This is a genomic window from Paraburkholderia sacchari, from assembly GCF_000785435.2.
Taxonomy (GTDB): domain Bacteria; phylum Pseudomonadota; class Gammaproteobacteria; order Burkholderiales; family Burkholderiaceae; genus Paraburkholderia; species Paraburkholderia sacchari.
The window spans coordinates 1-57671 of record NZ_JTDB02000005.1 but is presented as its reverse complement, the minus strand read 5'-3'; the positions used below and the strand labels follow the sequence as shown (position 1 = coordinate 57671).

Below are 57671 nucleotides of genomic sequence, written 5' to 3'. Positions count from 1 at the left end.
GGCACGCGCGGGTCGATCACGTCGCGCGTGAGCACCGGGTCGGCTTTAGGGCGCGCGCGATTGTTCCAGAGCGCGGGCGTGTTCAGCGCATAGACGACGGCGTCCCCAGTTGCGCGCTCGAGCGCGAAAAAGGCCGCCACGAACGGGCTCTTGGTGAAGTCCAGCAACCGCGTGGGCGCGCCGTGGTGCTGCATGAGCGCGAGACAGCGCAAATCGTCGGCGAGTATGCCGGGATGCGCGAGAAAGTTGTGCGCCTTGCGACGAAATACACGAATCGCGCGCTCCTCGCGCGCGCGCCATTGGCTGCGGTCGCCCACGAAATCGCGCATATACCGCGAAAGCGAGCTCTCCAGCCGCCATTGGGCGTTCTGCTGCCCGCGAAATGCCCAGCCGTCGAGCTGCGTCGTCAGCTCCATGAACTGGTTCCAGTTGGCGAGTTCGGTGGTCTGCATGGGGATGTCCGTGAGTAACCTGTGGCCGCGCAAGTGCCAAACACGCTACCACACCAGCGATTACACCGCGAAGTCAGTGCATCCGTTGCGTACGCAACCACTTTGCGTAAGTCACGATTTCCGGCGCCACGTCCACACTGTCGATACGGGTCCAGCTCACATAGGTATCCGGCGCGCCCGGCACCGGCTGCGGAGCCGCGAACTCCACGTTTGCCATGCCTGGCCGGTACGCTTCGTTGGGCCAGAACACCGGCATGATGCGGCGCCCTTCCATTTCCTCGCGCAACGCGGCGGGCCCGCCCTCGTCGGTCACGACCTCGCATTGCGCCGCCCAGTCGCGCGCGTCCCACGCGAGAAATACGCCCGCCTTGCCCGCTGCATCGAAGGTGAGCACCGCGTTCTGTTCGGGCCGCCAATAATATTCGACGATGCGCTCGCGCAGCACGAGCGCATCCAGCGCCTCGGCCACGCCGCGTTCCGCATAGGCCGCGCCCACGCCGTGCACGCCAATATGCCCATGCCCCGCGCAGAATTTGCGCTGCGCATTGGCAAGCGCCTGCGCGAGCTTGCGCGCCATGCCTGGGTCGGATTTCTTCAGGTAGAAGTGGATGAGCCCCGCGTTGAACGCATCCACCGCGTGCGATTCGTCGGCGGTGCCGGTAAGCAAGATGCGCGTGCAGTTCGCGTCCTGCATTGCATCTTTCACCGAGGCGAGAAATTCGAGCCCATCCTGCCCGGGCATGTCGTAGTCCACCACAATGGCCGCGACTTGCGAAAAGCGCCTGGTGTCGGCCAGCGCGTCCTTGCCCAGCGCATTGCCGCCCCGCTTCTCGAACTCCGACCATAGCTCGCCCGAGGTCGGGCTGTGGCCCGCGCCGCGCGCGCCCTGCGCCTCGATGAACGCGCGCGCCTCGGGCTGCGAGGTGAAGAAATGATGCGTGAATGCATTCGGGAAGAAGCCGCGCAGCGCATGGAGAAAATCCGCACTGTCGTCGAGAAAAATCACGGATACGGGGTAAAAAACCGGCTGTCTGACGATGGAACTCATGTAATGGCCTCGGTGCTCGCTACAGACCCACGGCGCGAATCGATGCTGCTCATTGCGGGTGGCGCGCCGCCGGCTGCCAGATTATGCGGCCTTGCGAGCGCGCGCGGCAACCGTTGCGCTCCCCGCCGATGATCTTCATAGGGCGTTCGGACCTGCGTAATCGTTTGCGCCCGCGTTTGCCTGCGCGCTTGCCTGCGCGTTTGCATACGACTATCGCCACCAGGCAAGCTCAGCGCCTGGAAGATCCTGGCGACTATGTGCTCAAGGCGGTTTTGGCGGCAAGGGAACGCGCAGAGAATTGGCGCATGTCTTCAAACATCGAGGACATGCGTGGCCGCCGCCGGCGGCCAATTCGAACTGGAGTTTTGAAATGAATGCCCGTGAATCGATCCCCGCCGTGCTCTCCCGTGGCGTCAACGGCTTTAGCCCGGAAATCATGGAAGCCACCCCGAGCAAGACCTTCCATCACGTCATCGACATTTACCTCAAGGACTCGAATGCCTTCATGAATACATATTTCGCCCGCTATTTCGAATGGCAGGGCATTTGCCGCGAGCGCTGGTTTCACGAATGCATCCACAATAATCTGCTCGCGGCGGGCGGCGTCTTCGTCACGAAGCGCGCGCACCAGGAATATGTGCAAGAGACGTTTCCGTTTCAGCGCGTCGATTGCTATCTGAACACATTCCAGGTGCGCCAATGCTCCGCCTATCTGGTGTTTCGCTTTTGCGTGGACGGGCGTCCCGTTTCGCTCGGTTACCAGCAGATTCTTTTTGCCGGCACCGACAAGCGGATTCGCCGTTTCCCGCCGGGGATTATCGAGCGCGTCAAGGAGTATGAACTCGTCCTGCCCGCAGGGACGAATTAAGACGTGAATTGATTCAGCCAATGTAGTCCTGCCCCGCCGTCCAGCGGCGGGGCTTGCCTGCCGGATCGTGAAGCGCGCGGTCGCCGGCTGACCCCGGTTCGGGCAGTTGCAGCGTAAACGTGGTCGCCACGTCGGCCTCGGACGCGCAGGCGATCGTGCCGCCCAGCGCCTGGGCCACGCGCCAGCAAAACGCGAGCCCCATGCCCGCTCCCTTGCCGTGAGACTTGGTGGAATAGAACGGCTCGAAAATATGCGGGAGCACGTCGGGTGCAATGCCGGGGCCGTTGTCGGTGAAGCGCAGCACGCAATAGCCGTCCTCGCTCGACGCCGAGATTTGCACACTGCCACTGCCTCTGCCGCTCGAGTGAATCGCAAAGAGCGCATTCTTGAGCAGATTGAAAAGCACGAACACGATCAGCGAATCGGAGCCCGAAAACTCCAGTTGCGGATCGATCGGCAACACATTGACCAGTTCGCGCTCGCCCGGACGAAACGGAAAGCGCTCGAGCGCCGCGTTCACGCAGGAGCGGATGGAGTAGGCCTCGAAGCTGCGGCGGTCGAGCCGGTCGAGCGTGAACGATGCCAGCGACATCTCGACGACGGTGCTCGTGCTGTCCACCTGCCGCTGTATCGAGGAAGCCAGCGACGAAAGACGCTCCGACTGCCCCGGATACAGGCCATCCACGCATAGCTGGTGCTGCACGGCCAACTGGTAGCCGCGCATAAGTTCGGGCAGCACGTTGCCGATCTCCTCGGCATGCATGCCGATGGCCGCCAGCGGCGTAGCCACTTCGTGCGCGACCGTTGCCGCGAGCAAGTACGGCCGCATGAGGCCATAGCGCACGATGGTCACCGCGAGAATGCCAAGACTCAAGGCGATGAACACGGCGCCCACTGGATAGAACGCCACGCCGTAATTGACCGCATAGTCGGAAGCGGCGAGCCCATAGAGACACAGACTCAGCAAGCACAGATCGAGCAGCTTGCGGCGGTCGTGCGAATGGGTCTGGCGCCGCGCGGCGAACAGCAGCCAGGCGCTGCGCGCCGCGAGCAGCACCGTTTGCGCGACGTGCACCGGATGCAGCAGCCCCGCGCGCGGATACTTGCCGAAGAAGAAACTGCCGTAGCCCGAGACCACCTCGTCGCTCACCGCGAGCGCCATCGCGAGCACGATGCACAAACCGTACGAGGCGAACAGCAGCGGCCGCTCGCTGCGCCGCGTGGCAACTTCGATCACGAAGTGATAAAAGGTCGTGGGCAAAAACAGAATGAACAGGTAGCCAAACTTGACGAGCGCCCCGGCGAGGCCCGGCTCGGAAATCTGGAACAGAAACGCCCAGGTGCCTTGCCAGACGAAGGTGGTTCCGCACATCGCCGCAAACGGCAGCGAGAGGCGCGTCACACCTTCCGTGAGCAGTACGTAGACGCCAAACCCGAGAAACAAGGCGGATACGAACGCGGGCAAGATCGAATACATAAATGGTCGCGTGATTCTTGTTTTCTTCGCACGGTGCGTGGCGCGGGCGCGCGAGGCAGTGTTGAGTGCGGCGTTGAAAGGCGTCCCCGTGCAGCCTATTTCCGTTTGCCTGCCAGCCGCCACGCGCAACAAGTTCATCGTTGCGATTATCGCTTGAATCGACGATTTTTTCGTGAAATTCCCCATGACTTCGCACAATAATGCGTAATGAATTATCAATGCGCGGCGGGGTGGCATCTCTCACGCGGATTGGATGGGAGAAGATGAATTTGCGCGATGCTATGCTTCGCGCATTAGTCGAATAATGCGCCGGCCAGTACGCCAGCGCGCATCCACACATTGCGAGGCCGGGGACACCATGCAGCACAGCGCGAAACGCACATCAGGCCACACCCGGCCCGACCGTTTCTCCAGCATCGTCATGAAACGGCCGCTTCTCGTGGTGACGCTGTGCTTTGTGGGCGCCATGGCGCTCGTGACGCTCGTCGGGCTGCGCCAGCTTTACACCATCGCGCGCTCCGACCTGCAAAACCGCCAGCGCGACCTCGAAGTGCGCGCCGTCGGCGTGGATGCGCTCATCGACGCCGAGCGCCGCCACCTCGTGGCCCTGCGCAACTATGCCGAACACGTGCTGGCCGCAGGGGAGCAGCAGCGCATCGGCTTGGAAAGCCCCGCCGTGCGGCCTGCGCTGGCGCATACATCGCAGCCGGTCTGGCAGGTTCCCGGGTTGCTCGGCGGCCCCGCCGTGTTCGGCACGAACGCAGCGGGCCTCGCGGACCTCGATGGCTTTCATCGCGACGACGCCGCGCTGCCTGGCGACATCGCGCTCGCGCGCGCGCTCAGCCCGCTCGTGGAAATCAGCCACCAGGCAGACGCCATGCGCGGCGCGGTGGCGTTCGTCTCGCCGAATGGCATGTTCGTGAGCGCCCCGGAGCATCATGGCATGAGCACGCCCGAGCTGCTGCGCCATTTCAGCACCATGTATTACTACCGGGGCCAGCTGCCCGAGCACAATCCACGTCGCGACGTGCTCTGGACGCCGGTCTATACCGGGCTGCAGGACGGTGAGGCAGTTTCGACCTTGAGCGCCCCCGTCTATCTCGGCAACCAGTTCCGTGGCGTAGTGGTGATGGACATCACGCAGTCGCGCCTGCTTTCGCTGCGGCTCTCCACCGGCAACATCGAGGACAATGAAGATCCCCTCGATTTCGGTCTCCTGAATACCAATGGGAGCGTCGTGTACTTCCGCAACGGCGCGGTAATCGCACAGCGTCCGGCACGCTTTAGCCCCAGACTGCTGCAAACGGCGGCGAACTCGGTCGATACGTGGATGCGGCAAGGTTCGGGCTATATCGAGCGCAACGGCCAGTACCTGCTCTACCGGCGTATCGGCCAGTCGCACTGGATTTTGCTCGCGGCCACCGACAACGCGGAACTCACCATCGCCACGGCGCGGCGCGTGCTGGGCAGCCCGCTGATTGCCGCATGGATCGTGCTCGGCCTGCTGCTGATCGGCACGCTGCGCATCGTGACCAATATATTCGGCCACTACATGGAGGCGAGCGAGCGGCTCGAAACGCTCGCCCGCAGTGACCCGCTCACGGGGCTCGCGAACCGCCGCCGCTTTCAGGAAGTCTTCGCCGAAGCACACGAACGCGCGAACCGCGCGCCGCAGCAGCCAGCATCGTTGGCAGTGCTGATGCTCGACATCGACTTCTTCAAGCGCGTTAACGACCGCTTCGGCCACGCGGCCGGCGACCGCGTGTTGACGATCCTCGCCGATATCCTGCGCGCCACCCTGCGTGGCGTCGACCTGCCCGCGCGCATGGGCGGCGAGGAATTCGCGGCCCTGCTGCCCGACACCGATCTTGCTGCCGTCACCGCCGTGGCCGAGCGCGTGCGCCACGCGATCGAAAGCCACGCGCGCGACGCCACCGTGCCCGCCAGCACCGAACATCCCGAAGCCATCGCGTTCACGGTGTCCATCGGCGTGGCCGCGAGCCCTGTGGACGGCCCCATCGACTATGAGGCGCTCATGCACGTGGCCGACGCACGGCTCTACCTGGCGAAGCAGGGCGGGCGCAACCGCGTCGTGCATGCCAGCGCGCCGATGCCGGACGTCAAGGCGTGACACCGGCCTCGGGCATCAGTGGGATAATGCGCACTGACCGACCGCATGGAGAACGGCAATGGCGCACACGGAGCACAAATACACGGTAACGGTGCAATGGACCGGCAATCGTGGCACTGGCACTTCAGGCTATCGCGACTACGGCCGCGACCACGTGATCGAAGCGGCGGGCAAGCCCGCCATCGCTGGTTCGTCGGACCCCGCGTTTCGCGGCGACCGCGCGCGCTGGAACCCCGAGGAACTGCTCGTGGCCTCAGTGAGCGCGTGCCACAAGCTCTGGTATCTGCACCTGTGCGCCGATGCGGGCATCGCCGTGCTCGCCTATGTGGACGAGGCGCAAGGCACCATGATCGACGGCGGCCACGAACCGGGGCGCTTTAGCGAAGTCGTGCTGCACCCGCGCGTGACGATCCGCGCGGGCGACGATGCGGGCGTTGCCACGCAACTCCATCATGCTGCACACGAGAAGTGCTACGTCGCGAACTCGGTGAATTTCCCTGTCCGCTGCGAACCGCTTATCGAGGTCGCGAGCGCGGCCTCGTAACGCAATCCGCCTCAGCCGCGCGCGCTCGCGATGTACGCCTCCAGACCACCCGCGAGCGCATCGAACACCGCCTTGCAACGGCGGTTGCTGCGCAGGTCTTCATGCATCGTGACCCACGTTTGCAGCTTGAAGCCGCACACGCGCGGCAGCACGCGCCGCAAGCGGGCATCGCGCCGCGCGACGCCGGTCTGGCACATGCCGATGCCGCAGCCCGCGCGTATCATCGCCAATTGCGCGACGTCGCTATCGGTGCGCAGCGCAAACGCCTCGCGTTTCAAGTACGGCAGCTTGCGCATGGCCTCGCGCAAGAACGGCGTGACGGTGTCGAAGCCGATCAGGGTGTGCTGCGCGAGTTCGGCGAGCGTTTTCGGCGTGCCGCGCTCGGCGAGATAGTCGTCGCGCGCGTGCATCCCGACCTCGATTTCGCCGATGCGCCGCGCAATCAGCATCTCCTGTTGCGGCTGCGTCATGCGCACGGCGATATCCACTTCACGCTGCAACAGATCCTGCACCCGGTTGGACGGCACCAGCTCCACCACCAGCTCCGGATGGGCGCGACCTAGCTGCGCGAGCACCGGCGGCAGCACTTCCACGCTCACGACCTCGCTCGCCGATACGCGCACCACGCCGCGCATGGCATTGCCCTGCCCCGACGCGGCGCGTTCGAGCGCCGCCGCCGTGCTGCGCATGGATTCGGCGTAGCCGCGCAGCATGCGCGCCGCTTCGGTGGGCAGGAAGCCCGCGGGCGAGCGCGTGAAGAGCGGCTGGCCGAACGCGACTTCGAGCGCCGCCACGTGCCGCCCCGCCGTGGGCTGCGTGATGCCGAGCGCGCGCGCCGCGCCCGAGAGCGAGCCCTCCGTGAGCACCGCGAGAAAGGTCCGGTAGAGTTCCCAGTTCAGATTCGAGGCCATGCATAAATGTATAGTGGCTGTGCGATTCCAGGCAATTTTTTATTACTCACGAGACGCGCAGAATCACGCCATCGACACCTCTCAAACGGAGCACGGACATGGCAACGCACTCTCTCGAAACGCGCCGCACGGCGCTCGTGCTGGGCGTAACGGGCGGCATCGGCGGCGAAGTCGCGCGGCAGTTGATGGGTGCGGGCTGGCACGTGCGCGCGCTGCAACGCGGGACCCGCGCGATCACGACCACGCGCGCCGGCCACGGCATCGAACAGGTGCAAGGCGACGCCATGGACCGCGATGCCGTGTTGCGCGCCGCGCAGGGCTGCGAGGTGATCGTGCACGCGGTCAACCCGCCGGGCTACAAGCGCTGGGCCGAACTCGTGCTGCCGATGATCGACAACACCATCGCCGCCGCCCAGGCCGTGGGCGCGACCGTGGTGCTGCCGGGCACCGTCTATAACTTCGGGCCGAAGGTGCTGCCGCTCGTGGGCGAAGACGCGCCGCAGCAGCCGCGCACCCGCAAAGGCGCGATTCGCGTCGCGCTGGAGCAGCGCCTTGAAACGGCTGTGGCGCATGGCGTGCGCTCGATCATCGTGCGCGCCGGCGATTTTTTCGGCCCGCGCGTGGGCAATAGCTGGCTTGCGCAGGGTTTCGTGAAAGCGGGGCAGCCCGTGCGCACGGTCCGCGAACCCGGCGTGCCCGGTGTGGGCCACGCGTGGGCCTACGTGCCCGATGCCGCTCGCACGATATGCGAGCTGATCGAGATGCGCGCGACACTCGCGCCGTTCGCCCGTTTTCACATGGCCGGGCATTGGGACGCCGACGGCACGCAAATGGCCGCCGCGATCTGCCGCATTGCGCAACGCCATGGCTTGCACGCGCAGCGCAAGCCGTTCCCGTGGCCGCTGATTTATGCCGCCGCGCCATTTGCCACCACGCCTCGCGAAATGCTGGAGATGCGGTATCTGTGGCGCGAAACGCTTGAACTCGATAACGCCAGGCTGGTAGCTACGCTGGGTAGCGAGCCGCATACGCCGCTCGATGTCGCCGTCGAGGCAACGCTGGCCGGGCTGGGTTGTCTCGGCGATCGTGTGGGCGCGCTGGCCGGCGCGCCATGAGCGGCGTGGCGGGGCGCCGGGAGCCGCCCACCTGCCCAACCATGGCCCAGACTTTTTGCTCGCGCTAAAATGCCGCCCGTTCTTGCATGCATCTGCGAATTACGGAGAAGTCTGATGATTATCGAACCGCGCGTTCGCGGCTTCATTTGCGTGACGGCCCATCCCGTGGGATGTGAAGCCAACGTCGCGCAGCAAATCGAATACGTCGATGCGCACGGTCCCATTGCCAATGGTCCTAAGCGCGTGCTCGTGCTGGGCGCGTCCACGGGCTACGGGCTCGCCGCGCGCATCTCTACGGCGTTCGGCTCGGGCGCGGCCACGCTCGGCGTCGCTTTCGAGCGCGCCGGCACCGAGACCCGCCCCGCCACCGCCGGCTGGTACAACACCGCCGCGTTCGAGAAGTTCGCCGCGCAGAAGGGGCTCTACGCGAAAACCATCAACGGCGACGCGTTCTCGAACGCCGTGAAGCGCGAGGCCATCGACATCATCAAGCGCGATCTCGGCCAGGTCGACCTCGTGGTGTACAGCCTTGCCGCGCCGCGCCGCACGCATCCGGTGACGGGCGCAGTGCACACCTCCACGCTCAAGCCGGTGGGCAAGACGCTGCGCATGCGCGGCATCGACACCGACAAGGAGATCATCAAGGAAACCGTGCTGGAAGCGGCCACGCAGAGCGAAATCGACGCCACGGCGGCCGTGATGGGCGGCGAGGACTGGCAGATGTGGATCGACGCGCTGCTCGAAGCGGGCGTGCTGGCCGATGGCGCGAAGACCACGGCGTTCACCTATCTCGGCGCGGAGATCACTCACGACATTTACTGGAACGGCTCCATTGGCGCGGCCAAGAAAGACCTCGACCAGAAGGTGCTGGGCATCCGCGCGAAGCTCGCGGCGCGCGGCGGCGACGCGCGCGTTGCCGTGCTCAAGGCGGTGGTCACGCAAGCGAGTTCCGCCATTCCCATCATGCCGCTCTATCTCGCGCTGCTCTTCAAGGCGATGAAGGAACACGGCACGCACGAGGGGTGCATCGAGCAAGTCTACGGACTCCTGCGCGATTCGCTCTACAGCGCCACACCGGTGCTCGACGACGAAGGCCGCCTGCGCGCCGACTACAAGGAACTCGATCCTGCGATTCAGGCGCGCGTGAAAACCGCATGGGACCACGTCACCGACGAGAACCTTTACGCCACCACCGACTTTGCGGGCTACAAGGCGGAATTCCTGCGTCTGTTCGGCTTCGGCATCGAAGGTGTCGACTACGGCGCCGACGTCGATCCGAATGTGGCGATTCCCGGTATCGTCGAGAAATAAGCTTCGGGTCTCGCGCCCCGACGCGGCACGGCACGGCGCTAACGCTGCGCGCCGATCAGCAACATCATCGGCCGCTCGGCTACTTCTAGCGCTTCCAGATCGGCGCGACGCCATGCGATAGACGCGTGTTGCGGCAACGATTGCGCCATCGCCTGTGTCATCGCTCGTGCGCGCTCCAGCATGCGCACCGAGACGTCCACGCCTTCCACCGCCGCCGCGGCCTGCTGCGCCGCCCAGCGGCAAAACCAGCCATAGCCGCAGCCGAGATCGAGCACCCGCATACCCTTCACGTCCGGCAGCAATGCGCACAGCGCGGGCCATTCGGGCGCGCCGTCGAGCCCCTGCACCGAGCGGTTCAGGCGGCTGTAGCCTTCGAAGAAGGCGGGGTCGTCGTAGATGTTCTGGGTCATGCGCGACAGTGTCTCACGAGGCGCGTTTGCGTGTTCCGCCGTCTTCAATGCGAATGCCTCGGCACCTCCGCACCCCGGCAGCCCACGAGGAAATCGAAATCGCATCCCTCGTCGGCCTGCAACACGTGCTCGACGTAAAGCTTGCGATAGCCGCTGCCGTCCGCCGGCTCGGGCTGTTGCGCGGCGGCCCACGCAGCGAGCCGTGCGTGGATCTCTTCATCGCTGATATCCACGCGCAGCGTGCCCTTTTCGCAATCGAGCTCGATCCAGTCGCCGTTGCGCACGATCGCAAGCGGGCCGCCCGCGCGCGCCTCGGGCGCAACGTGCAGCACCACGGTGCCATAGGCCGTGCCGCTCATGCGCGCGTCGGACACGCGCACCATGTCGGTCACGCCCTGCGCGAGCAGCTTGGGCGGCAAGCCCATGTTGCCCACCTCGGCCATGCCAGGGTAGCCGCGCGGCCCACAGTTCTTCATCACGAGCACCGAGTCGGGTGTGACGTCGAGCGCGGGGTCGGCAATGCGCGCCTTGTAGTCGTCGAAGTTCTCGAACACCACGGCGGGGCCGCGATGCTTGAGCAGCGTCTGCGTGGCCGCCGACGGCTTGAGCACCGCGCCATTCGGCGCGAGATTGCCGCGCAGCACGCACAAGCCGCCGTCCTGCACGAGCGGGTTGGCGAGCGGGCGGATCACCTCGTCGTTATAGCTCGGCGCCTCGCGCACGTTCTCCCATAACGTGTGACCGTTCGCGGTGAGCGCGTCGGGATGCGGCAACAGCTTCGCTTCGCCGAGCCGCCGCAGCACCGCCGGCAGACCACCCGCGTAATAGAACTCTTCCATCAGGAAACGGCCCGAGGGCTGCAAGTCGACAAGCGTGGGCGTGTGACGGCCAATGCGCGTCCAGTCGTCGAGATCGAGCTTCACGCCAATGCGCCCCGCGATCGCCTTCAGGTGAATCGCCGCATTGGTCGACCCGCCAATCGCGGCATTCACGCGGATGGCGTTCTCGAAAGCCGCGCGCGTGAGCAGCTTCGAAAGGCGCAGATCTTCGAACGCCATCTCGACAATTCGGATTCCCGATAAATGTGCCATCACGTAGCGGCGCGCATCCACGGCGGGAATGGCTGCATTGTGCGGCAAGCTCACGCCCAGCGCCTCGGCCATGCACGCCATTGTGGAGGCTGTGCCCATGGTGTTGCAGGTGCCCGCCGAGCGCGACATGCCCGCTTCCGCCGCCATGAATTCGTGCATCGAAATCTTGCCCGCCTTCACCTGCTCGCTCAACTGCCACACCACCGTGCCCGAGCCGATGTCGCGTCCTTCATGCTTGCCGTTGAGCATCGGTCCGCCGGTCACGACGATGGCCGGCACATCGCAGCTTGCCGCGCCCATCAGCAGCGCGGGCGTAGTCTTGTCGCAGCCGCACAGCAGCACGACCGCGTCCACGGGATTGCCGCGAATGGCTTCCTCCACGTCCATCGATGCGAGATTGCGCGTGAACATCGCCGTGGGCCGCAGGTTCGACTCGCCGTTGGAAAACACCGGGAATTCCACGGGAAAGCCGCCCGCTTCGTACACGCCGCGCTTCACGTGCTCGGCGAGCTTGCGGAAGTGCGCGTTGCACGGCGTGAGCTCCGACCACGTGTTGCAGATGCCGATGATCGGCTTGCCCGCGAACTCGTGATCGGGAATGCCCTGATTCTTCATCCAGCTCCGGTACATGAAGCCGTTCTTGTCCGTCGCGCCGAACCACGCGGCCGAACGGAGCCGGATTTTGCGAGCGTTCATGGCTTTACCCACTAAGTGAGAGAATCCCATAAATAGCATGACTATATAGCCCGAAAAGATCGGGAAAACGCGGATTTAAACCGCCAGATCAGTTGAATATAGTTTGCCTATTGAGGCTTGCAAGGCAGATGGCCGGTATTGAGTCACAGCGACTCCGCACCGGCCCGGGATGGCGCGATTGACTCGTGACACTGTCTGGCCGTGAGGACGCGAGTACAGGTAGCGCCGAATTCAAGAAATAGAAAGCTACGTTGGAGACACGCATGACACTGGCTACTCGCATGGCAAGCGGCCTCATTGCCGCCGCTGCGGCTTTTTCGTTCGCGGCGGGCGTCGCGCACGCCGATGACAAGCAGATCACACTGGGCTTCGCGCAAGTGGGTGCGGAAAGTGCCTGGCGCACTGCCAATACCGTCTCGGTCAAGGCCGCCGCCAAGGAAGCCGGCATCAACCTCAAGTTCTCGGACGCCCAGCAAAAGCAGGAAAACCAGATCAAGGCGATCCGCTCGTATATCGCGCAGAAGGTGGACGTAATCGCGTTCTCGCCGGTGGTGGAATCGGGCTGGGAGCCGGTGCTCCAGGAAGCGAAGCGCGCGAAGATTCCCGTGATTCTCACCGACCGCAACATCGACGTGAAAGACCAGTCGCTCTATGTGACGATGATCGGTTCGGACTTCATCGAGGAAGGCCGCCGCGCAGGCAAGTGGCTCGAAGACCACTACAAGGACAATCCGGGCCCCATCAATATCGTCGAGTTGCAGGGTACGGTGGGCTCCGCGCCCGCGAACGACCGTCACGCGGGCCTCATCGAGGTGATCAAGAACGATCCGAAGTTCAAGATCATTGCGTCGCAAAGCGGCGACTTCACGCTTGCGGGCGGCAAGCAGGTGATGGAAGCGTTCGCGAAGACCTACGGCAACAAGATCAACGTGGTCTACGCGCATAACGACGACATGGCGCTCGGCGCAATTCAAGCCATGGAAGAAGCCGGCATGAAGCCGGGCAAGGACGTGAGCGTGGTGTCGTTCGACGCCACCAAGGGCGGCTTCCAGGCAATGATCGCCGGCAAGATGAACGTGGATGTCGAATGCAGCCCGCTGCTCGGGCCGCAGCTCATGAGCGCCGTGAAGGACGTGGTGGCGGGCAAGCAGTTGCCCAAGCGCATCGTCACGAACGAGACGGTGTTCCCCGAGAGCGTGGCGGCGCAGGTGCTGCCGTCGCGCAAGTACTGACCGCCTCTAATCGCAAGCTCACCTCAGGCACGCATGAACCCCACGCCGCTGCTGGAAACCGTTGGCCTGACGCGCACGTTCCCCGGCGTGCGCGCGCTCGACGGCGTCGACTTCCGCCTCTTTCCCGGCGAGATCCATACGCTGATGGGCCAGAACGGCGCGGGCAAGTCCACGCTCATCAACGTGCTCACGGGCGTGCACGAGCCCGAGGCCGGCGAGATCCGTCTCGCCGGCCAGCCCGTGCGCTTCGCGACGCCTCAGGAAGCGGAGGCCGCGGGCATTCAGACGCTCTACCAGGAAGTCAATCTCTGCCCGAATCTCTCGGTGGCGGAGAATATTTTCGCGGGCCGCCAGCCGCGCAAGCGCGGCCTGATCGACTGGAAGACGATCCACCGGCGCGCCGCCGAGGCGCTCGCCGCGCTCAATCTCTCGCTCGACGTCACGCAGTCGCTCGACACCTACCCCATCGCGATGCAGCAGATGGTGGCGATCGCGCGCGCCGTTTCGGTCGATGCGCGCATTCTCATTCTGGACGAGCCCACTTCGAGTCTCGACGAAGGCGAAGTCGCGCGCCTCTTCGACGTGCTGCGCAAGCTGAAGGCGTCAGGCATCGCCATTTTGTTCGTCACGCACTTTCTCGAGCAGACCTATGCGATCTCCGACCGCATCACCGTGATGCGCAATGGCGAGCGCGAGGGCGAGTATCCCGCCGCCGAACTGCCGGTGCAAACGCTGGTGGCCAAGATGGTGGGCGTGAATCACGCCGATGAGCGGCTCGCGCACGGTTCGCAACAAGCGCCCGCGCCCGAAAGCGATGCGCAGACAGACGCGCCCTACCTCGCCGCGCAAGGCATCGCGCGCCGGGGCGTGCTCAATGCGCTCGATCTCGAAGTGCGGCCCGGCCAGATTCTCGGCCTCGCCGGCCTGCTGGGCTCGGGGCGCACGGAAACGGCGCGTCTCCTGTTCGGCGCCGACCGGGCCGACGCGGGCGCCATGCGCATCAACGGCGAGACCGTGAAGCTCGCCTCGCCGCGCGACGCGGTCCGCCACGGCATGGCGTATTGCCCCGAAGACCGCAAGAAGGAAGGCATCGTGGCGGAGCTTTCGATCCGCGAGAACATCGTGCTCGCGCTGCAGGCGCGGCGCGGCTGGTGGCGCATGATCTCTCGCGCGCGCCAGCGCGATCTTGCCAATGCGTATATCGCGCAGCTCGGCATCAAGGCGCGCGACGCGGAGCAGCCCATCGGCCTGCTTTCGGGCGGCAATCAGCAGAAGGTGCTGCTCGCGCGCTGGCTCGCGACCGAGCCGCGTCTCCTGATTCTCGACGAACCCACGCGCGGCATCGACGTGGCCGCCAAGTTCGAAATCATGGACCGCGTGCGCGCGCTCTGCGCGAAGGGGCTCGGCATTCTTTTCATCTCCTCGGAAATCAGCGAAGTGGTGCGCGTGAGCGACCGCATCGCGGTGCTGCGCGACCGACGCAAGGTGGCCGAGCTTGAGGGCGCGGCGCGCTCGGAGCACGAGGTCTATGGCCTCATTGCCGGAGATCGCAAATGAATGCACGCGAGAATTCGAGGCCTGGTTCGGGCCTGCCCGCGTGGCTCGCGCTGGTGCTCAAGCATCCGCTCGTGTGGCCCGCGCTCACGCTCGTGGCGCTGTTCGCCGTGGACGTCGCGCATCGTGCGAACTTTCTCTCCATCACTCTGCTCGGCGGCCATCTGTTCGGCGCGCCCGTCGACATCCTCATGCGCGCCGCGCCGCTCGTCGTGGTCTCGCTCGGCATGACGCTCGTAATCGCCACGCGCGGCATCGACATTTCGGTGGGCGCCGTGGTGGCGATCGCGGGCGCAGCCGCCGCCACGGTGCTCGCCGACGACCCCTCGCGCGTGGGCGCCGCGTTCGGCGCGGCGCTTGCCGTGGGCCTGCTCGCGGGCATGTGGAACGGCTTGCTCGTGGCCTTCGTCGGCATGCAGCCGATCATCGCCACGCTGATCCTCATGGTGGCCGGGCGCGGCGTCGCGCAACTGCTCACCGGCGGCCAGATCATCCCCATCGGCGCGCAAGGGTATTTGTACGCGGGCGGCGGCTATTTCGCGCTCGCGCCCTGCGCCGTATGGATCGCCATTGCCGTGACGGTGCTCACGGTGCTAATCGTGAATCGCACCGCGCTCGGGCTCTTCATTCGCTCGATTGGCGTGAATCCCGTGGCCGCGCGGCTCGCGGGTCTGTCTTCGCAGGCCGTGGTGTTCGGCACCTACGCGTTCTGCGGCGTGACTGCGGCCATCGCCGGCATTCTGATCAGCTCGAACGTGCGCAGCGCCGACGGCAACAACGCGGGCCTGCTGCTCGAACTCGATGCGATTCTCGCCGTGACGCTCGGCGGCACCTCGCTCTCGGGCGGGCGCTTCAGCCTTGCCGGCACGGTGCTGGGCGCGCTCATCATCCAGACGCTCACCTACACCACCTACTCGATCGGCGTGCCGCCCGAGGCCACGCTCGTGGTCAAGGCCGTGGTCGTGCTGTGCGTGAGCGTGATCCAGTCGCCCGCCGCGCGCGCATTCGCGGCCCAGCAGCTCAGGCGCATCGCGCTCGCACGGCGCGCGCGGGCCTGACAATAAAGACTTCGGGGAATCCGGGCATGAACCGCATGAACCACCCAACGCAAGCTCACGACAACTCCGCTTCGAGCACGCTTGCCGCGTTGCGCCGCAGCGTCTCGCGCTTCGTCGATCCGCGCGTGCTGCCCCTCGTGGTCACCGTGCTGCTGTTCCTCGCGTTGTTCGGCTTCGGCTCGGTAATGTACACCGGGTTCTTCTCGCTACAGGTTTTGTTTGGACTCCTCGTCGACAATGCGTTCCTGCTGATCGTGGCCATCGGCATGACGTTCGTGATCATTTCGGGCGGCATCGATCTTTCTGTGGGCGCCGTGGTCGCCCTCACCACGATCCTGTGCGCCGTGGGCACCGAAAAGCTGCACTGGCCGGTGGCAGTGGTCGTGCCGCTCGTGCTGCTGTTCGGCGCGCTGTATGGCGCGGCCATGGGCACGTTGATTCACTTCTTCCGGCTTCAGCCCTTCATCATCACGCTCGCCGGCATGTTCCTCGCGCGCGGCACCTGCTTTCTCATCACCACCGAATCCATTCAGATCAACGACCGCGGCTTTCACGCGCTTTCCGAGTTCAACATTGCCGTAGGCAGCGGCTCGCTCACCACGGGTTCGCTCACCGCGCTCGCCATGCTCGCGGCGGGCATCGTGATCGCGCATTTCACGCGCTTCGGGCGCAACGTCTACGCGGTTGGCGGCAACGAGCGTTCCGCGCTGCTCATGGGCCTGCCCGTCGCGCGCACCAAGATCGCCGTCTATGCGCTCTCGGGTTTTTGCTCCGCGCTCGGCGGCGTGGTGTTCACGCTCTACGTGCTCTCGGGCTACGGCCTCCAGGCCCAGGGCATGGAACTCGACGCCATCGCCGCAACCGTGATCGGCGGCACGCTGCTCACAGGCGGCGTGGGCTATGTGATCGGCTCGGTGTTCGGGGTGGGCATTCTCGGCACGATCCAGACGCTCATCACTTTCGACGGCACGCTCAGTTCGTGGTGGACGCGCATCGTGATTGGCGCCCTGCTGTGCGCGTTCTGCCTGCTGCAGCGCGCCACCGAGCGCCATGCCGCGCGCCGCAAATCCACCGGCGGCGGCAAGGGCTCCGCGCGCGCATCGCGCGCCCGCACGCAGCCCGCCGCGCCGCTCGAACAAACGAAGCTCGTTGCCGCGCCGCCGCCGCGCGAGGCGTGAAGCGTGAGGTACGAGGCATGAAGCGCCGCCAGCGGTATTATCAGCATCATCGCAACGCCCGATTACCGGTGCTGTCCCGCATCTGCACGCGATCGACTCAACGTCGACCACATCGACCCACGAAGAAGAGAGACGGAGGACGACATGGCACAGCAGCACGATGACGACCAGCAACACGAACAGGAACGTGATGGCAACCGTTTCAGCGCCGCGCGGCGGGGGCTGATGCAGGGCGCGGGGCTGGGCGCCGCGCTCTCGTTCATGAGCGCGCTCGGCGGCGGCGCGGGCGGGCTGATTTCGCAGGCGCAAGCGGCGGAAGCGGCCTTTCCCTCGCACAAGAAGTGGAAGATCGTGTTCGTCAATCATGTGACCACGAACCCGTTTTTTGTGCCCACGCAATACGGCATTCAGGATGCCTGCGCATTGCTCGGCATGGACTATCAGTGGACCGGCTCGGCCACCTCCGACGCGGGCGAAATGGTGCGCGCCGTGAATTCGGCGATCGCGGCGAAGGCCGACGCCATTGCCGTGCCCATCGTCGATCCGAGCGCCTTCGACAAGCCCATCCAGGCCGCGCTCGACGCCGGCATCCCGGTGTTCGCCTACAACGCCGATGCGCCGCGCGGCAAGCACAATCCACGCCTCGCCTATATCGGCCAGGACCTGTATCTCTCGGGCTACCAGATGGGCGAGCGCATCGTGAGCCTGATCGACAGCGGCATGGTCGCGCTCTTCATTGCCACGCCAGGACAACTCAATATCCAGCCGCGTCTCGATGGCGCGAGCGACGCCATCAAGAAGTCCGGCAAGAAGATCGACATTCAAACCGTGGCCACGGGCGCAACCGTCAACGAAGAGCTCTCGAAGATCAAGTCGTTCTATCTGGGCCATCAGGACCTGAAGGGCATGTTCGCCGTGGATGCGGGCAGCACCCAGGGCGTGGCGCAGGTGATGAAGGATTCGAACCTCACTGCGAAGGGCGTGCACGGCGGCGGCTTCGACCTGCTGCCCACCACGATCCAGCTCATCCACGAAGGCTTTCTCGACTTCACCATCGATCAGCAGCCCTACGTACAGGGTTTTTATACGGTGATGGAGTCGTTCGTGTTCCTCGCCTCGGGCGGGCTGGTCGGTCCGGCCGACATCAACACGGGCCTGAAATTCGTGACTAAGGCGACGGTGGAGCCGTACCTCAACACGTCGACGCGCTATGAAGGCAAGACCACCAAGCCGCAAATCGTGCCGATGAATGGCGCAATCAAGTCGTGATGGGCACAGTGAACGAATCCGGCCATGTCGAAACCGCTCGCGCGCAACAGCGCGCGGGCGTTTCATTCGCCTCGCGATGGGCGCCCGAGTTGCGCATCCTGCTCGTGGCCGTGCTGCTGGCTGCGTATTTCGAATTCGCGAACCACGATTTCCTGCTTACCAACGCCAGCCTCGTCAATCTCTCGCAGTTCATCGCGCCGGTGGCGATCATCGCGTTCGGCGAAATCATGCTGATGATCGGCGGCGATATCGATCTATCGGCGGGCATGGTGTTCGCGTTCGCGCCGTTCATGATGGTGTTCGCGAGCGACGCGGGCGCGCCCATGTGGCTGGCCGTGAGCGCGGGGCTCGCGGCTGCCGCGCTGATCGGCTTCGCCAACGGCGCGGTGACGGTGTGGCTGCGGCTGCCCTCGTTCGTCACCACGCTCGGCACGCTCTTTCTCATCAACGGCGTCACGCTCACGGTCTCGCGCGGCACGCCCGCCGCCACGCCGGGCTCGCCCGCGTTCGCCGGCTTCATGGGCGCGTGGGGCTACAGCGAAATTCTCTGGACGCTGGTCATCGCGTTCGCGATGCACGTGCTGCTGCGGCACACGCGCTGGGGCCTGCATACGCAGGCCGCGGGCGCGAACCCGCTGGGCGCGAGCGAGGCCGGCATTCACGTGAACCGGCTGCGGCTCGGCAATTTCATTCTGGCCGCCGTGCTCGCGGGTTTCACCGGCATGCTCGAAGCGTTTCGCATCACCTCCATCGATCCGCAGGCGGGCGGCAACCAGATCATGTTCCTCGCCGTGGCCGCCGCCGTGATCGGCGGCACGCCGCTCACGGGCGGCTCGGGCACCATCGTGGGCGGGCTCATTGGCGCAGCGGTGCTCGGCATTCTCAACGACGGCTTCACGCTCATCGGCATCAACGCATTCACGTTCAATATCATCCTGGGCGCCGCGATTCTGGCCGCGATGGTATTCAACATCCACATAGGACGTATTCGCCGCAAGGGAGGCCGCTGATGGACGAATCGCAAGCAGCCGCCTCGTCCGAGGCGAATGCCGCGCCGCTCGCGCTGCGCGGCGAGCGTCTCGTGAAGCGCTTTGGCGCGGTCACGGCGCTCGACGGCGTCTCGTTTACGCTCGGCCAGGGCGAGATCCTGGGCATCCTCGGCGACAACGGCGCGGGCAAATCCACGCTCGTGAAAATACTCACGGGCTTTCATCAGCCAACCGATGGCACGCTGCATATCGATGGCCAGCAGACGCTGCTGCGCTCGGTCGACCACGCGCGCTCGCTCGGCATCGAATGCGTGTATCAGGACCTCGCGCTCGCGAATTCGCTGAGCATTTACCACAACATGTTCCTGAACCGCGAGATCGTGCGGCGAGGTCCACTCGGGCCGTTGCGGCTGCTCGACCACAAGCAGATGCGCGAACTCGCGGCGCGCTGCCTCGACGACATCGGCGTGCATGTGCCTTCCGTGGATATTCCTGTCGAACGGCTTTCGGGCGGCCAGCGTCAGGCCATTGCGGTCGCGCGCGCCGTGCATTCGAACGCGAAGATCCTGCTGCTCGACGAACCGCTCGCAGCCATGGGCGCGCGCGAGGCCGGGCTCATCATCGACCTCGTCATGCGGTTGAAGGAAAAAGGCGGCCTATCCATTATCATGATCATGCACAATTACGCGCAGACGCTCGATATCGCCGATCGCATCATGCTAATGCAGCGGGGCCGCGTGACCTACGAACAGCAAAGTGCGCTCACCTCGGTGACGGAGCTCATGGAGATCGTGCGCAGGGAATATCGGGCCATGCGTGCCAGCTCGGCATATTGAGCCGCGCTGAGCCAAACTGAGCCGCATCGAGCGCACCGGACATTTACAACAGGGGGTGTCCGAACGGGCCGCCGGACCAAAGGTTCGGGACGCCCCGGCAGGACAGACATGGATTACCGCCATCTAGACAAACGCAAGAGCATGCATGGGCGCATCGTGCAGGAGCTCGGCATGCAGATCGTGAGCGGCAAGCTCGCACCCGGCCAGCGCCTGCCCACCGAGCCCACCTTGTGCGAGACCTACGGCGTGAGCCGTCCCGTGCTGCGCGAGGCTACGCGCGTGCTGGTGGCCAAGGGCCTCGTGGTGTCCAAGCCGCGCGTGGGCAGCGTGGTGCGGCCGCGCGAACAGTGGCACATGCTCGACCCCGACGTGCTGTACTGGACCGTGAACAGCATTCCCGAAGGCGAGTTCTTCCGTTCGCTGATGGTGGTGCGCCAGATCATCGAGCCCGCGGCTGCCGCGCTCGCCGCCATTTCCGCCAGCGACCAGGACCTCGCGCGCATTACCGCTGCTTACGCGCGCATGGAGCAGGCCAAAACGGCGGCCGATCTGCTCGAGCCCGATCTGGAGTTTCATCGCGCGATCATGGCGGCCACGCACAACGACATGCTCGCGTATATCGGCAACATGCTGTCGCTCGCGCTCAGCGAGTCGATCAAGCTCACGAGCCGTCATCCGAATACGCACGCGCTTTCGCTGCCGCGGCACAAGGCGATACTCACGGCGATCGAGAATCGCGATGCGTTGGCGGCACGGCAGGCGAGCGTCGTGCAGCTCGATAACGCGCGCGCCGACGCCAATACCATTCTGGGCGGCGCGGCGCTGGAAACCTGATACGGACCCGGCCACACAGCGAGCGTTGCTCATGAGCGCAGCGCTCAAACTGCCCGCTTGCTGCGCCGGAACTGGTCGAACAGCACGGCCAGCAGCAGAATGCCGCCGCGAATCAGGTACTGATAGAACGTGGGCACGTTCATGAGGCTCATGGCGTCCTGCACGGCGCCCATGATGAGCACGCCCACCAGCACGCCCGAAATCGTCGCCACGCCGCCCGTGAGCGAAACGCCGCCCAGCACGCACGCCGAGATCACGCCCAGCTCCAGCCCCACCGAAGTCTTCGGGTCGCCCAGACTCATGCGCGAAGCCAGCATCACGCCCGCGAAGCCCGTTACGAGCCCTTGCAGCACGAACACCGTGATCTTGATGCGAGTGACCGGCAGGCCCGCGAGCCGCGCCGCTTCGCCATTGCCGCCCACCGCGAGCACGTTCTTGCCGAACACGGTTTTCTTCAACAGAAAGCCGAACACCGCGAAGCCGATGATGTTGCTCCAGATCGGATACGAAATGCCGAGGAACGCGCCGCCGCCCAGATCGAAGAAACGCTCTTCGGAGATCATCACGGCGTCACCGTTCGAAGTGAGGAAGGCGAGGCCACGCACGGCTTCCATCATCGCAAGCGTGGCGATCAGCGAATTGATCTTGAAGCGCGCAATCAGCACGCCGTTCACGAGGCCCACGGCGCCGCCAGCGAGCACGCCCGCCGCGATGCCCAGCACCACGCTATGCGACTGTGTGATGACCGTGGAAGCCACCACGCCCGAGAACGCCACGATGGACGCGACGGAAAGATCGACCTCGCCCAGTGCGAGCACGAACATCATGGTGACGGCAATCGAGCCGATCAGCGTCACGGAAAGCAGCAGACCCTGAATATTGCGGGTCGTGAGGAAGTCGGGCACCATGGCGGAAAGCACCGCGAACAGCACCACGAACACCACCACGATGCCCGACTTGTTGATCATGTCCCACGCGCGCGCACGCGAAGGCGTGATGGGCGCGGCGGCTTTCGCAGTGGCTTCCGCAGTGGCGTCGTTAACGGTTGGCGTGCCTTGAGGTTGCATGGCTTGACTCATCTTGGGTTTCTCTTCGCGGGTTTTCAGCGCGGCAGCGCCATCTTGATCAATTCGTCGGGCGTGGCTTCGGTCTTCGGCACGCTGCCGACGATGCGCCCTTCGCGCATCACGACGATGCGGTCGGCCACGCCAATCACCTCGGCCAGGTCGCTCGACACCATGATGACCGTGCGTCCCGCTTCGGCGAGTTCGTAAAGCAGGTTGTAGATTTCGGCGCGTGCGCCCACGTCGATGCCGCGCGTGGGTTCGTCCATCAGGAACACTTCGATGCGCTCGGCCAGCCAGCGCGAAAGAATCACCTTCTGCTGATTGCCGCCCGAGAGCGTGCCGATGGCCGTGTCGCCGTTGCGCGTCTTGATCGCGAGTTTCTGGATGTAATCGTGCGCGAGCGCGCGTTCGCGTTTTGCGTCGAGCAGGAAGCGCGCGGGGCTGAAGTGACGCCGCGCGCTGATATTGAGGTTATCCGCCACCGAAGCAATCGCGACGATGCCTTCCTGCTTGCGGTCCTCGGGACACAGCGCGATGCCTGCGCGCACGGCGTCGCGCGGGCTCGCGAAATTCATGCGCTGCCCATTGAGCTCGATATGGCCCGCGCTCGCGCGCGTGGCGCCGTAGATCAGCTTCATGAGTTCGGAGCGGCCCGCGCCCACGAGCCCGAAAAAGCCGACGATCTCGCCGCGCCGCGCTGTGAACGAAACCGGCTCGGCCAGCCCCGGCCCCGTCAGCGCCTTCGCTTCGAGCAGCACGTCGCCGGCCGCGCGCGCGCGATAGCCGTAGACGTCCGAGATCGAGCGGCCCACCATCGCGGCAATCAGCCGGTTGCGATCGAGATCGGCCACCGACTCGAAGGTCTCGATGCGCTTGCCGTCGCGGAACACCGTCACGCGGTCGCATAGCGCGTCCACTTCGTCCATGCGGTGCGTGACGTAGATGATCGCGCGGCCCTCCGCGCGCAGCGCGTTGATGATGCGAAAGAGGTTCTCCGTCTCGCGCGCCGAGAGCGAACTCGTGGGCTCGTCGAAGGCGATCACACGCGCGTCGCGCATGAGCGCCTTGCCGATTTCGATCATCTGGCGCTGGCCGATGGAGAGGTGCTTCACCGGCGTGCGCGGATCGATGCGCTCGCCGAGGCGCTGCAACTCCTCCATCGCGCGCTGCACGAGCGTGCGCTCGTCGAGCACGCCGAGGCGGTTGGGCAATTGCCCGAGCATCAGGTTGTCGGCCACGGTGAGCTCGGGCACGAGATGCAGTTCCTGATAGATGATGGCGATGCCCGCATCGAGCGCCGCGCGAGTGGTCGCGAAGCGCTGCTCCACGCCGTTGAGCTTCAGCGTACCTTCCTGCGGCTGGTTCACGCCTGAGAGCACCTTGAGCAGCGTGGACTTGCCCGCGCCGTTCTCGCCCATCAAGCCGTGCACTTCGCCCGCGCGCACGGCGAGCGAAACGCGGTCGAGCGCGCGCACGCCCGGAAAGCTCACGGTGATGCCGTCGAGTTCCAGATACGCGCGCGGCTCGTGTTGCGCCTGCGTTACCTGCCGCCCCTGTTGATCCGCCCGAATCATGGTTTCAGTCATTGCATGCCTGCCCTTGCTCTTGTGCGTCGTGCCTTAAATGCCCAGCTCGGTGCGCACGGCCTGCCAGTTGTCGCGCGTCATCAGCTTGCCGGTGGTCTGCGTATCGGCGGGCGGCTGCTTGCCGTTGCGGATCCAGTCGACGAGGTTCTGCGCGCTGTCCTTGCCGTGATTCGTCGAGCTCACCGCGATGGTCCCGTAAAAGCCCGTGGGCTGCTTCTTCTGGAACTCGGCGAACGCCTCACCCGCGCCATTGATGCCCACGCCGATCACGTCAGCCGAAGGGATGTGCAGTTGCTCGGTCGCGCGCACGGCGCCCAGTACGCTTTCTTCGTTGAGCGCGAACACCACCCACTTCTTGATGTTCGGATGCTGCGCGAGCACCGGCGAGGCCGCGTTGAAGCCGCCTTCGTCGTCGGTGGTCTTCTGCGGCGCGTCGAAGATGTTTTCCTTCTTGAAGCCGTTGGCGAGCAGCGTTTGCGTCGCGCCGTCGGTGCGCAGCTTCGCGGTGGGCAGTTCGTTATCGGTGACGCGCAGCGCGCCCACTTCCTCGGGCTTCCAGCCACGGCGCTTCATCTCGTCGGAGATCGCCTGGCCCACCTGGTTGCCGATCTTGAACGCCGACATGCCCAGGTGCGGCACGTTCGCGAGCGGTTTGCCCGACGAATCGACCAACTGGTCGTCCACCGTCACGAACTTCATGTTGTAGCGCTTCGCACGCGCCTGAATAGCCGGTCCCAGACGCACATCGGGCGCGCAGATCACGAAGCCTTGCGCGCCCTGCGCGCCGAGGTTGTCGATCGCAGCCAGCACCTTCTCGCCATCGGGCGTGCCGATATTGACGACCGAGAATTGCTCTTTCTGGCCGAGCGCCGTGGCGGCCTTCTGCTCGTTGATGAACCATGCCTGCTCGGGCATCTTCACGAGAAAGCCGATCTTGGTGGGCGCATCGGCGTGCGCGGCCACGTTCATGCCGAGCGGCGCGATGCACATGGCCGCGAATACGGCGCGCAGGGTGAAGCGGCGGATCTTGCTGGTCATGCTGTTGTCTCCTCTGGTTTGTCTCTGATCTGGTTGCTACAACTCAAGGGCCGAACTCAATGTTCGAACTCAATGCCCGAACGCTTCCACTTCGACGTGCCGGCCGAGCAGAAACGCGTCGGCCACGAGCCGCAGCGGACGCACGTCCACGTCTTCTGCCCCATGCGAAATGAGCCAGTGAAAGCGCTCGTAAAGCGCGGCGTATTCGCGCTCCGCATCCAGTTCGACCGGCTCGCCAGCGACGACGAGGCGCTTGCCGCCTTCGGCGATGGAGAGCAGGCCGTCCGTGGTTTCCACGTCGATTTCCCATTGCTCGACGGGGCCATGGCGCCAGTCGAATTCGGCGCGCACCGGCACGCCATCGGTATCGATGCAGTCGAGCTCCGCGGCGATGGGCGTGGCGCAATCGCTGGGCATATGGAGCGTCGCGCCGCGCAGCACCACCTCGCGCGGCAGGATGCGCGTAACGATGGAAAGCGCGTTGATGCCCGGATCGAACACGCCGAGGCCGCCCGGCTCCCAGATCCACTGCTGGCCCGGGTGCCAGCGCCGCACGTCCTCTTTCCAGCGCACGTGCACCGCGCGAATCGTCCGATTCGTGAGCCACGCGCGCGCCGGTTCGACGGCGCTCGCGTAACGCGAATGCCATGTGGCGAACAGCGTGCGGTTGTGCTCGCGCGCCAGTTCGCGCAGCGCTTCCACTTCGCTTATGCTCGCGCCGGGCGGCTTTTCGAGCATCACGTGCTTGCCCGCTTCTAGCGCCGCGCGCGCCTGCGCGTAGCGCACTTGCGGAGGCGCGCAGAGCGAGACCGCGTCGAGCCCGGATTCGGCGGCCAGCAGCGCGTCGATATCGGTGTAGTTGCTCACGTTCTCGACCTGCGCGTTGCGGCTCGCGCTCGCCACGAGTTCGAAGCCGGGGTTGCTCGCGATGGCGGGCAAATGCTGATCGCGCGCGATCTTGCCCACGCCCGCGATGGCCAACGTATACGACGCGTTCATAAAAGCCTTCTTGTCGAAATCATCCATGCCGTTGATCTGCATGCCGAAGCAATTATTTTCCCCAGCGCAGCACGAGCGGATCGAGCCGGCGCGCAATGTCGATCAATTCGGCGCGCGTTTCCGGATGCATCGCAGGCAGCGGGTGGCGCGGCAGCTCGCAGGCGATCACGCCGCCCTCCTTCATGAGCGCCTTGCAGGCGAGCAAGCCCGCCTGGCGGTTCTCGTGATTGATGAGCGGCAGCCACTTCTGATAAAGCGAGAAAGCTTCATCCAGACGGCCGGCGCGATGCGCCTCGATGATCGGACGGATGCCATCGGGGAATCCGCCGCCCGTCATCGAGCCCGTTGCGCCGGCATTGAGGTCCGCCAGCAGCGTGATGGCTTCTTCGCCATCCCATGGGCCCTCGGCGGCGTCGCCCGCGAGGCGGATCAGCTCGCGCAGCTTGTTCGCCGCGCCCGGCGTCTCGATCTTGAAGTACGCGACCTGCTCGATCTCGCGCGCCATGCGTGCGAGAAACGGCGCGGAAAGCACGGTGCCGCTCGCGGGCGCGTCCTGAATCATGATGGGAATGTCGATGGCGTCCGACACGCGCGCGTAGAACTCGTAGATCTGCTGCTCGGGCACGCGAAAGGTCGCGCCATGATACGGCGGCATCACCATCACCATTGCCGCACCCTGCTCCTGCGCACGTCTGCTGCGCGCCGTGCACACGTTGCTGCCGTAGTGCGTGGTGGTGACGATCACCGGCACGCGGCCCGCCACATGGTCGAGCACGGTGCGCGTGATGATTTCGCGTTCGTCATCGGAGAGCGAGAACTGCTCGGAGAAGTTCGCCAGGATGCACAGGCCGTCCGAGCCCGCGTCGATCATGAAGTCGACGGCACGCTTCTGGCTGTCCAGATCCAGTTCGCCGGTCTCGGTGAAGGTGGTGGGAACCACCGGGAAAATGCCGCGGTAGCGCGGGGAAGTATTCGTGTTCGGACTCGTGTTCATATCGTCAGTCTTGCCAATAAAAGTGCATGGGGCCGCGTGCTCACGACTCGCAAGCAACAGCGCCTTCGCTGCGCGGAGCCGGGCGCAATGCCGCGCGCACCGCGAACGTCACGAGCGCCGCGAACACCAGCGTGGCCGCGAGAAAGTACAGGCCGGCCGAGAGGCTGCCCGTTGCATCCTTGATGAGCCCAATGCCATAGGGCCCGAAGTACCCGCCGAGATTCGCGAGCGAGTTGATCGTCGCGATGCCGACTGCGGCGCTGGCGCCGGTCAGGAACTCGCCGGGCAGCGCCCACACCACGGCCTGGATCGAGTAGATCGAGAATGCCGTCAAGCAGATGAACAGCAATTGCAGCGCCGGCGCACGGAACCACGCGCTCGCGGCCATCGTGAGCGCCGCCGCGCACGACACCACCACGATGTGGCCATAACGCTCGCGGCGCTTGTCCGAGTGGCGCGGCACGATCAACAGCCCCACCACCGCGAACAGATACGGCACGGCGGAAAGCAGGCCCGCCGTGGCATCGCTCACGCCGAACGCCTTGATGATGGTCGGCAACCAGAGCGACAAACCATAGATGCACAGCGGAAACGGCAGAAACAGCAGCGCGAGCAGCAGCACGCGACGGTCCTTGAGCGCGCCGAACGGATTGCGGTGCGCTTCGAGCCGGAACGTGCGCCGGTCGGCGGCAAGCTCGCGCTCGATCCAGTGGCGCTCGTGGTCGTCGAGCCAGCGCGCGTGGGCGGGCGATTCAGGCAGCAACCGCAGCGTGGGCACGCACAGCAGCACGGCGGGCAGGCCGCTCACGACGAACAGCATCTGCCAGTTCGAAAGGCCGAACAGGCCGTGCGTTTCGAGCAGCGCGCCCGCGATGGGCCCGGTGACGATGCCCGCGATGGGCTGCGCGAGCACCAGCAGGCCAATCACGCGCGCGCGATGGCGCATCGGGAACCATTGCGTGAGGAAATACAGAATGCCGGGATAAAGGCCCGCTTCGGCCGCGCCCAGCAAGAATCGCAGCGTGTAAAAACTCTTCGGACCACTGACAAGCGCCATCGCCATCGTAATAGCGCCCCACGTGAAGAGAATGCGCGCGAACCATACGCGCGCGCCGAAGCGCGCGAGCGCAAGATTGCTGGGCACCTCGCACAGGAAGTAGCCGATAAAGAACAGGCCCGCACCGAGACCATAGGCGGCATCGCTCAGGCCCACGGCGGCGTTCATATGCAGCTTCGCGAAGCCCACCACGGTGCGGTCCACGTAGGCCACCACGTAAATCAATGCGAGAAACGGCACCAGTCGGCGCGCGATATGCCCGACGATGTGCTTTTCTTCCTCGTTCCCGGCACTCGCGTGCGCTCCGGTGTTGCTGGCATTCGGCGCCTGCAAAGTCGTCATCCTGTCTCCTTGGTTCTTTTACGGCGGTATGCGTTCTAGTTGCGTCGCGGTATCCTGGCCGCCGCGTCAGACGGCTTCGGGCTTGCCCGCGAAACGCCGCTTCACGTGCAGTGGATTCGCGTCGCGCAACGCGTCTGGCAACCAGCCATCGGCGAGATTCTGGTAGCAGACCGGGCGCAGGAAACGCTCGATCGCCGCCGTGCCCACCGAGGTGCTGCGGCCGTCCGCGGTGGCCGGGAACGGGCCGCCATGCACCATCGCATCGCAGACTTCGACGCCGGTCGGGAAGCCGTTGGCCAGCAAACGGCCCGCCTTGCGCTCGATAAGCGGCAGCAGCGCGCGCACGAGATTGCCGTCGGCGGCGTCCGCGTGCAGCGTGATCGTCAACTGGCCTTCGATGAAGCGCAGCACGGCGCGCAATTCGGCCTCGTCCGCGCATTCGACCAGCATGCTGCATGGACCGAACACTTCCTCGCCGAGCGCCGCGTCAGCCAGCAGATCGCTCGCGCGCACGCGCAGCAGCGCCGCTTGCGCGCGCCCGGGCGCGGCCGCGCCGCGTGCGAGCGTCGTGACCTTCGGATGCTCGACGAGACGGCCGATGCCTTGCTCATAGGCCCGCAGGATGCCCGGCGTGAGCATCACGCCCGCCGGCGCCGCGCTGAACTCGCGCGCGGCGCTGGCGGCGAAGGCGTCGAAATCCTCGCCCGCGAGGCCGAGCATCAAACCGGGATTGGTGCAGAACTGGCCACAGCCGAGCGTGGCCGATGCCGCGAAGTCACGCGCCAGCGTCTCGCCGCGCGCGGCGAGTGCGGCGGGCAGCAGCAGGTTCGGATTCACGCTGCTCATTTCAGCATAGACGGGAATCGGCTCGGTGCGCGCCGCAGCCAGCTTGACGAGCGCGAGGCCGCCGGTGCGCGAACCGGTGAAGCCGACCGCGCGAATCGCCGGATGCTGCACGAGCGCGCTGCCGACTTCGTGGCCCGCGTCGAACAGCAGCGAGAACACGCCCGCGGGCAGGCCCGCCGCCGCAACCGCCTGCTGGATAGCACGACCGACAAGTTCCGAGGTGCCTGGATGCGCCGGATGCGACTTGACGACCACGGGGCAGCCGGCGGCCAGTGCCGACGCCGTGTCGCCGCCCGCCACGGAAAACGCCAGTGGGAAATTGCTCGCGCCGAACACCGCGACAGGGCCCACGCCAATGCGCCAGAAGCGCAGGTCGGTGCGCGGCGGCTGACGTTCGGGTAGCGCCGGTTCGATGCGCACGTCGAGCGCGTCGCCGCTGCGCACGAGCGTGGCGAACATGCGCAATTGATTGGCCGTGCGTGCGCGTTCGCCTTCGAGGCGCGCGCGCGGCAGGCCGCTTTCGGCCATCGCGCGTTCGATCAGTTGATCGCCGAGCGCTTCGATGCGGGCCGCGCAGTCGTCGAGGAATTGAGCGCGCTTGTCGGCCGACAGCGTGCGGTAGGTGTCGAACGCGGCGTCCGCTAGTTCGCAGGCCTGATCGACGTCGCCTTGCTGCGCGCTGTGGAAAACCGGTTGCGCGATGGGCGCGTTGCTCGCGGCGTCGATCGCCTGGAACGCCGCGCCTTCGCCGCGTATCGCGCGCGCCCCGATCAGCAGCTCACCGGTAAGAGTCGTCGTCATGATGGTCGTCCTCGTGCTTGCATCAGTGCGAGTGGCGCGGCACGGCCGAGCCGCGCTGGCCGACGAGGAAGTCGAGGTCGCAGCCTTCGTCGGCTTGCAGGACGTGATCGACGTACAGGCGCGCATAGCCGCCCTTGCCCAGCTGCTCCGCCACGCCAGGCGCCGCCGCGGGATCGACGTCGCTCAATCGGCGTTTCAGTTCGTCCTCGCTGATGTCCAGATGCAGACGGCCGTTCTCGCAGTCCAGCTCGATCCAGTCGCCGTTGCGCACCGCCGCCAGCGGCCCGCCCGCCGCCGCCTCGGGCGCCACGTGCAGCACCACCGTGCCGTAAGCCGTGCCGCTCATGCGCGCGTCCGAGATGCGCACCATGTCCTTCACGCCCTCGCGCAAGAGCTTGGGCGGCAGGCCCATGTTGCCGACCTCGGCCATGCCGGGATAACCGCGCGGCCCGCAGTTCTTCATTACGAGCACCGAGTCTTTGTCGACGTCGAGCGACTCGTCGGCTATCGTCGCCTTGTAGTGATCGAAGTTCTCGAACACCACCGCGCGCCCGCGATGCTTGAGCAATTCCGGCGTGGCCGCCGAGGGCTTGAGCACCGCGCCGCGCGGCGCGAGATTGCCGCGCAGGATGCAGATGCCGCCGTCGTCGATTAACGGATTGTCGAGCGGGCGAATCACCTCGTCGTTGAAGTTGGGCGCTTCGCGCACGTTGTCCCACAGCGATTTGCCGTTGACCGTGAGCGCATCTGGATGCGGCAGCAGATTCGCTTCGCCGAGGCGCCGCAGCACCGCCGGCAGGCCGCCCGCGTAATAGAACTCCTCCATCAGGAAGCGGCCCGAGGGCTGCAAGTCGACGATGGTGGGCGTATTGCGGCCAATGCGCATCCAGTCTTCGAGTTCGAGCGCCACGCCAATGCGTCCCGCAATCGCCTTCAGGTGGATCACGGCGTTGGTCGAGCCGCCAATCGCCGCGTTGGTGCGAATCGCGTTCTCGAACGCCTCGCGCGTAAGCACCTTTGAGAGCCGGAGGTCCTCCAGCGCCATCTGCACGATGCGCATGCCCGACATGTGCGCGAGCACGTAGCGGCGTGCGTCCACGGCGGGAATCGCTGCGTTGTGCGGCAGCGAGACGCCCAGCGCCTCGGCCATGCAGGCCATCGTTGAAGCCGTGCCCATCGTGTTGCAGGTGCCCGCCGAGCGCGACATGCCCGCCTCGGCAGACAGGAAATGATGAAGGTCGATCTCGCCCGCCTTCAGCGATTCGTGCAAACGCCAGACCGCCGTGCCCGAGCCGATGTCCTTGCCTTCGAGCTTGCCGTTGAGCATCGGTCCGCCGGTCACGACAATCGCCGGCACATCGCAGCTTGCAGCGCCCATCAGCAGCGCGGGCGTGGTCTTGTCGCAGCCGCACAGCAGCACGACCGCGTCGATGGGATTGCCGCGAATGGCTTCTTCCACATCCATCGACGCGAGATTGCGCGTAAGCATCGCCGAGGGGCGCAGGTTCGATTCGCCGTTCGAGAACACCGGGAACTCGACCGGGAAGCCGCCCGCCTCGTAAATGCCGCGCTTCACATGCTCAGCAAGCTTGCGAAAGTGCGCGTTGCACGGCGTAAGCTCAGACCAGGTATTGCAAATGCCGATGATCGGGCGGCCGTCGAATTCGTGATCGGGAATGCCCTGATTCTTCATCCAGCTCCGGTACATGAAGCCATTTTTGTCAGTGGTGCCGAACCACTGTTGCGAGCGCAGTTTGGGTTTTGTTGCCGACATCGTCCGGGTCCGAGTAATGAAACATTGAAGCTAGTCTAAAAAGAACTCTGATAACCTTCTAATGAAATATCGGATGCTTTCGATATCGATTTCGGCATTGGTATAAACACTAAATACTATTTGGGACGGCAGGCGAAACATGCTCGATTCGAGCCCCTGGTATGTGCGTACGCGGCTCAAGACGCGTCAATTGCTGCTGGTCGTCGCGCTTGCGGAAGAAGGCAATATCCATCGCGCGGCGGCGGCGCTGAACATGACGCAGCCCGCGGCGTCGAAGTTGCTGCGCGAGCTTGAAGAGATGCTGGGCGCGGTGCTGTTCGAGCGCCTGCCGCGCGGCATGCGGCCCACGCTTTACGGCGACGCGTTGATCCGCCATGCGCGCGCCGTGCTCGGCAGCCTCGACCAGGCTCAAGAGGAACTTTTGGCGCTCAAGGCGGGGCGGCTCGGCCATGTGGCCGTGGGTGCGATCACCTCGCCGGGCGTGCGCGTGCTGCCCGCCGCCGTGGCGGCGGTCAAGCGCGCGCATGCGAATATGCGCGTCTCGGTGGAAATCGATGCGAGCAACGCGCTGCTCGAACATCTCGCGCAGGACAAACTCGATGTCGTGCTCGGGCGGCTTTCCGCCGAGCACGACAAGCTTCAGCTACGCTACGAGCCGCTCACGGGCGAGCCGGTGTGCGCCGTGGTGCGGCCCGGGCATCCGCTGCTGGAGCCCGCGCATTCGCCGTTGTCTGGGGGCACGCCGGATGACGCGCAAGCACGGACGACCGCTCACGCGCCGCTCGCCCTCGCCGACGTGGCGCGCGCCGCCTGGGTCGTGCCGCCCGTGGGCAGCGTATTGCGCCATCGTTTCGAACTGATGTTCCAGCGCGCGAGCCTCGCGCCGCCCTCGAACGTGGTGGAGACGCCCGCGCTGCTGTTCATCACGCGCGTGCTGGAGCAAAGCGACATGATCGCCGTGCTGACCGAGGACGTGGCGCGCTACTACGCAGCGCACGGCATGGTCGCGGTGTTGCCGCTGCCGATGGATTGCCAGATGGACGACTTCGGCATCATCACGCGCGCGGACCGCCTGCTCTCGCCCGCGGCGCAGATCATGATCGACGTGTTGCGCGAGGTGAGCGCGGAAATTTATGGCGTGCGCGGCCCGGCGTGAGGCCGGTCCAGCATCCGCGCCTTATCGAACAGGAGAACGAATATGCAAGACCCGAAGACGGCCGCTCCCGATTCCAGCGCCATTCGCGTCGCGCTCTGGCGTGCGCTGCACCTGGAAGTCGATGCCGAACCGCACGTACTCGACGATGCAATCGGCATGCAGCTCACGGCGCCCGACGCTGACTGGCGCAATCGCCCCGACATGCATCCGCAAGGCACGCGCGGCTATCGCGCGTCGATTGTCGGGCGGGCGCGCTTTATCGAAGATCTCGTGGCCGCGCAAGCCGATGCGGGCGTCGGGCAGTATGTGATCCTGGGCGCGGGCCTGGACACCTTCGCGCAGCGCCGGCCGGAAATTGCGTCACGGCTTCACGTGTATGAAGTGGACCAGCCGGGCACGCAGGCGTGGAAGCGGCAGCGGTTAAGCGAGCTCGGCTATCGCGACAAGGCGTGGCTGCGTTTCGTGCCGGTCGACTTCGAGGCCGGCGAGTCGTGGTGGACGCTGCTCGCACGCGCGGGGTTCGATGCGAAGGCGCGCGCCGTGGTGGCGTCCACGGGCGTGTCGATGTACCTCACGCGCGAGGCCAATCTCGCTACGCTGCGCCAGATCGCGCAGCTTGCGCCGGGATCGACGCTTGCCATGACTTTCACGCTGCCGCTCGATCTCGTCGATCCTGCGGAGCGCGCGCAGCACGAAGCGGTTTATGAACGGGCGCGCGCGGCAGGCACGCCGTTTCTCAGCTTCTTTCGCCCCGAGGATATGCTCGCGCTCGCGCAAGAGGCCGGTTTTTCAAAGGCCGAGCATGTGAGCACCGCCGATATCGTCGCCCGATATTTCGCAGGACGCAGCGATGGCTTGCGGCCTTCCACGGGCGAGTCGTTTTTGATTGCGACCGTTTAAATCACCCCCTGCGCCAGCATCGCATCGGCCACCTTCACGAAGCCGGCCACGTTGGCGCCGTTCACATAGCTCACCGAGCCATCGGCGCGCCGGCCGTGCTGCAGGCAAACCTCGTGAATGCTGCGCATGATGTCGTGCAAGCGCGCATCGACTTCCTCGCGCGGCCAGGAAATGCGCATGGCGTTCTGGCTCATTTCGAGGCCCGACGTGGCCACGCCGCCCGCGTTGCTGGCCTTGCCCGGTGCGTACAGAATGCCGTTCTTTTCGAAGTACCTGGCGGCTGCATTGGTCGACGGCATATTGGCGCCTTCCGCCACACAAATCACGCCGTTCTTGACCAGCATGCCCGCATCGTCGGCGTCCAGTTCGTTTTGCGTGGCGCACGGCAGCGCGACGTCGACAGGAACGTGCCACGGGCGCTGGCCCGCCAGGAACGTGAGTCCGGTACGTTTTGCGTAATCGCTCACGCGGCCGTAGTAATGGTTCTTCACGTCCATCAACTCGGCGAGTTTTTCGGTAGTGAAGCCGTCTTCGTCGACCACCGTGCCGCTGGAATCCGAAACCGTCACCACCTTCGCGCCCAGCGCCATGGCTTTTTCGACTGCGTATTGCGCCACGTTGCCCGAGCCCGAAACGCTCACGCGCAGTCCGTCGAAGCCGCGGCCAATCTGCTTGAGCATTTCCTCGGCGAAGTACACCGTGCCGTAGCCGGTCGCTTCGGGGCGAATCAGCGATCCGCCGAATGAGAGCCCCTTGCCCGTGAACACGCAATCGGCGCGATTGGACAGCTTCTTCATCATGCCCGCCATGAAGCCCACTTCGCGGCCGCCCACGCCGATGTCGCCGGCCGGCACGTCGGTGTCGCTGCCGACATGGCGGAACAGCTCGCTCACGAACGCCTGGCAGAAGCGCATGACTTCGCCGGGGCTCTTGCCCTTCGGATCGAAATCGGAGCCGCCCTTGCCGCCGCCCATGGGCAGGGTCGTCAGCGCGTTCTTGAAGGTCTGCTCGAACGCGAGGAACTTGAGAATCGAAAGATTGACCGACGGGTGGAAACGCAGGCCGCCCTTATAAGGGCCAATGGCCGAGCTATGCTGAATGCGATAGCCGCGATTGACCTGGACGTCGCCGTGATCGTCGACCCACGACACGCGGAACATCACCGTGCGCTCCGGCTCGACCAGGCGGTCAAGCAAGCCGTGTTCGGCGTATTTGCGGTGCTCCGATATATACGGCCACAGGCTTTCCATCACCTCCGTGACCGCTTGCAGGAACTCCGGTTGACCAGGATTGCGCTCGGCGGTGGCGCCCAGAAAGTCTTCAAGTGATTGATATTTCATTGCGAACGCCCATCGAGGTTGCGGATTCTTGTGCGGGACAAGCATTTTGCACCAATCGGCGCCGTTGCATGTAATTAAAATGAAATAGACAGTAATGCACTCGACAGGTCACGCAAACCAGGTTCGGCTGCTACAAACGCGCGTGACCGGGCGTATTTGCCCTAATTCCCGAATTGGCCCTGCTATGCCGAAATGCGCATAGGATGTGTCGCGAAAGTTCAAGACGGAGCGATATTGGCTTCCTATAGTCGCTTTCGGCATTTCGCCACGCGTTCCCCATTCGCAGCGGTTCGATCGATACTACAAAGGAAACAACATGCGTTTCGCGAAGACTCTCACCCCTCTCGCCGTTGCAGTTGGAGCACTTCTCGCTGTTGCACCGCTCGCCTCTCATGCGGACACCGTCGTCAAGATCGGCTTTGCCGCGCCGCTCACCGGACCGAATGCCAATTACGGCAAAGATCTGGAGAACGGCGTCAAGATGGCGCTCGACGACGCCAAGGCGCAAGGCGTGAAGATCAACGGCCAGCCCGTCACGTTCCAGTTGGTCGCCGAGGACGATCAGGCCGACCCGCGCGTCGGTGTGCAAGTCGCGCAAAAGCTCGTGGACGAAGGCGTTTCCGTGGTCGTCGGCCACTTCAATTCGGGCACGACCATCCCCGCTTCCGAGCTCTACGAAAAGGCCAGCCTGCCCGTCATCGATCCGGCCGCCACCAACCCGGTCATCAGCGGCCGTGGCTATAAGAACGTCTTCATGGTGATTTCGAGCGACGCGCAAAACGCCGGCACCGCGGGCGCCTATGCGGTCACGACCACGAAGGCCAAGCGCATCGCCGTGATCGACGACCGCACGGCGTTCGGCCAGGGCGAAGCCGATGAATTCGTGAAGGCGGTCAAGGCGCACGGCGGCGACATCATCGATCGCGAGTACACGACCAACCAGGCGACCGACTTCAAGACGCAGCTCACGAACATCAAGAGCAAGAACCCCGATCTGATTTTCGTGGGCGCGCTCAATCCGCAAGCCGCCGGCATCATGAAGCAGATGGCGCAGCTCGGCATCAAGGCACAGTACGTGGGCGGCGGCGGCGTGAAGGACATCGACTTCATCAAGCTCGCGGGCGACGTGTCCGAAGGCGCGATGGCGTGGGAGTACGGCCGTCCGCTCGACAGCACGCCAGTAGGCTCGAAGTTCGCCGAGCGCTTCAAGCAGAAGTTCGGTATGGAGGTGCTTTCGTATGCGCCGTTCGGTTATGACGCGGCGTGGACCGCCATCAAGGCGATGCAGGCAGCCAACTCGACGAAGCCCGCCGACTATCGCGCGAAGCTGCAGAACATCAACTTCGACGGCATCACCGGCCAGATCGAGTTCAACACGAACGGATCGCTCAAGACCGGCTCATCCACCGTTTATCAGGTGAAGAACGGCCAGTGGGTGACGGTCAAGACGGTCAGCGGCCTCTGATGGTTCACACGGTCGAGCCGGGGGATTCCGCGTCCCCCGGCTCGACCTGGCTTGGGCGATTGCCCGCGATGCTCCGGATTCGAGTGTGCCTGCCGATATAATTGGCGGGCCATTCAACGAGGACATCGCATGAAATCACTGATTGCCGTACTGGCCACCGCCACCATCGCCTCGACGGCGTTCGCCGCCAACACCATCGACAAGCTGCCTTCGGGCGTCGTGGTCGAACATATCAAGCAAGGCACCGGCGCGCAGCCGACCGCCAATGACGTTGTGCGCGTGAGCTATCGCGGCACGCTTGCCAACGGCACCGAATTCGACAGCTCCGACAAGCACGGCGGCCCCGCCGAGTTCCCGCTTGGCCGGGTGATTCCGTGCTGGACACAAGGGTTGCAGAAAATGAAGGTGGGCGGCAAAGCCAAGCTGACCTGCCCGGCGGCAACCGCTTACGGCGATCGCGGCGTCGGCCCGATTCCGCCGAACAGCGACCTCACGTTCGAAGTCGAACTGATCGGCATCGGCAAGTAATTCAGCAAGTAATGAAATGTTGAAAGCGCGAAACCCCGAGCGGTTTCGGGATTACGCGCTTTCTGTCAACGCCGGGCCCAATACTCAATAAACGCCCGGCATGCCCGGCGGACGATTCTTGAAGCGGCGGTGCACCCAGTAATACTGCTCGGGAAACTTGCGGATCTGCGTTTCGAGAAATTCGTTGGTGCGCCGCGCATCGAGCGTATCGCTCTCCGAGGGATAGTCGGCGAACGGCTCGAACACGGTGAGCTTGTATCCGCGGTAATCGGGCAGCACTTCGGTCACGAACGGCACGACGCGGGCACGGGCAAGCCGGGCAAGACGCGAAACCGAAGTGAGCGTGCACGCGGGCACGCCAAAAAACGGCACAAAAACCGAGTTGTGGATGCCGTGGTCCATGTCCGCCGCCAGCATGACAGGGACGCCCGAACGCAGCAGCCCGATGATCTTCTTGGCGCTGGTCGAGCGTTCCACCATCTCGGCGCCGAATCTGCCGCGTTGCCGCTTGGCCAGTTCCCCCAGACGCTCGTTCGACATGCGCGTATAGAGCGAAGCGGCCGGCGACCGCGTGGAATACAGAATGCAGCCGACTTCAATGCTGACGAAGTGAAAACCCAAAAAGATCGTGGGCGGCGCGTCCTTGTCTTCCAGATCGATTTTGCTTTCGATCTGCACCAGTTTCCGGATTGCCTTTTCGCTGCCGAACCATTGAACGCCTCGTTCGACATAGCTTCGGATTACGTGGCGAAAATGCTTTCGCGCGAGCTCGTCGTACTCGGCGTCGGACTTGCCCGGAAAGCACAAACGCAGGTTGACGTGAACAATACGCTTCCGGGAGCTTGGCAGTGCGTACAAAAACGTGCCGAGCGCGCTGCCAAACCTCGCGACCAGGCCATAAGGAAGGATCGAGAAGAGGCGCAATAACGCCACCATGGCAAAAAAACCTAGTCGCTCCAAGTGAGTCTCCTGCTTGCAAAAGTCATCCATTGCCTTTCGAAAAGGCAACGAATTCCTGCGCTAGCGATATGTGCTGAATGGGATGCCGTGGGGAGGCGAGGAGCAGAAAGTCCAGAATCGCGCCACCGTCGCATTGATTGTGTTCATGGCGCGGCAATTGGCGACAAGTATCGCATGCGCCACTTTGCGGCAGGCGGGTGATATAGGCGGTATAGGGTTTCTACCAAGTGAGTCCCATTGCGGGAATCACTGCGCATATGCGCTAACCCGGTTCGCAAACGTCAATGCGCGTCGAAGCCGCCGATGTCTTCGTACTCGAAGTGAGCGGGCTCGACGCGGCCGAGCGCGTCGAGCAGCGAGCGGCCCGCCATCGTGAGCGACGGCAGCCGGCGGCCTTCGGCGCGCTGTTCGAGCGCAACGAGCTGGCGTTCAAGCAGGATGTCGAGTTCGTGGCGGTTCATGTCGATCTGCTCCGGCGCGTGGCGGATCAGCATCAGCGTTGCAAACTCGTGAGGGCTCAGCACTTCGTGTCTCCGGGCAATGCCGCAACCAGAGGGCAGAGGGGATAGGCCGCATATCTTGACCTCCCAATGTGACGCCCGCATGACTTGTCACACTCCCGCATTCGCCTGCTTGTGCGCGAGCTCCTTCGGCTCGGCCGCGAGCGCCACGCCGCACTCCTCCACGAGGTCGCGCAGCGTTGCGGCGAGGTGCGTACCGGCATCCTCGGCAATGCTCGGGCCCTCTTCGCGGCGCACCGCCCGCACGCCCACGATGATCGGCAAGGCCGGCGCGCGCTCGCGCACGCGGCGCACGAGGTTGCGCAGGTACGGCGGCGACTCGGCGGCATCGAGCGACGCCACGCAGACCACGCGCGTCGACTGCATCAAGTGCGCTGCTTGTGGAGATTGTGTCGATGGCATCGCGTGCATCGACTGCAAGGTTTGCATGTCCATCATTCCCGTGCGCGTGGCGCGCACTTCGTCGTAGGTCGTTGCGAGGCATGGAATGCCCGCGCGCGCGAGCAGCTGGCACACGATCGCCACCACCACTTCGTCGAAAGCGCCGCGCCCCGGCACACATAGCACCGCTCGGCCGTCGCCGGGAATCTGCGGCAGCGCGTCGTCTTCGCTGCTGGCGGCGTGGCGCGCGTCGTTCACCGACTCCAGGTCTTCCACGATGTCGAGCAGCGCCTGATTGATGCGCGCAAGCTGCTCGGCGGGCAGCACGCCGCGCAGCACGTCGTTGCGCGCGAAGCGCAGGCCTTCGAACACCACCCGTTCGTAATAGTCGATGAGCGGCATCTCCGTGAGCAGGCGGTCGGCCTGCAGCAGCGCCTCGTGCGGGTCGTCGGCGAGCAGGCGCTGGTAGCAGGTCTGCGCGGGCGTGAGCGCGGGCTGGTCGCCGAGCAGGATGGTCAGGAAGTTCAGGCGGTCAACGTAGCGGCCGAGCGTGACGATGCACAGCGTGAGCGGCGTGGACAGCACGAGCCCGACCGGGCCCCAGAGCCACGCCCAGAAGATCGCCGCCACCACCACCGCGAGCGGCGACAGGCCCGCGCGGCGGCCGTACAGCATCGGCTCGGCAAACTGCCCCGCCACCACGTCGACGACGATGAAGAAGATCAGCGTGGAGACCGCCATGGTCCACTGCGGCTGGATGGCCGCGCCCAGCAGCGTCGCGAGGATCGCGGCGATCCAGATGCCGATGTAGGGCACGAAGCGCAGCAGCGCCGAGAGCGCCCCGAACATCAGCGCGCCCGGCACTCCGATGCCCGCGAGCCCGATGGCGATCACGCCGCCCACCGAGACGTTTACGCCCAGTTGCGTGACGAAGTAGCGCGAGAGCCGCTCGGAGGCGTCGTTGATGGCCGTCGTGGTGCGATGCAGGTCGTCGGAGCCGAATACGCTGATGAAGCGGTCGCGCAGGTCCTCGCGCTGCAGCAGGATGAAGATCGTCACCACGAGCACGATAAAGGCGGTTTCGAGCGGGGCGATGGCCGGCGCGAACGCTTTACGCACCAACTGGAGCGGCGTGGGCGCGGGCGTGTGGACCTCGACCTGCATCGGCGGCTGCGGCTGGTTGCGCGCGGCACGCCCGCGCGGCTGCGGCGGCGCGGGCGGCGGCGTGGGTGTGATGCGCTGCAGCGCGGCGGCGGCGCGCGTCATCAGCGAGTCGGCGCGGCCCACGGTCTTTTCCTGCACCGTTTCCGCCTTCTCCATGATGGCTTCCTGGTACTGCGGCAAGGAGGCCGCGAGCTGCACGACCTGCGAGGTGATCAGCGCGCCCACGCCCGCCAGTGCCAGCACCGTGGCGAGCACCGCGATCAGGATCGCGATGAACTGCGGGATGTGCAACCGGCGCAGCGCGTTCACGAGCGGCGCGAGCAGGAAGCTCAGCAGCACGGAGAGCGTGATCGGGACGAGCATCGCGCGCCCGAAGTAGAGGCCGCACACCACCACCACGCCCGTGACGAGCGCGGCGAGCGTGTGCAGCGTGGGCGTGCTCGATGCAAAGACGCGGTTGCGGTGGCCCTGCGGCTGTCCCGACGAACCATTCGGCGGCTCGGAATAAGGTCTCTCGGGCGGGCTCTGGAAATTCATGGCGAAGCGTTGGCTGGTCGGGCGGTCGGGTGAGGTGCGCAACGGGCGCGCCTGAGTTCAGGGTAGTGCGTGCAGCGCGCGTCAGGCGGCACGCCGGCGACAAATAAGCGTGAAATATCGCAAACGGGCGAGAAGCGTAACCCAGGCGCGCGCTAGATAAAAGGGTTCACGGGCACGCGAGCACGTAAGCCCGCGTTCAGTGCCTGGCCGCCTCCAGTTCCTGGTTACGCGAGGTGAGGAACTGGACCAGCCCATCCACGCCCGATTGCTGGATCTTCTCGTTGAACTGCACGCGATAGGTCTGGATCAGCCAGGCGCCCAGCACGTTCAGGTCGTAGAGCCGCCAGCCCTCGGGCGTCTTGTACAAACGGTAGTCGATCTCCACGGGATTGCTGCTGGTCTGCGCGAGCGTGCGCACGACCACGTCGGTGTCGCCGGGCGCGTTGCGCATGGGCGGATATTCGATCTGCTGGTCGGGCTTGAGCTGCGCGAGCGCGCCCGCGTAAAGATGGATCAGCAGCAATTGGAACTGCTGGGCGATCTGTTGCTGCTGCGCGGGCGTGGCGGTGCGCCAGTGCCGGCCCATCGCCAGCTGCGTGGTGCGGCGGAAATCGACATAAGGGAGGATGTCCCGGTTGACGATGTCGCGGATGCGCGCCATGTCGTCCGGCGCGATGGCCTTCGTGCGCACTTCGTCCAGCACCTGCTGCGTAACCGTCTTGATGAGCGCCTGGGGATCCGACTGGTCGACGCCCTGCGCGTACGCGCTCGCGCCGAATACGAACGACGCAATGAACCACGCGAGCCCCGCGCTCAGGAAAAAGAGCTTCTTCATGCGTTTGTTGTCCGTGTCGATCGATGGAATGCGGTGCCGCCGTGCCGAGCCTCGGACTTGAACGGCCAGTGCAGAGGGTTGGTTCGCCAGCGTAACCGAACGCGGCGCGGCGCGCCGCCACAGCGACGCAGGGTTACAAATGCAGCGGCTTTGTTACACCGACGTTTTCGGATGCGAGCCTCGGTGTGAGCCCGGTGTGAGCCATTGGCGGACCTCCGCCGATCAAACCCCAAATGGCAAGTATCAGCGGCAATACGTCACGGGATATATCACGTTGCGATACAATCTCGATCTCAAAAATCGCGGGCATCCCGGCGGGGACGCCGCATTACCCCTTTCGCTTCGCCCCTTTTTCCGCTATTTCGACCGTGTCACGCTTCAGAATTCTTCGCTGGCTCACGCGCTTCGCCCCCTCCCCCGTCACCCTGCGCTGGCGCGAGCGCCTGCGTTCGAGCGGGGGCGCGCTGGTGGGCATTGCCGTCACCGGCGCCGTTTCGCACTACCTGCTCGGCAATGCCTCGACCATCCCGTATCTGATCGCGCCGATGGGCGCCTCGGCGGTGTTACTGTTTGGCGTGCCCGCGAGTCCGCTCGCGCAGCCATGGTCGATCGTCGGCGGCAATCTGGTGTCGGCCACCGTCGGCGTGACCTGCGCGATGTTCATTCACGATCCGGTGGAGGCCGCAGCCGTCGCCATCGCCGCGGCGGTCTGCGCGATGTTCACGCTGCGCTGCGTGCACCCGCCCTCAGGCGCCGTGGCGCTCACCGCCGTGCTCGGCGGTCCCGCCGTGCACGCGCTCGGCTATGAGTTCGTGTTCGAACCAGTGGCGCTGCAATCGTTCACGCTGCTCATTTCCGCGCTCGTCTATCACACGGCCACCGGCCACCGCTATCCGCACGCGGTGCGCCCGGCAAAGACCGCCCAGCCCGCAACGACACCGGGCGGCTTCTCGCGCACCGACCTTGAAGCCGTGCTGCGCGAGCGCGACGAACTGCTCGACATCGACACCGACGACCTCGAATCGCTGCTGCGCGAAACGGAGATTCGCGCTTATGCGCGCAGCTTCGGCGAACTGAATTGCGCCGATGTCATGACGCGCGACGTGGTCAGCATCACGCCGGCGACCACCGTGGGCGAAGCGCGCACGCTGCTCAAGCGGCACGACATCAAGGCGCTGCCGGTCGTGGATGAAAAGCGCCACGTCAAGGGCATCGTCACGCGCGCCGACCTCGCCGAAGAAAGCCTCGGCCGCCACGCGCTGCGCGCGCTGCTGCATTCGCTCCGAAGCGGCATCGCCGCGCATCCCGCCGACGGCGTGCGCGTGAGCACGATCATGAGCGCGCACGTCCGCACTATTTCGGGCGAAACCCCTATCGTGCAGTTGCTCGGCATCTTCGCGGGACGCGGCCACCATCATGTGCCCGTGGTGGACGGCGAGCGCCGCCTCGTGGGCATCGTCACGCAGGCGGACCTGATTTCGGGCCTCTACCGGCAGGCCCAGCCGCTGCAAAGCCAGAGCGCCTGAACCTCATGCATTCCTGAACCTGTCGCGGATTGCGCGTTGCGCAACCGCATTGGGATGCCCTCGGCCATACATATCATGTTGTGATATATTCGCATTTCGAATCGTACCAATTTGAATTCCCAATGAAGAACACTACGCGCGGTCTGACGAAGGCCGATTTCGAGCAGTTGTCCGAGTTCCGCTATCAAATGCGCCGCTTCGAGCGCTTTTCGGAGCAGGCGGCCCAAGGCGAGGGCATCACGCCACTGCAATATTTGCTGCTGCTGCACGTGAAGGGCTATCCGGGCCGCGAATGGGCGACCATCGGCGAAATTGCCGAGCGTCTGCAAGCGCAGCACCACGGCGTCGTGGCGCTCGTCTCGCGCTGCGAAGCGCTCGATCTGGTCGAGCGGCGCGTGAGCGAACGCGATCGCCGCCAGGTGGAAGTGCATCTGCTCGAGGGCGGCGAAAAGCTGCTCGCGCGCCTCGCCGAACTCCATCGCGCGGAACTGCAATCGCTCGACGGAACCTTCACCGTTCCGCAAATCGATCTCTGACGACCATGCATCACGACGACTCCCACAAGCGCGACTTCTCGGCCAACGCGCGCCTGCCCGGCATCAGCGCGCTGGCCGCCGTCATTGGCGCGCTGGCCACACTCGCCGCGTTCGTGCTTCTGAGCCTCATCCACTGGTTCACGAACCTGTTCTTCTATGGCCGCTTCTCGTTCGAGGACCACTCGCCCGCGCTGAACACGCTCGGGGCCTGGGTCATTCTCGTACCGGCGGTGGGCGGGCTGATCGTCGGATTGATGGCTCGCTACGGCTCCGACAAGATTCGCGGCCACGGCATTCCCGAAGCCATCGAGGCCATCCTGTTCGGCAAGAGCAAGATGTCGCCGAAAGTGGCCGTGCTCAAGCCGCTCTCTTCGGGCATCGTGATCGGCAGCGGCGGGCCGTTCGGCGCGGAAGGCCCGATCATCATGACGGGCGGCGCGATCGGCTCGCTGCTCGCGCAGTGTGTGCGGCTCACCTCCGCCGAGCGCAAGACGCTGCTCGTGGCCGGCGCCGCCGCGGGCATGACGGCCGTGTTCGGCACGCCGGTGGCCGCCGTGCTGCTCGCGGTCGAACTGCTGCTGTTCGAATGGCGCCCGCGCAGCTTCCTGCCGGTCGCGCTCGCCTGCGCCGTGGCGGGTTTCGCGCGCGCCGCCTTCTTCGGCACCGAGCCGCTCTTCGCGATGCAGACCCCCACGCCGCACGCGCTCGCGCTGTTTTCGTGCGTGATCGCGGGACTGCTTTCGGGCGCGCTCGCTTCCGGGCTTTCGGCTGCGCTCTACAAGGTCGAGGACCTGTTCGCGCATCTTCCACTGCATTGGTCCTGGTGGCCCGCGATCGGCGGCCTCGTGGTGGGTATCGGCGGCTTCATCGAGCCGCGCGCGCTCGGCGTGGGCTACGACGTGATCGGCGACCTGCTCCATCAGCACATCGTCTTGCAGGTGGCCGTCGCCATCCTCGTGGTGAAGGCCGTGATCTGGGTTGTGGCGCTCGGCTCGGGCACCTCGGGCGGCGTGCTCGCCCCGCTGCTCATGCTGGGCGCGGGCCTCGGCTGCGTGCTGAGCCACGCGCTGCCCGGCAGCGACCCCGCGCTCTGGCCGCTCGTGTGCATGGCGGCCACGCTGGGCGCCACGCTCGGCGCGCCGCTCACGGCCATCGTGTTCGCCTTCGGCCTCACCCACGACACCAACGCGCTGCTGCCGCTGCTCACGGCCACGCTGGTCGCGCACGGCTTCGCCACGGTCGTCATGAAGCGCTCGATCATGACCGAGAAAATCGCGCGGCGCGGCTATCACATCTATCGCGAGTACGGCGTCGATCCGCTCGAACGCCATCACGTGGAAGAAGTGATGACGCGCAACGTCGAAACCATCGACTCAAACATGAGCGTGCGCGATGCGCTGTCGCAATACTTCGGCCCCGACCAGAAACGCCGCGCCTGGCCCGTGGTGCGCGGCGGCGTCGTGCTTGGCATGGTGGACCGCGCGCTTCTGGAGAACGTGCGCGCGAGCGGCGCCAGCGAGGTGCTCGATCAGCCGCTCGGCACGCTGCTCGCGCTGCGCTCGCCCGACGTGGCGGTGCCCGAGGAAACCTGTCGCCAGATTGCCGCGCGTCTTGCGGTGCATGGGCTCGAGCGGCTGCCCGTGGTGTCCGATCGCCAGTCGATGCGGCTCATCGGCATTTTGTCGAGCGCCGACCTCGTGAAGGTCTCGCTTTCGCACTTCGAGGAAGAAACCAAGAAGGAGCGCTTCCGCCGCATCGGCATCAGTAATTTCAGGCGGCGTTTTCCGCCGGTTCGTAAAGCGGGGTGATATTTAGAGGTAAGGGATTTCGATGCGCGCTGGTTATGCCGGCGCGTTTTTTTCGCCGTCGCACGGCTGGCTTGGCCTCAATGCGGCACGGGCGCGAAGGCCGTGTTCTCCGTTGTGCTTACTGTTTGAAGTTGTGCGGCGGGATAGGCTGTTAGTTGCAAATCATGCTGCGCTAGTTAAGTGCGGTGATCCGCGCCACGCACTGCCGCGGTGCACCATCCCTCCTTCCCTGCGCTTCCATGTGCAACCGCAGCAGGCAGCCAGCCCCATTCTCGTGCGCCGCGGCAACTGGCACATACCTTGCTTGAATGTCGCATGTCCTGCTTCGGCGCACCGCGCTCCTGGAAGCTCCACCTGCCGCCGACCACTGAAACACCATGCTGCGCGTCCTGCTCGTAACCGACACCGACAAGCCCATCGGCGATCTGCGCCAGGCGCTCGCGCGGCTCGGCTACGAAATGCTCGCCGAGCCAGCCACGCCGCAGGCGCTGCATCGCGCCGTCGAGCGTGAGCGGCCCGACGTCATCATCATCGACACCGAATCGCCTTCGCGCGACACGCTTGAACAACTTGCCGTGATGAACGCCACGGCGCCGCGCCCGGTGCTGATGTTCAGCAACGACGCCAACCAGCAGTTGATCCGCTCGGCCGTGCACGCGGGCGTGACGGCGTATCTGGTCGAAGGACTCGCCGGCGAGCGCATCGCGCCGATTCTCGAAGTCGCGCTCGCGCGCTTTGCCCAGGAGGCGCAACTGCGCGAGCGACTCACCCACGCCGAGAACGAACTGGCCGAGCGCAAGCTGATCGACCGCGCGAAGCGCATCGTGATGGAGCAGCAGAAGATGTCCGAGCCCGCCGCCTACGCGACGCTGCGCAAGCGCGCCATGGATCAGAGCCTGAAGCTTGCCGAGGTGGCCCGCCAGATCGTCGCGGCATGCGGGCCGCAGGAGCAGCGCAAATGAACGCGCCGGCCCACGAATGAGGATGAACGAAGCGCACATCATGAACACCACCACCCTGCACGCCGCGCCGGAAAAGACGCATCTGAAGATAGGCTTCGTGCCCCTCGCCGACGCCGCGCCGCTCGTCGCCGCGAAGCTGCTCGAGTTCGGCCACGCGCACGGCCTCACGCTGGAGCTTTCGCGCCAGCCGTCCTGGGCCGCGCTGCGCGACAAGCTGCTGACAGGCGAGCTCGACGCCGCGCATACGCTCTACGGTCTCGCGTACGGGGTGCAGCTTGGCATTGGCGGCCCGCAGCAAGATATGGCCGTGCTGATGGTGCTCAACCGCAACGGCCAGGCGATCACGCTGTCGAACCGTCTCGCCGACGCGCTGGCCGAACACGGCACCCTGCCCCGCGCGCTCGCGACGCTCGAGCGCAAGCCCGTGTTCGCGCAGACCTTCCCGACCGGCACGCACGCGATGTGGCTCAATTACTGGCTCGCCGCGCAGGGCGTGCATCCGCTTCGCGATATCGAGAGCGTGGCGATTCCGCCGCCCCAGATGGTGGCGGCGCTAACCGAAGAGCGGCTCGACGGCTTTTGCGCGGGCGAGCCGTGGCCCGCGCTTGCGCAGCAGCGCGGCATGGGGCGCACGGTCATCCGCAGCGGCGAAATCTGGCCCGATCATCCTGAGAAGGTGTTGGCGTGCCGGCGCGATTTCGTCGGGCGCTTTCCGAATACGGCGCGCGCGCTCGTGCAGACTATGCTGGAAGCGTGTCGATGGCTCGACGGCGCGGGACATCGCCAGGAAATCGCGCAATGGCTGGCGCGGCCGGACATGCTGGGCGTGGACGCGGCGCTGATTGCGGGACAGCTCGAAGGCATCGGCGCTTTCGATCCGTTGCGCATGAAGTTCTTCGAGGACGGCGCGGTGAACGATCCGTTGGAGTCCGAAGGAATCTGGTTCATGACGCAATTCGAACGCTGGGGGATGACGACGCGGCGCGACGATTATCGGGAGATTGCGCAAGCGGTGAATCAAACCGCGTTGTATCGCGAGGCGGCGCTGGCGGCGGGTGTTTCAGTGCCGGCGGCGGCGGGCAAGCCGGTTTTTGTCGACGGACGGGTTTGGGATGATGCGGATGCTGGGGACTACCTGGAGGGGTTCAGGGTGAGAGCTTGAGTGGATAAGGCGCTCATGGGTGAGCGCCTGGTCCTTCGATCAGTTCGCCATTTTCCCGCAGCTTACTTCACCACCACTTGCGTATGCCCCACGACCGGCGGCTTCTCGAAGTACGGTCCCACGAGGCCGCGCCACGTCTGGAAGTCGGCGGATTCGCGGAAGTGGATCATATGGTCTTCCAGCGTGTCCCATTGCACGACGAGCACGTACTGGTTCGGCTCCTCCACACTGCGCTGCAGTTCCACTGCGGTACAGCCGCGCGCGCGGTGGAATAGCGGCAAGGCCTGCGCCACGGCTGCTTCGAATTCGGCATTCTTGCCGGCCTGCACGGAGATATGCGCCATTTCGTAGACCACGTTCTGCTCCTTTCTCTTCGCTTTTTTCGTCATTCATGAATGCGCGCGCAATTGCGGCGCGGGCCTAACGTTACCATGCCGGCGCATTCGATCGCGAAGCCCGCCGGGTTATGACAGCTTCACGGCATCATCCGCACGACCTCCTGCTCCGGCGGGCAGACCTGGTTGCGTTGCGCGGCGATCGGCCCGGGCAGCTTTTTCTTGTCGGCGGCCACATTGGTGTAGTACCTGAGTTCGGTGTTCGGCTACGTGCAGACGGCCTGGCCGCTGCGCCACAAGCCGAGCGCGCTGCCCGACGATCCCGCCGACTGGCCGAGCGTCGACATCTACATTCCGACCTACAACGAGCCGCTTTCGGTCGTGCGCCCAACGGTATTCGCGGCCAGCGCGATTGACTGGCCGCGCGAGAAGCTGCGCGTCTATCTGCTCGACGACGGCGACCGCGACGAATTCCGCGATTTCGCCGCGCAGGCAGGCATCGGCTATATCCGCCGCGAAGAGCACACCCACGCGAAGGCCGGCAACATCAATCACGCGCTGCCGCTCACCCAGGGCGATCTGATCGCGATCTTCGACTGCGATCACATTCCCACGCGCTCGTTCCTGCAAACCACGGTGGGCACCTTCCTCGCCGATCCGAAATGCGCGGTGGTGCAAACGCCGCACCACTTCTTCTCGCCCGATCCGTTCGAGCGCAACTTCGACACGTTCCATCGCGTGCCCAACGAAGGCAGCCTGTTCTACGGCCTGATCCAGGACGGCAACGACTTCTGGGACGCCACCTTCTTCTGCGGCTCGTGCGCGATCATCAAGCGCAATCCGCTCGAGTCGATCGGCGGGATTGCTGTGGAGACCGTGACCGAGGACGCGCACACCTCGCTGCGCCTGCACCGCGCGGGCTACACCTCGGCGTACCTGCGCACCGTGCAGGCCGCGGGCCTCGCAACCGAGAGCCTCGCGGGCCATATCGGCCAGCGCATCCGCTGGGCGCGCGGCATGACGCAGATCTTCCGCGTCGACAATCCGTGGCTCGGCAAAGGGCTCTCGTTCTTCCAGCGCCTGTGCTACAGCAACGCGATGCTGCACTTCTGCTACGGCATCCCGCGCCTGATCTTCCTCGTGATGCCGTGCTCGTTCCTGTTCTTCGGGCTGCACGTGATCAATACGCCGGCGCCGGTCATCCTCGCCTACGTGCTGCCGTATCTCGTGATCGCGGCTATCGCCAACTCGCGCATCCAGGGCCACTACCGTCATTCGTTCTGGGCCGAAGCCTACGAGAGCGTGCTCGCCTGGTATATCGCGCTGCCCACCACGATGGCGTTCATCAACCCGAAGCTCGGCAAGTTCAACGTGACCGCCAAGGGCGGCCACATCGAACGCGACTATCTCGACTGGACCATTTCCACGCCGTATCTCGTGCTGCTCGGCATCAACGTGCTCGCCGTGCTGGCCGGCATCGGGCGGCTCACGATCTGGCAAAGCGACGAACCCGCCACCGTGTTCATGAATCTGTTCTGGGCCTTCGTGAACCTCACGGTGCTGGGCCTCGCGGTAGGTGTGGCGAAGGAAGCGCGCCAGGTGCGCGTCGCGCACCGCATCCCGCTGCGCGTGCCCGCCATGCTCACGCTGCCTGACGGCCGCACGCTCGCCTGCAAGACCGAGAACTATTCGATGGGGGGCCTCGGCCTCGTGCTGCCCGCCGAAGCCCAAGCGGAAAAACTCGCGGCCGGCGAGCGCGTGAACGTGTGCCTTTCGCGCGGCACGCTCGAGCATGATTTCCCGGCGGTGGTCGCGCGTCTGTCTGGCGGGCATCTGGGCGTGCGCTTCGAGAACCTGAGCGTGGAGCGCGAGCGGCGCCTCGTCGAGTGCACCTTCGGCCGCGCCGACGCCTGGCTCGACTCGGAAGACGTGCCGCGCGAGGACGCGCCGCTCAACGGGCTCGTCGAACTCATCACACTGAGCTGGCAGGGCTATCTGCGTCTCGCCGATGCGTTCTTCGACGCGCTCGAGAACTTCTTCATGCGACGCCGGCCCGAGCGGAACAAGCCGGCTCGCCAGCCATAACCGCCATTACGACACGGAATTCACGCGGGAACGCGACCGAACATGGGCCTCTGGAATCTCTACTTCATCGCCAAGCTGTACCTCTACTCGCTCGGCAAGCTCAAAGCGGACTGGCTGCTGAACATCCTGTTCGTCATTGCGCTCTTGCTGCCGGTAAAAAAGCGCGGGCCGCGCATCGCGCGCAACCTGCTCACGGTGATCACGGGCATCGCGCTCGCCTATCACGAATCGGACATGCCGCCCATCGGCCGCGCGATTTCGCAGCTCCCCGTGCTGCTCACGTTCACCCCGGAGTACATGCTGGAGCTGACCGGGCGCTTCGTCTCGCTCTCGATGGCGGTAAGCGCCGTGCTCGCGCTGCTGCTTTACTTCATCATCAACCGTTGGGTTCGCGTGACGACGTTCGTGCTGATCGCGCTCGTTGCGGTGCCGCTGTGACAGGGCGCGGGCACGCTGATCGCAAACGCCACCGGTACGCTCGCCCAGAACGGCAACGACAGCGACAACGCGAACGTCTCCAACGGCGACGAGCCGCGCAACGACCAGGTCGGCAACTACGACCAGCAGCTCGCGGCGTTCCGCGCCAACGAGGAAGGCCGCCATGTGAACTTCACGCCGCTCACGACCGATGCGAACGCACAGTTCGACATCATCGTCGTGCATATCTGCTCGCTTTCGTGGGACGACATGGACGTCGCGAAAATGCGCAACAACCCGCTCTTTTCGCGCTTCGACTACGTCTTCACGAACTTCAGCTCCGGTGCGAGCTATAGCGGCCCGGTTGCGCTTTACTACAACACGGTGACGCTGCACGACGGCAACCGCATGCCCGGCGCCAACGCGAAACTCACCAGCCTGCAGTCCTATCCAATCCGCCTGCAATCGCTGCTCGGCGACGTCGACAAGCTGATCGATCTCGTCGCGCAGTCGGGCCGCAAGGCCGTGATCGTGTTCGTGCCCGAGCACGGCGCGGCGCTGCGCGGCGAAGACAACCAGATCGCGGGCATGCGCGAAATCCCCACGCCGAACATCGTGCACGTGCCGGTGGGCGTGAAAGTCGTGGGTCTGCCCGCGGGCACGGAGCACGCGGGCGGAGCGGTCACGATCGACACGCCCACGAGCTTCCTCGCGCTCGCGCAACTGCTCTCGAACCTCGTCGCGAGCAGTCCGTTCCTGCCCGGCGCGCAGCCGCTCGCACAGTACGCGACGAACCTGCCGCAAACGCGCATGGTGGGCGAGAACGAGGCCACCGTGATGATGACCACGCCCACGGGCTACGTGATCCATACGCCGGACGGCGTGTGGGTACCGGGAGGCAAGTAAATGGCGCTACGAGGCTGGCTGAACAGGCGGCGTGCGCGCAGCAATGCGGCGCTGCCTGGCGATATCGAAGCGCTCGCGCGGCTCGTCGAGGGCGTGAACGCCGAACGCTATTTCGACGTGCAAGCCGAGGACGCCTGGCAGGAAGCGGCCGGACGCTGGCCGCTCGTCGCGCAACTGCTCGAACTCAAAGCGGAGCCACGGGGATAGCGCGGCACTGCGTTGCGTTTTGCGCGCCGGAGCAGCTAGACGCGCTCGGCGCAGACCGTGCGCTCGATCGGCATGCAGGTGAGCGGGCGGCTGGTGGACACGATGTAGCGGCGTGCAAGTTCGTCCGGCTCGGGCTGTTCGATGACACGCCAGCCATAGGCCGCGAGAAACGCGCGCACCGCTTCGGGATCGAGGCCGAAGCGCCAGATCGCCTGCGGCGACACGAAGCGGCGATAAAGCGCCTCTTGCCCCTGCGGCACGTTTCCTTCGAGAAAATCCCTGCGCACATAGGTGAACGCGAGGCGGCTGCCAGGCGCGGCTCGCGCAAGCATTTCAAGCGTGGCCCGCACGGTGGCCTCATCGAGATATTGCGTGACGCCTTCCCACACGAAAAACGTGCGCCGGTTGCGCGTATAGCCTTGCGCGGCCAGCACGGCGTCGAGCGCGAGATGCTCGAAATCGACCGCCACTAGCGTCGCGAACGACGGTATCGCGCCAAAGCGCTTCGCGAGGCGCTTTCGTTTGGCTGCGATATTGACGGCCTGATCCAGTTCCCACGCATGCACGCCGCTGTCGTGCAGCAGCCGGTAGGCGCGCGTGTCGAAACCCGCGCCCAGATTCACGAACGCTTCCACCTGAGGAAGCGCTTCGAGCAGCTTTTCGTCGATATAGCGCTTGCGGCACAGCATGCCGCCCCACAGGCCCGGATACTTGCGCTCGGCCATTACGGCCATGCGCGCCGCCGTGCGCGAGCCCATCAACGCGATGAGCAGGCGCGCGGGCGCGGGCAGCAGCGCGGCGGCGAGATCATCGTCGACGATGCGCAGATGTGGCGCGAGCCGCTGCTCGATCGCCACCAGCGCCATGGGGCCTACGCCGGTTTGCGCGGCCTCTTGCGTCATCGTGACGTTCCGGCCGCTCGGGGTGTGGTGTGCGATCTATGCAGGCGGTGCGATCGCTCAGGCATTCATTCCGCCCTGTGCGCGCCGCCGCCCCTGCACGCGCGCGACCGAATCGAACAGTGCCTGCGCGCGCGCCAGTTCGTCGAGCGCGAGGTCGAGACGAGACTGGGCCTCGCCGCACGCGAGTGTCGGAGCCGAGTCGTCTGCATCGTCATGCACAGCGCGCATCGCACGAAATGCCTGATCGACGTTGCGGCTGGCCTCAAGAAAGCGTCGGGCGGCCTCGGCCTCGCTTGAATGGGTGTTGATCGCCATATAGTTCCATAGTCAATTGCGTCCAGTCGGCGCCACGCAACAAATCGACTTGCGTCCCGCAGGACGTCTCTTTAGCCGCAGCCCCGAAGGTGGCGCCCCTGACGCGGGGGCCAGCGCCTCCCTTCACAGACGCCGTGCACTCCGCCGGGACGATATCGAAAAGATCGCGCGCGAAGAGATCGCGCGTGACGCCGCGCGCGAGCAACGCCGACGTCTCGCTGCGACGGCTGTGCGACATTTCCGCGCAAGCGTCGAAATCGGTGTCGCGCGCAATCGAACGCACAGCGCCCAAATCGCGCGCCTTCGCCAGCAAATCGAAGAGATCGCTAGTAACACCGCGCGCATGCTCGGCGGGCGCTGCACTGCGCAGACGCTTCGTGAGTTCCAGCCAGGTATTGAAATCGCCATTGCGCACGGCTTCGTGGAGTGCCGCCATATCGCGCGCCTTCACGCGCGTGGGTTGCGCAAGACGCACGAAATACGGCGCCTCGAGCTCCACGCCAAACGCGACCGGATAACCCGCAGCGCCGAATTCCGCGCCCGCCCTTGGCGCCGCGCGCTCGACGCGGTCCACCACGACCGTGCCCTGCGAAGCACACGGCGCCTTCGCCGTGCTCACGCTGCGCAGTCGCTCGGGCTGCACGCGCAGGCTGCTGCCGATGCTGAGTTCCGTAGGCGATGCGCACACGAGCGCGTAGTGATGATCGCGCGGCTTGCCCGAAGGAAAGCGCGTGCGGCTCGTGACGAACACGTGCGGCGGCAGCGGACGCACCTGGCCGCTCGCGTCCACCCATGCATTCCAGACGAGCGCGTCCTCGCGCTTGACGTCTGCAACCCGTGCGCGGCTTGCCGCCGGCGAAAACAGTGCGAGCAGCGAGCCCGTGCGCAGTGCGGCAACCTGCGCGCTGTTGCCGAGGGACTGATTGATGCCCCACAGAAACCGCCCGCCGCCCAGACGCCGCTCCCACTCCTTGCGAAGGACGATCGTGGGGAGATCTTCTCCCGTCTCCGATCCAATCCTGGACCAGCAAAACGTGGGCGGTAGGTGTTTCAGTGCCATCGACTTCCTCGGAATGCAGCGCGCCCACCAATCTGGCGAGCAATTCAATAAACGTTACTGTATAGGTATAATGCATGACATGGAAGCCCCAGACACCGATTTTCCCGTTCAGGAATTGCTGCGCCAGCTATCGGCCGACGAGCGCTCGGCCAGCGAAATTGCGCGCCTTTCTGGAGTCAGCCAGCCCACGGTCTCGCGGCTGCGGCTGTCGAACGGCCGCAGGCTGCGCCGGAGTGCGTCATTCAATAAGCTATGCAGTTTCTATGGCGTGAAGCCCGCGTCGCGGCATGCGGCCGCCTATAACGAATTGCTGCGCAACGCCATCGTCGATGTGTGGGACGGCTCGGAGGAGCACGGCCGCGCGCTGCTCGTCGTGATCAAGGGCTTGAAGGATCTGCGGGAACGGCCCGGCTAGTCACCATCGCCGCGCATGGCAATGCATCAGGTAACCGGATTTGGGAATTGGCGCGAAGCGATGGTGCCCGGTTGGTGAACATCAACAACAAAAAGACGTACCAAAGGGGCCAGGAATGGCTTCCAGTGGCCTTGCTGCGTGGTCGCGGCGTGCGGCAAACCTGGATAACAGGGCAAAAAACCCATATATGGTTACCTTTCGCCATGCACCGGCCATTGCGCAGCGAGACGCTGCTTTTCACGACGCTCGCCTATAAACAAGACGACAATGCGCGACACATCGCATCGGTAACGTTTCGTTGGCTTCCAGGTCCCCATGAATGCAACGTCGGCTGACAACGCCCGCACCACACTGCGCGGCCAGTGCCTGTGCGGCGCGGTGCGCTATCGCGTCGATGACGCATTCGGCTACGCCTTCAATTGCCATTGCTCGCAATGCCGGCGCGCCACCGGATCAGCCTTCAAGCCGTTCGCCGGCATCGAGCGCACGCGCCTGCGCCTCGAGCAAGGCGAAACCGATCTGCTCATTCACGGCAACCCGGGCGCGGCACACGACGTTCATTGCCGCCATTGCGGCTCGCTACTCTATTCAGTGGTGCGCGAAGGGGCGTTCGCCCATGTGACGATGGGCACGCTCGTCGACACGCCTTCCATCCGTCCCCAAGGGCACATCTTTGTCGGCTCGAGGGCGCCATGGCACGAGATCGCCGATACGCTGCCGCGGTACGACAAATTTCCGCCATAACGCGTGCTCGAAAGCGTGGTCGTCAACGTAAACACGTAGCCGCACGTTATTCTTGATATTGTTGTGCGCTGCAATCGACATAATGGGGATCGATTGTGGCGGGGGCATTTCGCAGGTGCGATAAAACCTGCGAACCATCGTGCGGAAACCTTGTCTAACCGGGCGCGTGGAAAGCCGCGAAGCCCGCAAAACACCATTTTGACGACCTTTCAAATTCGTTCCGACCCCGGACAAACCTGTCTGGTGCGCCAACACGACGATTACGGTTGCCTCACGTGGCGTAACGCACTACCATACGCGATCTTTCTGCATTGCACGAAAATCCAGGCCGCCTCGCCATTGTGCGTTTGGCGCTCGCTCGGCGGGATCGGCACGCGCCCCCGCCCACTCCCCTGCAATTTTTCGTCATCACCAGGACGCCACGCCGCTGGCGCGTGACCCTTTTTGCCCACGCTGGGCAATTCCTTTCGAGGAGATTGTATTGACAAGCCATGACCGGGAAGACGCGCTGGCCCCGTCTGCCCGCCCCGCCCGCCGCGCAGCCAAGGACAAGACCGGCGAGACGACTCAGATGGACGGCGGCTCGCAACTCGAAAAGCGTCAGCATCAAATGCGCGCGCTCATCAAGCTCGGCCGCGAACGCGGTTACCTGACCCACGCCGACATCAACGACCACCTGCCCGACAACTTCGCGCAGACGGCCGCGCTGGAAACCATCGTCGCCACGTTCAATGACATGGGCGTGCAGGTCTACGAGCAGGCGCCCGACGCCGACACGCTGCTGCTCAACGAAGACACGCGTGCGGACTCGCAGGCCGACGACGAAGCCGATGAGGAAGTCGAAGTCGCGCTCTCGACGGTCGACTCGGAATTCGGCCGAACGACCGATCCTGTGCGCATGTACATGCGCGAAATGGGTTCGAGCGAGCTGCTCACGCGCGCTGGCGAAATCGAAGTCGCCAAGCGCATCGAAGACGGCCTCCAGGAAATGATCCAGGCGATCGCGGCTTGCCCGTCGATCGTCGCGACGATTCTCGCCGACTCGGACCGCGTCGCGGCCGACGAAATGCGCATCGACGAACTCGTCGACGGCATCGGCAGCGATGAAGCCGCGCAGGAACCCGCAGCGGCCGACGCCGACGCGGACGAAGAAGTCGAAGCCCAGGCATCGGACGAAGACGATTCGGACAACGAGGACGGCGACGACGAAGATGCTGACAACAGCAAGGCCAACGAAGCCCTGCTCGCGCAGCTGAAGGCCGACAGCCTGGTGATCTTTGCACGCGTGCGCGCACTGTTCGAACAGATGGCTTGCACGACGGATGCCAACGCGCGCGCGTCGGCCGCCGAAATGCAGATCTGCGCGGACATTCAGCGCGAGCTCGCCCCCATTCGCTTCACGGCCCGCACCATCGACCGTCTGTGCACGCTGCTGCACGAGCAGGTCGCGCAGATCCGCGCGATCGAGCGTAATGTGCTGGCAATCGTCGTGGACCGCTGCGGTATGCCGCGCGAGGCCTTCATCGAGCAGTTCCCGGGTCACGAAACCGACCTCGAATGGGGCGTGCGTGCTGCCGCTGCATCGAGCAAGTACGGCCCCGCCATCGAGCGCAGCCTGCCGGCCATCCAGGCCGAACAGCGCAAGCTCGCTGAGATCGAAGCGGCCGCATCGCTGTCGCTTCAGCAGATCAAGGGCATCAACCGCCGCATGACCGCCGCCGAAGCCAAGATGCGTCAGGCGAAGGGCGAGATGGTCAAGGCCAACCTGCGTCTCGTGATCTCGATCGCGAAGAAGTACGTGAACCGCGGCATGCAGTTCCTCGACCTGATCCAGGAAGGCAACATCGGCCTGATGAAGGCGGTGGACAAGTTCGAATATCGCCGCGGCTGGAAGTTCTCGACGTACGCCACGTGGTGGGTGCGTCAGGCCGTGACGCGCGCGCTCGCCGACCAGGCGCGCACGATCCGCGTGCCGGTGCACATGATCGAGACGATCAACAAGCTGAACCGCATCTCGCGCGAAATCCTGCAGCAGACGGGCATGGAAGCGCATCCGGCCGATCTGGCCGCGCGCATGGGCATGACCGAAGAGAAGGTGCGCGGCATCCTCAAGATCGCCAAGCAGCCGGTCTCGCTCGAAAGCCCGGTGGGCGACGACGGCGACGCAACGCTCGGCGACATGATTGAGGACGCAGGTTCGGCTTCGCCGGCTGATGCAGCGATCCACGCGAACATGCGCGCTGCGATCGACGAGGCGCTGAAGGCGCTTTCGCCGCGCGAGGCGAAGGTGCTGCGCATGCGTTACGGCATCGACACAACGTCCGATCACACGCTCGAAGAAGTGGGCAAGCAGTTCGATGTCACGCGTGAGCGCATCCGCCAGATCGAAAGCAAGGCGATGCGCAAGCTGATGCACCCGAGCCGCGCTGACAAGCTGCGTCCGTTCCTGGAGCGGTAAGCGGTTTAATCGCTGCGGTTGTTCCGCGATGAAATGAAAAAAGCCCGTCACGCGAGTGACGGGCTTTTTGTTTGGCGGTGAGGCGAGGGACTTGTCGACGCCCTTGAGGACGCGTACAAACATATCGGTACATATCCTGTGAGCGGCTCCGCCGATCTGCTCACGAACTCGATATCCCGGACCAGCTCACCTGGGCGCTGACGCGCTATCCCTATATCGTGTTCTATTTAACCGAAACAATCACATCGATGTGCTCCGGGTGTTGCATTACGCTCGGGATATTCCCGCGTGGTCACCGACACCCGGACCTTGATAGTTTTCTGATTCTGAGTTGATTCGCGCGCGTAAACGCCAGAACCCCGGCGCTCATGGTGAGCCACCGGGGTTCTGGACATACTGCATAAGGAGCCTGACGATTACCTACTTTCACACGGGCAATCCGCACTATCATCGGCGTGGAGCTGTTTCACGGTCCTGTTCGGGATGGGAAGGGGTGGGACCAGCTCGCTATGGTCATCAGGCATGACGGGTTGCTGCG

Annotated in this window: 49 protein-coding genes, 1 rRNA gene and 3 pseudogenes (1 of these 53 running past the window's edge); 29 read left to right on the top strand and 24 right to left on the bottom strand. The window is 65.0% G+C overall.

Going from position 1 to position 57671, the window contains the following annotated elements; all coding sequences use genetic code 11:
• Positions 1-452, bottom strand: the 5' portion of a protein-coding gene (locus NH14_RS18655; RefSeq protein WP_035524239.1) for an FRG domain-containing protein. It extends 337 nt beyond the left edge of the window; the window shows 452 of its 789 coding nt (coding positions 1-452); its start codon is at positions 450-452; the stop codon falls past the left edge of the window.
• 73 nt (positions 453-525) lie between these two features.
• On the bottom strand, positions 526-1500 hold the full coding sequence (locus NH14_RS18650; RefSeq protein WP_035524237.1) for a response regulator: 975 nt from the start codon (positions 1498-1500) through the stop codon (positions 526-528).
• 370 nt (positions 1501-1870) lie between these two features.
• Here NH14_RS18650 and NH14_RS18645 point away from each other — a divergent pair, with 370 nt between their 5' ends.
• Positions 1871-2368 (top strand): acyl-CoA thioesterase, encoded by a 498-nt coding sequence (locus tag NH14_RS18645; protein ID WP_035524235.1) that lies wholly within the window; start codon positions 1871-1873, stop codon positions 2366-2368.
• Between the two features lie 13 nt (positions 2369-2381).
• Here NH14_RS18645 and NH14_RS18640 read toward each other — a convergent pair whose 3' ends face one another.
• Positions 2382-3845 carry a sensor histidine kinase gene (locus NH14_RS18640; protein WP_035524936.1) on the bottom strand — a complete coding sequence of 488 codons (1464 nt, stop codon included), beginning with the start codon at positions 3843-3845 and terminating at the stop codon, positions 2382-2384.
• Positions 3846-4266: 421 nt separating this feature from the next.
• On the opposite strand from NH14_RS18640, the gene NH14_RS18635 reads away from it, so the two are divergent.
• Together NH14_RS18635 and NH14_RS18630 are read left to right on the top strand one after the other, a co-directional pair.
• Complete coding sequence (locus tag NH14_RS18635) at positions 4267-5976, top strand: diguanylate cyclase (protein WP_161790831.1); 1710 nt, start codon at positions 4267-4269, stop codon at positions 5974-5976.
• Positions 5977-6034: 58 nt separating this feature from the next.
• On the top strand, positions 6035-6520 hold the full coding sequence (locus NH14_RS18630; RefSeq protein WP_035524231.1) for an OsmC family protein: 486 nt from the start codon (positions 6035-6037) through the stop codon (positions 6518-6520).
• Positions 6521-6531: 11 nt separating this feature from the next.
• Here the strand turns inward: NH14_RS18630 and NH14_RS18625 are convergent, their stop codons facing one another.
• Positions 6532-7431: a LysR family transcriptional regulator gene (locus NH14_RS18625; protein ID WP_035524228.1), complete on the bottom strand. Its 900-nt coding sequence runs from the start codon at positions 7429-7431 to the stop codon at positions 6532-6534.
• Positions 7432-7529: 98 nt separating this feature from the next.
• Between NH14_RS18625 and NH14_RS18620 the strand changes: the two genes are divergently transcribed.
• Positions 7530-8546: an NAD-dependent epimerase/dehydratase family protein gene (locus NH14_RS18620; protein ID WP_035524226.1), complete on the top strand. Its 1017-nt coding sequence runs from the start codon at positions 7530-7532 to the stop codon at positions 8544-8546.
• A 114-nt stretch (positions 8547-8660) separates the two neighbouring features.
• On the top strand, positions 8661-9857 hold the full coding sequence (gene fabV, locus NH14_RS18615; RefSeq protein ID WP_035524224.1) for an enoyl-ACP reductase FabV: 1197 nt from the start codon (positions 8661-8663) through the stop codon (positions 9855-9857).
• Between the two features lie 74 nt (positions 9858-9931).
• Here the strand turns inward: fabV and NH14_RS18610 are convergent.
• Positions 9932-10267, bottom strand: a pseudogene (locus NH14_RS18610) (class I SAM-dependent methyltransferase); the annotation flags it as partial.
• A 44-nt stretch (positions 10268-10311) separates the two neighbouring features.
• The gene (locus NH14_RS18605; protein WP_035524221.1) at positions 10312-12054 is read right to left on the bottom strand and encodes an IlvD/Edd family dehydratase; all 1743 of its coding nucleotides are present in this window, start codon (positions 12052-12054) and stop codon (positions 10312-10314) included.
• A gap of 281 nt (positions 12055-12335) precedes the next feature.
• Between NH14_RS18605 and NH14_RS18600 the strand changes: the two genes are divergently transcribed.
• The 8 genes from NH14_RS18600 to NH14_RS18565 all read left to right on the top strand — a co-directional run bounded on the left by NH14_RS18600 (position 12336) and on the right by NH14_RS18565 (position 21004).
• Complete coding sequence (locus tag NH14_RS18600; protein WP_407947168.1) at positions 12336-13286, top strand: ABC transporter substrate-binding protein; 951 nt, start codon at positions 12336-12338, stop codon at positions 13284-13286.
• Positions 13287-13319: 33 nt separating this feature from the next.
• A complete protein-coding gene (locus NH14_RS18595) occupies positions 13320-14843 on the top strand; it encodes a sugar ABC transporter ATP-binding protein (RefSeq protein WP_035524215.1) in 1524 nt (507 codons plus the stop codon).
• Positions 14840-15898, top strand: coding sequence for an ABC transporter permease (locus NH14_RS18590; RefSeq protein ID WP_052147906.1), 1059 nt, complete (start codon positions 14840-14842; stop codon positions 15896-15898). Before NH14_RS18595 ends, NH14_RS18590 begins: the two co-directional genes overlap by 4 nt.
• An 89-nt stretch (positions 15899-15987) precedes the next feature.
• A complete protein-coding gene (gene yjfF, locus NH14_RS18585; protein ID WP_035524929.1) occupies positions 15988-17076 on the top strand; it encodes a galactofuranose ABC transporter, permease protein YjfF in 1089 nt (362 codons plus the stop codon).
• A gap of 144 nt (positions 17077-17220) precedes the next feature.
• Positions 17221-18345, top strand: coding sequence for a sugar ABC transporter substrate-binding protein (locus NH14_RS18580; RefSeq protein ID WP_035524212.1), 1125 nt, complete (start codon positions 17221-17223; stop codon positions 18343-18345).
• The gene (locus tag NH14_RS18575) at positions 18345-19355 is read left to right on the top strand and encodes an ABC transporter permease (protein ID WP_035524209.1); all 1011 of its coding nucleotides are present in this window, start codon (positions 18345-18347) and stop codon (positions 19353-19355) included. The genes NH14_RS18580 and NH14_RS18575 overlap by 1 nt, the downstream gene beginning before the upstream one ends.
• The gene (locus NH14_RS18570; protein WP_035524206.1) at positions 19355-20170 is read left to right on the top strand and encodes an ATP-binding cassette domain-containing protein; all 816 of its coding nucleotides are present in this window, start codon (positions 19355-19357) and stop codon (positions 20168-20170) included. Before NH14_RS18575 ends, NH14_RS18570 begins: the two co-directional genes overlap by 1 nt.
• A gap of 108 nt (positions 20171-20278) precedes the next feature.
• Positions 20279-21004, top strand: coding sequence for a FadR/GntR family transcriptional regulator (locus tag NH14_RS18565; protein ID WP_035524202.1), 726 nt, complete (start codon positions 20279-20281; stop codon positions 21002-21004).
• A 44-nt stretch (positions 21005-21048) separates the two neighbouring features.
• Here NH14_RS18565 and araH read toward each other — a convergent pair whose 3' ends face one another.
• The 8 genes from araH to NH14_RS18525 all read right to left on the bottom strand — a co-directional run bounded on the left by araH (position 21049) and on the right by NH14_RS18525 (position 31508).
• Entirely contained in the window at positions 21049-22083 is a 1035-nt protein-coding gene (araH, locus tag NH14_RS18560; protein WP_035524200.1) for an L-arabinose ABC transporter permease AraH, read from the bottom strand.
• Positions 22084-22106: 23 nt separating this feature from the next.
• Complete coding sequence (gene araG, locus NH14_RS18555; RefSeq protein WP_052147947.1) at positions 22107-23645, bottom strand: L-arabinose ABC transporter ATP-binding protein AraG; 1539 nt, start codon at positions 23643-23645, stop codon at positions 22107-22109.
• 45 nt (positions 23646-23690) lie between these two features.
• Complete coding sequence (locus NH14_RS18550) at positions 23691-24695, bottom strand: arabinose ABC transporter substrate-binding protein (RefSeq protein WP_035524195.1); 1005 nt, start codon at positions 24693-24695, stop codon at positions 23691-23693.
• 69 nt (positions 24696-24764) lie between these two features.
• Positions 24765-25694 (bottom strand): Gfo/Idh/MocA family protein, encoded by a 930-nt coding sequence (locus NH14_RS18545; protein WP_035524927.1) that lies wholly within the window; start codon positions 25692-25694, stop codon positions 24765-24767.
• A gap of 52 nt (positions 25695-25746) precedes the next feature.
• Positions 25747-26688, bottom strand: a complete 942-nt coding sequence (locus tag NH14_RS18540; RefSeq protein WP_035524193.1) for a dihydrodipicolinate synthase family protein — start codon at positions 26686-26688, stop codon at positions 25747-25749.
• A 40-nt stretch (positions 26689-26728) separates the two neighbouring features.
• Entirely contained in the window at positions 26729-28087 is a 1359-nt protein-coding gene (locus NH14_RS18535) for an MFS transporter (RefSeq protein ID WP_035524190.1), read from the bottom strand.
• A 66-nt stretch (positions 28088-28153) separates the two neighbouring features.
• Positions 28154-29734 carry an aldehyde dehydrogenase (NADP(+)) gene (locus tag NH14_RS18530; protein ID WP_035524187.1) on the bottom strand — a complete coding sequence of 527 codons (1581 nt, stop codon included), beginning with the start codon at positions 29732-29734 and terminating at the stop codon, positions 28154-28156.
• A 22-nt stretch (positions 29735-29756) separates the two neighbouring features.
• The gene (locus NH14_RS18525; protein WP_035524184.1) at positions 29757-31508 is read right to left on the bottom strand and encodes an IlvD/Edd family dehydratase; all 1752 of its coding nucleotides are present in this window, start codon (positions 31506-31508) and stop codon (positions 29757-29759) included.
• 139 nt (positions 31509-31647) lie between these two features.
• Between NH14_RS18525 and NH14_RS18520 the strand changes: the two genes are divergently transcribed.
• Positions 31648-32664: a LysR substrate-binding domain-containing protein gene (locus tag NH14_RS18520; protein WP_035524181.1), complete on the top strand. Its 1017-nt coding sequence runs from the start codon at positions 31648-31650 to the stop codon at positions 32662-32664.
• A 42-nt stretch (positions 32665-32706) separates the two neighbouring features.
• Positions 32707-33564, top strand: a complete 858-nt coding sequence (locus tag NH14_RS18515) for a class I SAM-dependent methyltransferase (protein ID WP_035524178.1) — start codon at positions 32707-32709, stop codon at positions 33562-33564.
• Here the strand turns inward: NH14_RS18515 and gdhA are convergent.
• Positions 33561-34904, bottom strand: coding sequence for an NADP-specific glutamate dehydrogenase (gdhA, locus tag NH14_RS18510; protein ID WP_035524175.1), 1344 nt, complete (start codon positions 34902-34904; stop codon positions 33561-33563). The two genes, NH14_RS18515 and gdhA, sit on opposite strands and share 4 nt — an antisense overlap.
• A 316-nt stretch (positions 34905-35220) precedes the next feature.
• On the opposite strand from gdhA, the gene NH14_RS18505 reads away from it, so the two are divergent.
• Together NH14_RS18505 and NH14_RS18500 are read left to right on the top strand one after the other, a co-directional pair.
• Complete coding sequence (locus tag NH14_RS18505) at positions 35221-36369, top strand: branched-chain amino acid ABC transporter substrate-binding protein (protein ID WP_035524172.1); 1149 nt, start codon at positions 35221-35223, stop codon at positions 36367-36369.
• A 129-nt stretch (positions 36370-36498) separates the two neighbouring features.
• A complete protein-coding gene (locus NH14_RS18500) occupies positions 36499-36897 on the top strand; it encodes an FKBP-type peptidyl-prolyl cis-trans isomerase (RefSeq protein ID WP_035524169.1) in 399 nt (132 codons plus the stop codon).
• Positions 36898-36981: 84 nt separating this feature from the next.
• Here NH14_RS18500 and NH14_RS18495 read toward each other — a convergent pair whose 3' ends face one another.
• From NH14_RS18495 to NH14_RS18480, 4 genes are all read right to left on the bottom strand, one after another.
• Positions 36982-37887 carry a lipid A biosynthesis lauroyl acyltransferase gene (locus NH14_RS18495; protein WP_084225244.1) on the bottom strand — a complete coding sequence of 302 codons (906 nt, stop codon included), beginning with the start codon at positions 37885-37887 and terminating at the stop codon, positions 36982-36984.
• Between the two features lie 251 nt (positions 37888-38138).
• A complete protein-coding gene (locus tag NH14_RS18490; RefSeq protein ID WP_052147905.1) occupies positions 38139-38381 on the bottom strand; it encodes a hypothetical protein in 243 nt (80 codons plus the stop codon).
• A gap of 87 nt (positions 38382-38468) precedes the next feature.
• Positions 38469-40502 carry an AI-2E family transporter gene (locus NH14_RS18485; RefSeq protein WP_237179693.1) on the bottom strand — a complete coding sequence of 678 codons (2034 nt, stop codon included), beginning with the start codon at positions 40500-40502 and terminating at the stop codon, positions 38469-38471.
• A gap of 154 nt (positions 40503-40656) precedes the next feature.
• Positions 40657-41295 carry an MlaC/ttg2D family ABC transporter substrate-binding protein gene (locus tag NH14_RS18480; RefSeq protein ID WP_035524163.1) on the bottom strand — a complete coding sequence of 213 codons (639 nt, stop codon included), beginning with the start codon at positions 41293-41295 and terminating at the stop codon, positions 40657-40659.
• 368 nt (positions 41296-41663) lie between these two features.
• Between NH14_RS18480 and NH14_RS18475 the strand changes: the two genes are divergently transcribed.
• From NH14_RS18475 to NH14_RS18455, 5 genes are all read left to right on the top strand, one after another.
• Positions 41664-42821, top strand: coding sequence for an HPP family protein (locus tag NH14_RS18475; protein WP_244143470.1), 1158 nt, complete (start codon positions 41664-41666; stop codon positions 42819-42821).
• Between the two features lie 122 nt (positions 42822-42943).
• The gene (locus tag NH14_RS18470; RefSeq protein ID WP_035524160.1) at positions 42944-43357 is read left to right on the top strand and encodes a MarR family winged helix-turn-helix transcriptional regulator; all 414 of its coding nucleotides are present in this window, start codon (positions 42944-42946) and stop codon (positions 43355-43357) included.
• A gap of 5 nt (positions 43358-43362) precedes the next feature.
• A complete protein-coding gene (locus NH14_RS18465) occupies positions 43363-45165 on the top strand; it encodes a chloride channel protein (protein ID WP_035524157.1) in 1803 nt (600 codons plus the stop codon).
• Positions 45166-45542: 377 nt separating this feature from the next.
• Complete coding sequence (locus tag NH14_RS18460) at positions 45543-46127, top strand: ANTAR domain-containing response regulator (protein ID WP_035524155.1); 585 nt, start codon at positions 45543-45545, stop codon at positions 46125-46127.
• 22 nt (positions 46128-46149) lie between these two features.
• A complete protein-coding gene (locus NH14_RS18455) occupies positions 46150-47289 on the top strand; it encodes a CmpA/NrtA family ABC transporter substrate-binding protein (RefSeq protein WP_035524153.1) in 1140 nt (379 codons plus the stop codon).
• A gap of 62 nt (positions 47290-47351) precedes the next feature.
• On the opposite strand, the gene NH14_RS18450 is transcribed toward NH14_RS18455, so the two are convergent.
• Positions 47352-47645, bottom strand: a complete 294-nt coding sequence (locus NH14_RS18450; RefSeq protein ID WP_035524915.1) for an antibiotic biosynthesis monooxygenase family protein — start codon at positions 47643-47645, stop codon at positions 47352-47354.
• Positions 47646-47870: 225 nt separating this feature from the next.
• Between NH14_RS18450 and bcsA the strand changes: the two are divergent.
• The 3 genes and pseudogenes from bcsA to bcsR form a co-directional block, all read left to right on the top strand.
• Positions 47871-49709: pseudogene (gene bcsA / locus NH14_RS18445) on the top strand (UDP-forming cellulose synthase catalytic subunit); the annotation flags it as partial.
• A gap of 42 nt (positions 49710-49751) precedes the next feature.
• Positions 49752-51032, top strand: a pseudogene (bcsG, locus tag NH14_RS18440) (cellulose biosynthesis protein BcsG).
• Positions 51033-51239 carry a BcsR/BcsP family cellulose biosynthesis protein gene (bcsR, locus tag NH14_RS18435; protein WP_035524152.1) on the top strand — a complete coding sequence of 69 codons (207 nt, stop codon included), beginning with the start codon at positions 51033-51035 and terminating at the stop codon, positions 51237-51239.
• Positions 51240-51274: 35 nt separating this feature from the next.
• Here the strand turns inward: bcsR and NH14_RS18430 are convergent, their stop codons facing one another.
• Genes NH14_RS18430 through NH14_RS18420 form a run of 3 tightly spaced genes read right to left on the bottom strand, consistent with a single transcriptional unit; the run spans position 51275 to position 53516 of the window.
• Positions 51275-52141 carry an SAM-dependent methyltransferase gene (locus NH14_RS18430; RefSeq protein ID WP_035524149.1) on the bottom strand — a complete coding sequence of 289 codons (867 nt, stop codon included), beginning with the start codon at positions 52139-52141 and terminating at the stop codon, positions 51275-51277.
• A gap of 57 nt (positions 52142-52198) precedes the next feature.
• Entirely contained in the window at positions 52199-52456 is a 258-nt protein-coding gene (locus NH14_RS18425; protein ID WP_035524146.1) for a hypothetical protein, read from the bottom strand.
• On the bottom strand, positions 52404-53516 hold the full coding sequence (locus tag NH14_RS18420; RefSeq protein WP_176329269.1) for a hypothetical protein: 1113 nt from the start codon (positions 53514-53516) through the stop codon (positions 52404-52406). Before NH14_RS18420 ends, NH14_RS18425 begins: the two co-directional genes overlap by 53 nt.
• A 79-nt stretch (positions 53517-53595) precedes the next feature.
• Here NH14_RS18420 and NH14_RS18415 point away from each other — a divergent pair, with 79 nt between their 5' ends.
• From NH14_RS18415 to rpoD, 4 genes are all read left to right on the top strand, one after another.
• Positions 53596-53931 carry a helix-turn-helix domain-containing protein gene (locus NH14_RS18415; protein ID WP_035524143.1) on the top strand — a complete coding sequence of 112 codons (336 nt, stop codon included), beginning with the start codon at positions 53596-53598 and terminating at the stop codon, positions 53929-53931.
• A gap of 74 nt (positions 53932-54005) precedes the next feature.
• A complete protein-coding gene (locus NH14_RS18410) occupies positions 54006-54266 on the top strand; it encodes a hypothetical protein (RefSeq protein ID WP_152617097.1) in 261 nt (86 codons plus the stop codon).
• Positions 54247-54675 carry a GFA family protein gene (locus NH14_RS18405; protein WP_035524140.1) on the top strand — a complete coding sequence of 143 codons (429 nt, stop codon included), beginning with the start codon at positions 54247-54249 and terminating at the stop codon, positions 54673-54675. Before NH14_RS18410 ends, NH14_RS18405 begins: the two co-directional genes overlap by 20 nt.
• A 481-nt stretch (positions 54676-55156) precedes the next feature.
• Complete coding sequence (gene rpoD, locus NH14_RS18400; RefSeq protein ID WP_035524137.1) at positions 55157-57133, top strand: RNA polymerase sigma factor RpoD; 1977 nt, start codon at positions 55157-55159, stop codon at positions 57131-57133.
• A gap of 407 nt (positions 57134-57540) precedes the next feature.
• Here the strand turns inward: rpoD and rrf are convergent.
• Positions 57541-57654 (bottom strand): 5S ribosomal RNA (rrf, locus tag NH14_RS18395).
• Between the last annotated feature and the right edge of the window lie 17 nt (positions 57655-57671).

Excerpts from the sequence above, each read along its gene's own strand:
- NH14_RS18650 (WP_035524237.1), bottom strand. The coding sequence starts at position 1,500 with ATGAGTTCCATCGTCAGACAGCCGGTTTTTTACCCCGTATCCGTGATT.
- NH14_RS18645 (WP_035524235.1), top strand. The coding sequence starts at position 1,871 with ATGAATGCCCGTGAATCGATCCCCGCCGTGCTCTCCCGTGGCGTCAAC.
- NH14_RS18640 (WP_035524936.1), bottom strand. The coding sequence starts at position 3,845 with ATGTATTCGATCTTGCCCGCGTTCGTATCCGCCTTGTTTCTCGGGTTT.
- NH14_RS18635 (WP_161790831.1), top strand. The coding sequence starts at position 4,267 with ATGAAACGGCCGCTTCTCGTGGTGACGCTGTGCTTTGTGGGCGCCATG.
- NH14_RS18630 (WP_035524231.1), top strand. The coding sequence starts at position 6,035 with ATGGCGCACACGGAGCACAAATACACGGTAACGGTGCAATGGACCGGC.
- NH14_RS18625 (WP_035524228.1), bottom strand. The coding sequence starts at position 7,431 with ATGGCCTCGAATCTGAACTGGGAACTCTACCGGACCTTTCTCGCGGTG.
- NH14_RS18620 (WP_035524226.1), top strand. The coding sequence starts at position 7,530 with ATGGCAACGCACTCTCTCGAAACGCGCCGCACGGCGCTCGTGCTGGGC.
- fabV (WP_035524224.1), top strand. The coding sequence starts at position 8,661 with ATGATTATCGAACCGCGCGTTCGCGGCTTCATTTGCGTGACGGCCCAT.
- NH14_RS18605 (WP_035524221.1), bottom strand. The coding sequence starts at position 12,054 with ATGAACGCTCGCAAAATCCGGCTCCGTTCGGCCGCGTGGTTCGGCGCG.
- NH14_RS18600 (WP_407947168.1), top strand. The coding sequence starts at position 12,336 with ATGGCAAGCGGCCTCATTGCCGCCGCTGCGGCTTTTTCGTTCGCGGCG.
- NH14_RS18595 (WP_035524215.1), top strand. The coding sequence starts at position 13,320 with ATGAACCCCACGCCGCTGCTGGAAACCGTTGGCCTGACGCGCACGTTC.
- NH14_RS18590 (WP_052147906.1), top strand. The coding sequence starts at position 14,840 with ATGAATGCACGCGAGAATTCGAGGCCTGGTTCGGGCCTGCCCGCGTGG.
- NH14_RS18580 (WP_035524212.1), top strand. The coding sequence starts at position 17,221 with ATGGCACAGCAGCACGATGACGACCAGCAACACGAACAGGAACGTGAT.
- NH14_RS18575 (WP_035524209.1), top strand. The coding sequence starts at position 18,345 with ATGGGCACAGTGAACGAATCCGGCCATGTCGAAACCGCTCGCGCGCAA.
- NH14_RS18570 (WP_035524206.1), top strand. The coding sequence starts at position 19,355 with ATGGACGAATCGCAAGCAGCCGCCTCGTCCGAGGCGAATGCCGCGCCG.
- NH14_RS18565 (WP_035524202.1), top strand. The coding sequence starts at position 20,279 with ATGGATTACCGCCATCTAGACAAACGCAAGAGCATGCATGGGCGCATC.
- araH (WP_035524200.1), bottom strand. The coding sequence starts at position 22,083 with ATGAGTCAAGCCATGCAACCTCAAGGCACGCCAACCGTTAACGACGCC.
- araG (WP_052147947.1), bottom strand. The coding sequence starts at position 23,645 with ATGATTCGGGCGGATCAACAGGGGCGGCAGGTAACGCAGGCGCAACAC.
- NH14_RS18550 (WP_035524195.1), bottom strand. The coding sequence starts at position 24,695 with ATGACCAGCAAGATCCGCCGCTTCACCCTGCGCGCCGTATTCGCGGCC.
- NH14_RS18545 (WP_035524927.1), bottom strand. The coding sequence starts at position 25,694 with ATGAACGCGTCGTATACGTTGGCCATCGCGGGCGTGGGCAAGATCGCG.
- NH14_RS18540 (WP_035524193.1), bottom strand. The coding sequence starts at position 26,688 with ATGAACACGAGTCCGAACACGAATACTTCCCCGCGCTACCGCGGCATT.
- NH14_RS18535 (WP_035524190.1), bottom strand. The coding sequence starts at position 28,087 with ATGACGACTTTGCAGGCGCCGAATGCCAGCAACACCGGAGCGCACGCG.
- NH14_RS18530 (WP_035524187.1), bottom strand. The coding sequence starts at position 29,734 with ATGACGACGACTCTTACCGGTGAGCTGCTGATCGGGGCGCGCGCGATA.
- NH14_RS18525 (WP_035524184.1), bottom strand. The coding sequence starts at position 31,508 with ATGTCGGCAACAAAACCCAAACTGCGCTCGCAACAGTGGTTCGGCACC.
- NH14_RS18520 (WP_035524181.1), top strand. The coding sequence starts at position 31,648 with ATGCTCGATTCGAGCCCCTGGTATGTGCGTACGCGGCTCAAGACGCGT.
- NH14_RS18515 (WP_035524178.1), top strand. The coding sequence starts at position 32,707 with ATGCAAGACCCGAAGACGGCCGCTCCCGATTCCAGCGCCATTCGCGTC.
- gdhA (WP_035524175.1), bottom strand. The coding sequence starts at position 34,904 with ATGAAATATCAATCACTTGAAGACTTTCTGGGCGCCACCGCCGAGCGC.
- NH14_RS18505 (WP_035524172.1), top strand. The coding sequence starts at position 35,221 with ATGCGTTTCGCGAAGACTCTCACCCCTCTCGCCGTTGCAGTTGGAGCA.
- NH14_RS18500 (WP_035524169.1), top strand. The coding sequence starts at position 36,499 with ATGAAATCACTGATTGCCGTACTGGCCACCGCCACCATCGCCTCGACG.
- NH14_RS18495 (WP_084225244.1), bottom strand. The coding sequence starts at position 37,887 with ATGGATGACTTTTGCAAGCAGGAGACTCACTTGGAGCGACTAGGTTTT.
- NH14_RS18480 (WP_035524163.1), bottom strand. The coding sequence starts at position 41,295 with ATGAAGAAGCTCTTTTTCCTGAGCGCGGGGCTCGCGTGGTTCATTGCG.
- NH14_RS18470 (WP_035524160.1), top strand. The coding sequence starts at position 42,944 with ATGAAGAACACTACGCGCGGTCTGACGAAGGCCGATTTCGAGCAGTTG.
- NH14_RS18465 (WP_035524157.1), top strand. The coding sequence starts at position 43,363 with ATGCATCACGACGACTCCCACAAGCGCGACTTCTCGGCCAACGCGCGC.
- NH14_RS18460 (WP_035524155.1), top strand. The coding sequence starts at position 45,543 with ATGCTGCGCGTCCTGCTCGTAACCGACACCGACAAGCCCATCGGCGAT.
- NH14_RS18455 (WP_035524153.1), top strand. The coding sequence starts at position 46,150 with ATGAACGAAGCGCACATCATGAACACCACCACCCTGCACGCCGCGCCG.
- bcsR (WP_035524152.1), top strand. The coding sequence starts at position 51,033 with ATGGCGCTACGAGGCTGGCTGAACAGGCGGCGTGCGCGCAGCAATGCG.
- NH14_RS18430 (WP_035524149.1), bottom strand. The coding sequence starts at position 52,141 with ATGACGCAAGAGGCCGCGCAAACCGGCGTAGGCCCCATGGCGCTGGTG.
- NH14_RS18425 (WP_035524146.1), bottom strand. The coding sequence starts at position 52,456 with ATGGCGATCAACACCCATTCAAGCGAGGCCGAGGCCGCCCGACGCTTT.
- NH14_RS18420 (WP_176329269.1), bottom strand. The coding sequence starts at position 53,516 with ATGGCACTGAAACACCTACCGCCCACGTTTTGCTGGTCCAGGATTGGA.
- NH14_RS18415 (WP_035524143.1), top strand. The coding sequence starts at position 53,596 with ATGGAAGCCCCAGACACCGATTTTCCCGTTCAGGAATTGCTGCGCCAG.
- NH14_RS18405 (WP_035524140.1), top strand. The coding sequence starts at position 54,247 with ATGAATGCAACGTCGGCTGACAACGCCCGCACCACACTGCGCGGCCAG.